We start from the raw sequence: 57,671 nt of genomic DNA, 5'->3' as shown, positions 1-57,671 counted from the left end.
ATGCGTAACGACATCCGCATGCTTCGCACGTAAAGTCCTGACGGAGCTCTTCACGGGCCGAAACGGGAAAGACCGCCGGGATGCTGCCCGGCTTGTAACTCAGGCTCATCGAAAGGCGTAGAAGCCCGCCGCCGAAGTGCCGTGGCCGAGTTCGACTAACGGCCCGCGACAGAGCACCGTTGAGTAGCCGACTCATTTCGGCGTGGGCCACCTGCTCAATGTATCGCTGTTGCTCGGGTGTGTTCCAGGCTCCCGATTCATCTTCGTGCCTGCAAAACGGGCAGAACACTTGCTCATCGCGGACCTTGTCACGCCAATCATCGAAGAGCACCTTGAAATGGCCGCCGCACTCCGAATTCGGGCACTCGCGGTCGTAGTAGCCTTTATCATCAAGGGCCACATTGATGCTGACCCGCCGCGGTTGCTCCAATCGCTTTAGTTCGCGAATGATATCGTCAAACATCCGTGTTCTCCGCACCTAGTCCCTGTGTCCGATGATGGTCACGATTTGCACAGTGCTGCCCCGCTTCACCCGCCGGTGAGCCTTTTGAGACTGAAACGTCCGAACGGCACACAGGAGCTCGCGTTCCGTCAGATAACGACAAGCGAGCACGTCGTAAATCACGGCGTTGCGTTCATCATGAAGAACTGTTCTGACGCTCGGCATCTTCATTGCCCGCAGTCTCCAAGTCTACGTCAAAGGTGTAATCACCGGACTTCACTTTGCGTTGTGCCCACCTGAAAATGACCTCCGGCGTTGTTAAGCTTGGCGAACGAGCGGATTCCATTCGAGCCATTACGGCATTGAAGTCCGCCTCAAAGTCAGCAAAAGACTTCTTCGAGGAGATGATTGCCACCTGCCGAAAGCGGTCCTGCAGATTCTTGAAATCCGCGGCCGCCCTTTTTACGTGTTCGAGCGTGTCGTCGAACTTCAGGGCCGCGTAAACCGTCGGGAGCAGGCCCGCAAAGAACGCACATAGACTCACGACAAGCTTCACCGCTTGAAGGTCGGATTGGGTAAGCAGCTTCCAGGACGCAACCGACCCGAGCACTAGAGGGGTGACGACGAAGAATAGTCGAGTGTATCGAAGCAGTCGGAGCCAGATGAAAAATGCAGTTGACGTGTAAAGGCAATTCTCGACTTGCCGCTTGCACTCCGTCACCAAGTCTGCCGTTTTGTTTCCCATCTGCTTGCTCACGAAACCGGAATCTGGGTTCCGAAAATCTTCTGCCACTCGACACCAGCATCATACACCTTGTCTGCAGCTTCGAGGTCGCAGGCTCTCACGGCACGGTCACGGGCAGTCTCCGCTCTGCTCTTCCAGGCGTCGCCAATGGAGATTATCTCCCCTGTGCCGGGCACGTAGACATAGCTCCAAGCCTTGCCAACAAGCCACCGCAAGAAGTCCCGCACCATCCAGTCATAATAGGTCGTACTCTTCCCGCGATGTTCCCAAGTCCGCAGGAAATCGACCGCAAGCAGTTCGAGCCAAAACGACTTTAGCGGCACACTGCAATTCCACTGCCAGCACTTCAGCATGCGAATCAGGTCACGACTGTTACCGCTTGTCGCACTGTTCGACTCGCGAACGTGCTCAATCTCAGCCGCAGGGTCGATAGTCTGATAGCTGCCGCCGTTGTGTGTATTGCAAATCCAATACTGGCCACTTGTGAGTGTGAAGGCCGGCACTACCTCGACGGCGTATGAGGCGAACTTGACGACGACCACCTGACCGTCTCCTCGCATCGTCGTGCTCCCGTATCGGCGGGTGAGCACGTCCTTCACCTCCTGGAGCAACTGAGACTGTTTGTTGCCCGGCCGCGTCTGAAAACGGTCATAGACCGACTTGGGCAGACAAAAAAGCACGTCGATGTCTCGTGGTGGCCGTATTTCCGTGTTCTTTCCCCACGAGCCGACTAGCATGCTGTTTGCCGTGGTCGATGTCGTGCCCCAATAGTGTTCGTTCAGACAGGAACGGACGCCCCCGTGCTTCGTAATACCGTCCTGTCGCTGGTCTTCGGTAAGCCGGAGGTTTGACAGAAATCTGTCGAAGCGTTGGCTCACCGTAATACCCTGCCGTTGCGATGAAAACGCCGCTTGGTTGAACATGAACATTATCCTAACAAAAATTCCTGTTACAGGCACTCCTGACACCGTGTCTTTTCAGCCCGGCATTCCGACTCGAATGACAGCGGGCCCGAGCGCGAATATCCGTAGCCAAGTACGCATCGACCTCACCCGCGGCATGACGCATCCTTCGCTTCGTCAGTGTTCGACCGCGTGTGGCCGCGTTCGGGCTTCTATCCGAAGGCGAGAGCTCGTGGACGCTTGGCCACACTGACATGCGGTTCAATGCTTCGTATCCTTCGGCGGGTTGGGGTCATGCGGCCCGTACGTGTTGCTGTTCTGAATCCGCCCGTTCTGGCCCTTGATACGAAGTTCGCCGCCGCTCACTTTGGCGAGCTCCTTTCCGGCCCTGACGGCATCCGCCTTAGTATCGTGGACCGATGAGGCCCGGCCGGCACCGTCACGCTTCACCTGCCAGCCATCGTCGTGCGGGCCCACGCTGTAATTCTTGCTGTTTGCCATTCTGCATGCTCCAATCGCTTTGCCTGGCCCGAGTTCGGCGGGCCTGACCGGCCGGAAACCGCTTGGCTCCGGCTCAAAACCGGGTAACGTCAGAGGACCGAGGCGGCCCTCATTATCGATACGCAGGCACCTCACCTGGCCGCCAGCCGAATTTTCGCAGGTGAGGGGCGTGCGTATGTTCAATGGATTTGGCGGTGATGGCCGAACAGGTCGCACTCAGCGTCGATGAGCAGCTCGAACTGGCCTTGGCGATTGCCGAGGGCAGCAACGACGCCCTGTTGCGACTGCTGGAGCTCTATGGCCCTCGAACCAGGGAAGTCTTGCTCGGTACGTTCCGAAGGGTGCTCAACGAAGACGACATCGACAATGTTCTTGTTCTAGCTGCCATGAAAGCCCGGCGAGCCGCGAATCACTTTGACCCAGACAGAGCGGAAATGGACGGCTGGTTTTACACCATCGCATTTAGTTCGGCACGGGACTTCATACGCCGCATCGGTGGTAAGCCAGCGTTGTCGCTCGACGACGAGACCTTCCCGGAACCGGCCTCGCAGGCGAGCGACGACAATGGATCAAGAACCCTGGCTCCGCGAGCACGGGCGGACCTATTGGAGTGCATCGAGTCGCTCGGGGAATTACAGCGGGCAATTATTGAAGCAGACCAAGCGTTGGGAGGTGGCCCGATGGAGGCGGCGGTATTGGCAAAGAAGCTAGGCATTGCGAAGGAGCGTGTTTATTCCTATCGCAACAAGGCTCATGCCGCCCTTGAAAAGTGCTTGACTCGGAAGGGGTACTCGGCGGACTCAATGTGGAATAAACCATGAGCGACAGCGAGAAAAAACAGAGTGAGCTTGAGGCGAAACTTCGCGAAGCACTCGGTTTCAATCCACCGACGGCAAAAGAGGCCGAGGCATTGATGCGGAAGGCCAAGGGCATTCCGATGACACGAGCCGTCGTGCAGCGAATCGTGGACCAAGCAGTCAGAGGAGAGATGCCCGAGCCGTTGCTCGCTCCAGATTACGTGTGGCTCGCTGACGTGCCAACCGCTGAAGCCAGTGAGTTTGTTTTCAATCGGAATCGTGCCGGCACTACGAAAGATGTTCCACCTGAGAGATGGGAGGAGGTTCGCCGACGGTGCGAACGAGCAGAGACGGCGGCTCAGGACATCGTGGTGAATATGGGCTTAAGCCCTCCAATCGACCCCTTCGCAATCGCTGAAAGTGAGACTCCAATACTCCACGTTCAAGCGAAAGACTTCGGAAATCGCTTCGATGGGCAACTGGAGTTTGACAAAGTAAGTCGCGAGTTTGTGATGCTCGTGAACTCCAAGTATGACGCCACGTGGCCCCAGAAGGGCCATCATCCGCGTACGCGTTTTTCTGTTGCTCATGAACTCGGGCACTACTTCCTTGACCACCACCGAGCTCGGTTGATTCGCGGCGGACATCCGCACCCGTCACACTCCGACTTCACGAGTGACCTTATGTTTGAGCGTGAGGCGGACCACTTTGCATCAGCGTTGTTGATGCCGCTTAGCCAGCTTAAGGACCGAGCGATGAGATTCTCGCCGGGACTTCCTGCCATGCGAGGGATTGCCGACCATTTTGGAACGTCGCTAACAAGTGCAGCCATTCGCTATGTCTCTGCGAATCTGGCACCAGTCGTCGTCCTCAAGTGGAACCCCGATGGCTTCGGATGGAAGTGGCTCTCGGACGCGGCGTACGCGGCCGGCATAAGAAAGACGATTGAACAAACGGATCTCGTGCCGCGAGATTCTGCGACTGGCCGAGTGCTCGCAGGCGAGGCAGGTGTTGGACAGCCCATCGAGCAAGGTACGACAGCGGCAGCTTGGTTCCCCTTCATTCAACACGGAAGTACGCGAAACGACATTTTGACGGAGCAGGCAATTTCGCTTGGCGAACACGGCTCGCTGACTGTTCTCTTTCCTCAGGGCGGCAGATTCTCGACGGCTCGGGAGTGGTAACGGCGAATTCTGACTTGGCTGGCGGCGATGGGAATCAGCCCCCTTGCCTGTGGCCATAATGCATGATAAAGGATGTTATCATGCACTACCAGGAGGGGCGGGACGCCGCTCCTGAGAAGCCGTTCTAGCGGCTTCACTCTCGGCCGAAGACCATGAGCACGGACCTTTTGAAACTCGATTCCCCGCCTCGCGTTACTGGCAGCCGACCGGAGCCACCGGCTTTGGTCCACCTCGCTGGGAGCAACGCCCGGTTCGCGTATGACGAGTTCTTCGCCGGAGAAGAAAACTCGCACACGGAGCGAGCGTACCGGCACGCAGTGCATCGGTTCCTTCAGCATTGCGAATCCATCGGCGTCGCGTTGCCGGAAGTGACGCCCGGCATCGTGAGCGATTATCTCAAGCGGCTTCAGGCCCAGGTCAAGACACGCCGCAACGAGGCAGAGCGATTCAAAGCGGCGTCGAAGCCGACCAAGAAGCTCCACTTGGCGGGCATCCGCAAATTCTTCGACAAGCTCGTGGAGCGTCACGCGATCGTTTTGAATCCCGCGTTGTCCGTTCGCGGGCCGAAGCACAGCATGACCGAGGGCAAAACGCCTGCCCTGAGCGTGAAGCAGGCTCGCGAGTTGCTCGCCGGGATCGACACCCGCACCGTCATCGGGCTTCGAGACCGCGCCATCATCGCAGTCATGATTTACACTGCCGTTCGTGCGGGAGCCGTCGCTAAGTTGCGTCGGCGAGATTTCTACGCCGACGGTCGTCAGTCGGTGTTTCGGTTCGACGAGAAAGGCGGCAAGATACGGGACATCCCTGCCCGTCACGACCTGGACGGCTTCGTTCGCGAATATCTCAATGCAGTCGGCACGATTCACGACGGAGAGTCTCCCCTCTTCCGCTCCGCAGTCGGTCGAACCGGGAAGTTAGGGGAAAACGGCATGAGCGAAAATGACGTGCTCAGGATGGTGAAAAGACGGCTACAAGCCGCCGGATTGCCAGCAGATCGATTGACGTGTCATTCCTTTCGCGCCACGACGATCACCGACCTGCTTGATCAAGGCGTGCCGCTGGAGGATGTTCAGTACCTAGCGGGCCATTCTGATCCGCGAACGACTCGGTTATACGACCGCCGCAAGAAACAAGTGACTCGGAACATTGTCGAACGAATTTCAATTTAGACCATGATGCACGATATCGAAAAGCTCGAAGGCGACCTTTGGGAAGCAGCGGACCAACTCCGCGCCAACTCGAAACTCACCTCGTCCGAGTATTGCATGCCGGTTCTCGGCGTGATTTTCCTTCGCCATGCAGCGAATCGGTTTGACGCTGCAACGAAGCAGATTCAAGACGACCAGGCCGCGGGACGAATGCCGAAGCGAAAGCCCATCGTGGCCGATTACATCAAGCGGCGGGCTATGTGGCTGCCGGAGCTGGCCCGCTACGAGAACATCCTCTCGTTACCCAAGGGCACAGACATCGGCGAGTCGCTTATCGCGGCGATGAACGCGATCGAAGAAACCTACGAACCGCTCGCGGGCGTTCTGCCCAAGGACTACACGATCTTCGAGCGAACCGTGCTTGAAGATCTGCTCAAGATCTTTAACCGCGACGCGCTTCGCAACGCGAGCGGCGACGTGTTTGGCCGCATCTACGAGTACTTCCTTATGAAGTTCGCAATGCAGGGGGCACAGGATAATGGCGAGTTCTTCACGCCCCCTTCCCTTGTTCAGACCATCGTCAATGTTATCGAGCCGGACCACGGGATAGTCTTCGATCCCGCATGCGGCTCCGGCGGCATGTTCGTGCAGTCGAGTCATTTCATCGAGAAGCTCGGTCAGGACACCGCCAAGCGCGTGCGGTTTTTCGGCCAAGAGAAAACCGCTACCACGATCAAACTCGCAAAGATGAACCTTGCGGTTCATGGCCTAGAGGGCGACATCCGCGAGGCCAACACCTTCTATCAAGACGAACACACGCTCGCCGGCAAGGCCGACTTCGTCATGGCCAATCCCCCGTTCAACGTCGACATGGTCGATGCCGAACGCGTGAAGCCGGATACGAAGCGGCTACCATTCGGCCTGCCCGGTGTGAACAAGGAAAAGAAGGTCAGCAACGGCAACTATCTGTGGATCTCTTATTTCTGGAGCTACCTGAACGATAAAGGTCGAGCGGGCTTCGTCATGTCATCGCAGGCCTCCGGTGCCGGCCATGGCGAGGCCGAAGTTCGCAAGAAGATTATCGAAACGAGCGACGTGGACGTGATGATTTCGATTCGCCCGAACTTCTTTTACACCCGCACGGTTCCATGCGAGCTCTGGCACTTCGACAAGGGCAAGCCCGCCGAGCGCCGCGGCCAGGTACTCATGATCGATGCGCGGAACATCTACCGAAAGGTCACGCGGAAGATATACGACTTTTCCCCCGAGCAACTCACGAACCTCACGGCTATCGTCTGGCTCTATCGTGGTCAATCAGATCGATTCACCGCGCTGGTTCAGCGCTACCTCGACCATACGATTTCAGAAGCCGCGTCCATCGCAGAACCAGCGAACTCCTTCCGCGACGCCTACGCCGCACTCGTCGATGCGACTGCGACGTTTCTTAGGTCCCTTACGAACGATTCGCCGCTCTGCGGCCTTGCGGGCGAACGCGATACCGCCGCCAAAGCGTGCTTTGACTCGCTCGACGAATGGGCGAAACGCATAGCTAAGGATTGGCGGAAGCCTTGCAAGACAGAGTTCGCCGCACAGAAGCGGCGGCTGGCCGAGCTTGATGACCTGGCCACGGCCTGCCGCGAACTCGTTAGGGACGTTGACCTTGTGTGCAAAGTCTCAAAGAGGCTCGTGGACGCGGCCGAGAAGAACGGACAAGCACGAGAGCATGAGAATTGGGACGGCCGTGCAATCGGCCGGCTGGAGAAAGACCTCGATGCTCGACGCCGCGAACTCGTGGAACAGTTGAAACAGACGGTGTATTTCGAGCGGCAGGCGCATTGGCTCGTCTCCCGCTTTCCGGATGCGAAGTTCGCGGCCGTGCCGGGGCTATGCCGGATCGTCACCCGCGCGGACTTCGAGGCCGCTGATTGGAGCCTGACGCCGGGGCGATTTGTTGGAGTTGCACCACCTGAAGTGGACAAGGACTTTGATTTTGAAGAGGCGATCCGTGGCATTCACACTGAACTTGCCGACCTGAACGAGGAGGCAGCGACACTAGCCCTTGCAATTCAGAGGAACTTGGAGGGGCTTGGGATATGAGTTGGCCCACGAAACCACTTGGAGAGCTCGCGACATTTCGCAACGGCCTGAATTATACCAAAGCGAACTTTGGTCGCGGCATTAAGGTAATCAACGTCAAGGATTTTCAGTCATTCGCACAACCCGAGTATGATACGCTCGACGAGATTGATCCTGCAGGCCTAGTGGATGATGATGATATCCTAAGGCACGGCGACATTGTCTTTGTCCGATCCAATGGTAACCGCGAGCTTGTTGGTCGGAGTCTGCTAATAAACGAGCCCCCAGAGCCAATTGCGTTTTCCGCTTTTGCAATCCGCGCGCGCTTTACTGATTGTTCATCCGTTCCGCATTTCTATGCTCATTTTTTCCGCTCACCAGAATTTCGTCGCAGATTGTCTCTTCAAGGTGCCGGCACAAACATCTGCAATTTGAATCAGACGATTCTCCGCCACATCTCTGTTCCGGCTCCACCGCCGGACATTCAGGTGGAGGTGTCGGCAGTGCTAAACACGTATGATGACTTGATAACAAACAGTCGTCGCCGAATGACGCTATTGGAGGAAGCCGCGCAGCTGCTTTATCACGAGTGGTTTGTCCGACTTCGCTATCCCGGCCATGAGCACGTCCGCGCCGTGGAAGGCGTTCCGACCGGTTGGGAACGCGTGCCACTCGGTCAGCGGATTACGCTGAACTACGGAAAAGCCCTGAAGGCGGATGACCGAATTGAAGGCCCGTTTCCCGTGTTTGGGTCGAGTGGAATCGTCGGAACGCACGAGAAGCCGCTAGTTAATGGTCCCGGAATCGTGGTAGGTCGGAAGGGAAACGTCGGGAGCGTTTACTGGTCGCCAATACCCTTCTTTCCAATCGATACGGTATATTTCATCGCTCCTGACACTAGCGATCTGTATCTCTACTACGCGATTAAGCAGATGCAGTTTATTAGCACGGACGTAGCAGTGCCCGGTCTGAATCGTGACTTTGCATACAGCCGTCCACTTCTGTGTCCAGCACGGCAGATACGAGATGCCTTCCTTGATGCTGTCTCACCGATTCACACGCAACTCGCAATACTCGATGAATTGAATTCGAAGCTGCGCGAGGCTCGCGACCTCTTGTTGCCCCGCCTCATGAGCAGCGAAATCACGGTAAAAGAGGCGGCTTCGGATGTTCACTGACATTAACAGTGAAGACCGCCTCGTGCAGAAGACTGTCGCGGAGTACCTCCACGACCAGCACCACTGGGAGAGCATTTACGCTTGGAACGAGGAAACCTTCGGCGTGACCGGAACGCTCGGCCGGGCAAGCGAACGTGACACCGTGCTCGTGCGTGACATTCGCGATGCGATCTCCCGGCTGAATCCGACCTTGCCCCCGACCTCCATCGAAGATGCCATCGCCAAGCTCACGCGCCACGATTTTTCGCGATCGATGGTGCAGCACAATCGCGAATTCTACGTTTGGATTCGTGACGGTGTGCCCGTCACCTACCGCGACGAGAGCGGGCAGCTTCGCGATACGCGGGCGCGACTGATCGACTTCAGTAATCCCGAGAGCAATCGCTTTGTGGCCGTGCGCGAACTGAAGATTCAGGGCCTTCGTGTTCCCCACTACAACCGTCGAGCTGATATCGTTTGTTTCGTAAATGGACTGCCGCTCGTGTTCATAGAATTGAAGGCCGTGTACGTAAACATCCGGGCCGGGTACGACGGCAACCTGAGCGATTACTTTGACACGATTCCGCACGTATTCCACCACAACGCATTTCTTGTCGTCAGCAACGGCGATAAGGCTCGCTACGGTTCGATCACCAGCCCATGGGAGCACTTCCACGAATGGAAGCGGCAGGACGAGAAGGACAGGGGCGGGCTTGATGCAAAGCGGCTGCTAGACGGCATGCTCGCCAAAGACCGCCTACTCGACATCGTTGAGAACTTCGTGCTGTTCGATGAGAGCAAGCCCGGAGCGACGCGGAAGGTCGTCGCCCGCAATCACCAGGTCATCGGCGTAAACAACGCCGTCGAATCCGTCCAGTACCAGGAGGAATTGAAAAAGCAGTTTCCGCCCGACGAGCGGCAAAAGTATCGGGTCGCATTGGTTGAGCCCAAGCCCGTCGAACCGATTCCGGATGCTGAGCACGCGTTGGTACCAGTCGCAAACACAGGTCCGCGAGAACTCGCGATCATCGAGCGAGCACATCCCGACTTGGGGCGATTGGGAGTCTTCTGGCACACACAGGGAAGCGGCAAGTCTTATTCGATGATTTTCTTCGCCGAGAAAGTCCGCCGGACGCTGGCCGGTAATTTTACGTTCGTCATCATGACAGACCGGGAGGACTTGGACGACCAGATTTACCGTTCATTCCGTGGATGCGACGCAGTCAATGAGAAGACGCCGCGAGCCAGCACAGGCGAGGACCTCAAGCGGCTGCTCAAGGAGGATCACCGATACATTTTCAGCCTCATTCACAAATTCAATCAGGACGTGACGCCTGAGACGCCGTACAGCCCACGGGACGACATCATTGTGATTTCCGACGAGGCTCACCGGACGCAATCCGGTCGTCTCGCCCGCAATATGCGACTCGCGTTGCCAAACGCAGCGTTCATCGGCTTCACGGGCACCCCGCTCTTCAAGTACGACCACCTCACCCGCCGGATCTTCGGGAAGTACGTTTCGCGATACGACTTCGAGCGATCGCGGCAGGATGGATCGACCGTCAAGCTCATATACGAGAACCGAGGCGAGAAGCTCGGACTTACGCGCCTCGCATTGAATGACGAAATTGCGGAGAAGATTGAGCAGGCTGACTTAGACCCTGACCAAACTGCGCTCTTGGAGAAGTTGCTCGGCAAGGACTACGAGGTCATCACGGCCGACGACCGGCTTGACAAAATCGCCGACGACTTTGTGGAGCACTGCTCTGCACGTTGGGAATCGGGCAAGTCGATGCTCGTGTGCATCGACAAGGTGACGTGCGCCCGCATGTATCAGCGGATCATTCCGCGTTGGCAGCAGCGGACTGTCGAGCTTGAAGCGACGCTGGCTGCCGGACACGCGACGTTGGCGGCGACCGCGGACGCCGACCAGCGAGAGAAGCTGGCCAAGGACGTGGCGGCGCTTGAGGGCCGCATCGGGTGGATGAAATCGACGCTCATCGAAATCATCGTCAGTGAGGGACAGAACGAAGTCAGAGATTTCGCCAAGTGGGGCTTCGACATCCGGCCGCACCGCAGCACACACAAACTCGGATTCGAGACGGCGGACGGCAAGCGGACCGGCGTCGAGGACGCCTTCAAAGACCCTGAGCACCCCTTCCGAGTCGCCATTGTCTGCGCCATGTGGCTTACCGGCTTCGACGTGGAGTGCCTTTCGACCCTTTACATCGACAAGCCGATGAAGGCTCATACGTTGATGCAGGCAATCGCCCGTGCAAATCGCGTGTACCCCGGCAAGGCCTGCGGCGTCATCGTCGATTACAACGGGATGCTGAAAAGCCTTCGAGAGGCCCTTGCTCAATACGCTCTTGGTGATGAAGACGGGACCGGCGGCGGCGGCGGCGCAGCTGGACCAGGAGGCGATGGAACAGGCGGCGGCATCGTCGCTCCGATCGAGGAATTGCTCGCTTCGCTACTGGAAGCGATTGAAACGACTGAGCAGCACTTGGCCGGGCTCGGATTCGACATCAGCCGTCTTCGCGGCGCGACGGGGTTTACCCGGATCGAGGCAATGCATGACGCCGTTGAGGCGCTTTACTCATCCGATGCAGCGAAGCGGCGTTACGAAATCATGGCTCGGCAGGTGTTCATCCGGTTCAAGGCGCTCGTGATGGAGCCATCGGTCTTTCAATACGTTGAGCGGCACGACAACATCGAGGCTATCTACAAGAAGTTGGAAGAGCGTCGCGATACGGCCGACGTGACGAGCCTGCTCAAAGAACTGCATCGAATCGTGAACGCGGCCATTGCCGCTCACGGCCTCGGGGGCGATCAGGCGGAGGGGTTGACCGTTGATTTGAGCAAGGTCAATTTCGAACGCCTTCGTGCGGAGTTTGCACGGCGTGCCACGCGACCGCAGACTGCCATCCAGGACATTCGCACCCTTATCGAAGCCAAGCTCCAAGCAATGCTGGCCCGTAACCCGCAACGTATGGACTATTACCGCAAGTACCAGGAGATCATCGCGGACTACAACCGCGAGAAGGACCGGGCAACGGTGGAAGACACCTTTGCTCGATTGCTTGATCTCGCCCAGAACTTGGACGCCGAACAGCAGCGGGCCGTTCGTGAAGGCCTGTCGGAGGACGAGCTCGCGTTATTCGACTTGCTCTATCGCGACGACATCGGGAAAAAGGACCGAGAGCGATTGAAGGTGGCGAGCCGAGACTTGCTCGCTTCCCTTCTCGGCATCCTGAAGGACATGGAGCACTGGACGGCGAACACGAAGACGCAGGCCGAGGTCGAGGTATTCATCCTCGATCGGTTAATCGACTCGTTGCCGGAGCCGCCTTACACGATGCAGGATAAGGAGCAGGCAGCGAAGCGAGTTTATGGTTACGTGTGGCAACGCAGTGCTACCGGGACGCCCTTCGCCCCGGCGGCCGCTTAGCGGACGCCATGTTCTAATAGGTGCTCATGGCCAAGCATTTTTTTCGCGAGTGGATGGATCGACAGCAGCCAGAACCAAAGCTGCCCGACTTCGTCGTCATGCGCGAAAAGAAGGGGGCGACAGAGGCGGTCAGAGCGGCGCTACGGTCCGCAGCCTTGGATCATCTTGTAGGCCTCGCACTGATAGAGCGAATGGGAGACCTTCCTGAAACAGCGGCGTTCATTCGAAACAAGATTCCGACGGGCACGCGCACGAGGTCTGGCGATCTCGGCGAAATATTGGCAAGCGAGTACATCGACCAATGCACGGAGTTTACGGTACCGATCAAACGACTTCGATGGAAGGACGATCGCGAGACCACCATGCGAGGCAATGACGTAATAGCGCTGTGCAAACGTTCCGAGCACTTCGCGATATTGAAGGCCGAGTCTAAGAGTCGCGCCACGCTCGGCGAATCTGTGATTACGGAGGCCATCGAAGGCCTGGAGAAGCACTCCGGACGACCGAACCCGAGTTCGCTCGCCTTCATTTCTGCTCGACTTCGCGAACAGGCACGGGATGCTGAGGCCGCGATCTTTGAGGGCCTTCAACGAAGGCCACCGCGCAAGGGTGCGCTTGAGCACCTTGTGTTTACATTCTCGGGAAACGACGCAGCAGCACATCTAAGGAAGCACGCTCAAGTAAAGCGTGGGGCAATCCGTCGTCACGTCGTGGGCTGCGTGGTAGAACGGCATCAGGATTTCATAAAGGCCACCTTCGAGGATCTCGATGCCACAGCCCGCTAGTGAAATCAGGGCTCAGATCCAAGAGCTCATTCAGCCAGGATATCGCGAGCGTCTCATTGCGCGGGGGCTAGCTCGCGGGCTGATTTGGCGGGATGGTCTGCTTCCTCCAGACGCCCCGGCATTTAGCACAGAACTATCAACGGATTTGCTGGATCATGGCTTTCAGTGCCTTTCATTAGCCCTGCGCCTACGACACTCGGAGCGAGACGCTCCTGCAGTTCGGCAAGGGCTCTACGCGGCTGCTGAAGCTATCGAGTCAGCCGTTCGGCATGGTGCAGCGGACGTGGAGCGCGGGTTTCACTTGACGATGGCTGCCGCAGCGTTTCATATCGGCGGTTACACCGCCCGCGCGTTCAGTCTATTCGCGGGAGATTTGGCACAGCTAAATCTCGCGTCCTATGAACGATCGCTCGTACATCTAATGCGACGTGACGTTGCATCGCTTCGTCAACGTAGCTCCTCCTGGCTAAACGCGGTTGACAACTCCGACGCCGGAATTGCACAACGACTTCAGGAGCACGAAGCGTTCACTGTCGATGATGCACTGGCGATCGCACTGACGCGCACGTTTCACAAGGCTACGGGGGCCTTTGAAGCGGCACTCATGGTTGGCGACCTTCGTCTCTTGCAAACGGCTGCTGGCCTTATCGAGCGAGGGCTAGCTGAAGCGGCGGAAGCCTGCCACGTACCGCTCTGGTGGTCCTTCTTCGTCGCGAAGCACCTTTTTGATGATCTGTGGCACCATTCACTTCATGTAGTCGTGCCGGTTGACGGTGGGCCTGACGATTGGCCGGTGTTACGAAGCAGGTTCATTCAGCTTATGAGTGCTCGTCCGATTGCCGAAATCGACCTATGGCCGTCGCAGCTAGACGCCGCGAGTCGCGTGATCGATACCGCTGACGATCTCGTCGTGGCGCTTCCTACTAGTGCTGGTAAGACCCGAATCGCTGAACTTTGCATTCTCAGGACTCTCGCAAACAACCAGCGCGTTGTTTATGTTACCCCGCTTCGCGCGTTGTCAGCACAAGTCGAAAGTGGCTTAGCTCGGACATTTTGTCCGCTTGGGTTTTCCGTTTCATCGGTGTATGGGGCCAGCGGAGTGGCGGTTGCTGATCTTGACACTCTCAAATCCGGGAAGGTCGTCGTCGCCACGCCGGAAAAGCTCGACTTTGCGATTCGGCAGGAACCGACGATTATTAACGATGTAGGCCTAATAGTGCTCGACGAAGGCCATATGATTGGCTTGAGCGAGCGTGAGATTCGCTATGAAATGTTGGTTCAACGGTTGCTCCGCCGAAGCGACGCCGCCCAACGACGGCTCGTGTGCCTATCCGCAGTATTCGCAGATGGTGATGCCTTCGACGATTTTACAACGTGGATTCGTGCCGATGCGCCGGGAGCAGCGGTGCGGTCTACGTGGCGTCCGACACGACAGCGTCCGGGCACTCTGCAATGGCATAGTTCTGGGGGTAGGCTTGAGCTAAGCGTAGAGGGCGAAACTCCGTTTGTGCCACGCTTCGTCGAACCGGAGCAACCGAAGGGGCGAAGGAAACGATCCTTTCCAGCGGAAGTGCAAGAGCTCATTGTTGCCGCCACGACCGCCTTCCTCAAACGCGGCCAATCGGTGCTCGTATACTGCCCGATTAAGTCCTCGGTCGAGGCGACCGCACAGGCGTTCCTGAAAGCCCACGAACAAGGGTATTTCACGACGGCGTTGTCAGCCGGGCATACATCGCTGATCGCAGATGCGCTACGCGTCGGCCACGAATGGCTTGGTGCGACTCACCCGGCCGTGCGTAGTCTTTCTCTCGGGATCGCTGTCCATCACGGTTCCTTACCAAGACCATTCTTGAGCGAAGTTGAAACGCTTCTAAAGCAGAAAGTCCTCAGTGTGTGCATTTCATCCCCGACGCTGGCTCAGGGACTAGATTTGTGCTTTAGCGTATTGATATTCCGTTCACTGTGGCGCAACCGTTCACTTATCCCCGCCAAAGAATTTGCGAACGTGATTGGCCGTGTCGGGCGCGCCTTTGTCGATTTGGACGGCATTTACGTTTTGCCGATTCTGGAGGGTGCGGCGAATAAGGCGCGTCAGCGAGCGCGAGAGTTCTTATCCCTCATTGAAGCCGCGGGGCAGCGACAATTAGAGAGCGGAGTGCGGTTGCTTATCGAGTTGATAGTGCGCGTGCTGCGGGAGAGGCTCAGCCTGACTGACGACACATTGGTTGAATATGTCCTTAACCAGCAGAGCTCGTGGACTGTATCGGCAACTGGTTCCGAAGATACCTATCCCACGGGGCTTGCGCTTGCGCTTAATGAGCTGGATACAGCAATTCTGGGGATTGTTGACGCTCTTGAAATGCCGATCGACCAACTAGGCAATTACGTAGACCAGTGCCTTCAGAGTTCCTATTGGCAACGCCGTCTCCGTCGCACTGATCCGGCTCTCAAACGGATCCATGAAGCGGTTATTCGCGGGCGCGCGCAGTGGCTGTGGTCTAGAACCGATATCAATCGACGCCGCGGGTTCTTTGCTGCCGGAGTGGGATTTGAAGCGGGAAAGGCCATCGACGATCACGCCAGCGCGTTGGCCTCGCTTCTGCAATCCGCCGAGGAGGCATTTGGAGAGGACAACGTCGAGCAAGGACTTCAGGCCATTATTGCTATTGCTAAGGTACTGTTTGAAATCAAGCCATTTGCTCCTGAGGAGCTCGTTACCAACTGGGAGCAGTGCCTGTCTCATTGGATCACGGGGGCACCAATGAGCGAATATCATGACCCGGACGCAATGGGCTTCATTCAGAATGACGTTGTCTATCGCCTCGTGTGGGGAGTTGAGGCGGCACGCGTCCACCTTCATCACATTACGGGCTCCGACGAGGTTCCGGGCGGTATGTTGGCCTTGTTCTTAACGTATGGAGTTCCCGATCGTCAGGCCGCCCTGTTCTTGCAGGCGGGTCTGAACTCACGCCGTTTGGCGTACCAAGCCGCTAGAAAAACAGGGCAAGTATTTTCCGATCTCACGGACCTCGGAATGTGGATCGCGACTATTCGTAGCGGTGAGATCGCTGACCTTGATTGGAGTGATGCAGCAGACCTAGCTGCGTGGACAGCGTTCGTGCGTCGATTTGAGCATCACGAGCATGCGTGGTGGCAACAGATCGACGAATCAGTGCAAGTGACGTGGAGGACAACTACATTGGCTCCCGGGTCCGTAGTGCGCCTCGTGCGTACGCCTGAGTCAGGGGGCGCGAGTGTGCTTGACGCGTCTTTCATGCGAGTCGGAGATGCAACGTATCCGGTGAGCGTTCATAGTGATCATTGTTTTGGAACGGTAAGTCACGATTCGCAGGCTGTGGACGTGTCGATGTATGGGCTTTCAAGACCGCCACCTTGGATCTCCGACTGAGACACGAATGTCCGCACAATTCGCCTCCTAAGCCTCAACGCCGAAAGCGGCACTTGCTCGAATCCCGCCTCCCGCCGCACCCGATTCACCGCTCGCAGGATGTTAAGAAGCTGCCGCCTCACGGGAGCATACGGCTCGAAGGGCACCCGCTGGAACTCGGCCATCAGTCGCTGCGCCGACCGATGGACCGCAAGGCCCACCAGATAGCCCTTGAGCCTCAAATACTCGTCCGGGGCGATTCGCACCGAGACATGGAACCGCCGGTCCACGCCGCGACGATAGGAGATGGAGTACCCGGCGAAACGAATCGGCCGCCGCCGCACATCGGCGATGTTCGGCTCCGCCTCAAAGAACTCGTGGCGTCCCTTCGTGGCGATAAGCACGAAGAAACGACCGCATCGAACGTACTGCACGCTGGCCACCCCTTCGGCCTTCCACCGAGAGCAGCTCTGCCAGCTCGACATCCGCCCTTTTCGCCAGGTCTTCCACCGACAATCCATGCGAGCGTCTCGCAAATTCGATCAGCCGACCAAAGACACGCGGCGACTCCGAAGGCGCGCCACCTTCGAACATTCCGACGTCGGCCGCCAGGCCGCCCACGGCGACCGATTCGCAGCGATCCTCAGCATCCGCCATCCGCCGCAACCACTCGCGGCTCGGACGGCCGTCATGTTTCATATTTGTGGTCACGTCGCACCTCCATCATCCAGAAACTTCTGGGCTCGCCCGCGCGAGAACTCGAAGTACAAAAGGTTTTGCTTTTTCGGATCGCGGCCAACGGCCGTCATCCCGCACACCTTCTCGTAATACGTGTCCGCTTGCGGCAGGGCGTGGAGGCCCACTCGTCCGTGAAAACCCTCGTCAAAGCTCTGCTTAACAGCCTCCCTGAACAGGATTGAGCCAACGCCTTTGTACCGTCTTTCCAGCCCAAGCGGCTGTACGCGCCAGTTCCACGGAGCGGCCTCCAGGTAATCGATGTAAACCAGCGGCTTGCCCTTGTCTTCCGCGAGCCGTGCGAAGTGCGAGGCCGTTTTTGTGAGCATCACGCCTTCCCACGAGTTCGCGCACACGATGCCGAACCCAGTCGCCTGAAGGAACCGAAGCTCCGGCGCCTTCTTGCTCCAGTCTGCTTGCTCGCCTGCGTCACCGTTCGACCCTGCGCGATCAGCACATCCGCCTCACGCAGCTTGTGCGCGAGAGAATTTTGAAACCGGTTCTAATCTGGGAGTCTGATGCCGCTGTGTCAATTTGCGCTGTGATCCACTCCGCAAGAAAGTCGGCAGTCGATTGAAGTGATTTGCGCCGTTCATTCCGGATTCGCAGGTCGGATATGAAGGCAACAGGCTTGACGACAGTCATTTGCGTCGCTCGAGGTAAGCACCCCCTCCTCGCGACTGACGCTGTCGTGCGTTTGGTCCCGAAATTGCAGCTAAATGCCGACGGGTACATTCGAAATCAACGGAACATGCTTCTCACGAATCTTACGGCTGTAGGAGCGTAATTCGTATGCCGTGTAATCAGCGATTCTTCTGCACGAGCCTCGTGATATCCGTGTTCATTGCGATGTCGTTTGCTCGGAACCGTCTATCGAATTCATACAAAGATTGGAGGTGAACATGAGATTGATCTATTTATCCGGTAGTTCGTAGGTCATGGATGAAACCTGTGTCACTGGAGGATGAATCGAACTGAGCGGGCCATGGCGGACGCCGATTGTGCCCTACTCATTAAGGAGCTGAACCATGTTACCCAGAGCTTTGAAGCTGGCCTGCGCTGCACTGGCCTGCAGCGCGCTGCTCGCAGTCCAGGCGGGCTGCGAATGTGGAAGAACCAAGGCGTGTGTCTCGACGGTCAAGACTGTCAGTACTCCCTGTGAAACGCCGTGCGGCCCATCCGAAAGACCCGCAATGGCGTCCTCGGACCTGCCCTCAACGGCATCGCCGGGTGAGTGCTTCGCCAAGGTTTTCATCCCGCCGAGGACCAAGACCGTCTCGGAACGCGTCTGCATTAAAGAGGCGTCCCAACGCCTCGAAGTCATTCCAGCACAGTATGAGTGGGTCGAGGAACGCGTCCTCGTGAAGGCCGCATCCTGTGAACTGGAGGTCGTCCCCGAGCAGTATGCAACTCGCGACTGCGTGATTGAAGTCGATCCGGGACATGTCGATTGGCACCATCAAACCGGCGACGCCTGCCACACATCTACCAACGAGTCGGTCGGAGATGTGTTCTGCCTGGTGAAGAGCCCACCCGTCAAGAAGACGGTGCAGATTGAGTACACTTCTAAGCCTGCGACTGTGCGTGAGATTCCGATTCCTGCGGAATACACCACGGTGCGGCGCCAGGTTGTGAAGACGCCCGCCAGCACGCGGCGAGTCACGATCCCGGCGGAGTACACCAACGTCGAAAAGACCATCGTCTGCGAAGGCGGCCGAATGGAATGGCGGAAGGTGATTTGCGAGACCAACGCAACCGCCGCCAAGATCAACGAAGTGAAGAGTGCGCTGATTGCCAAGGGCTACAAAGCCGGTCCGATGAACGGACTTCTCACGGAACAGGACTGGGTTGCGATAAAGGACTTCCAGACCAAGAACCGACTTGGCGTGGGCGCCCTCACCTATGAGACTCTCAAGCAACTCGGCGTCGTCGTGCAGTAGCCGAATTCTTGTTTCCTGACAGGCGCTCGAAACACGCGCGCCTCTGTCATGAAGCCCGCTCGACTCCCGGGGCGAAGGTGCCAATGCCTCCGCTCTGGGAGCAGGGGCCGACATTCAGTCCGTTTGCTCGTTTCGCCGCGAACGGCCTCAGTGCATTCGTGGCGTTTCGGCGAATGGCGTCATTGCACGGATGCGTCGGAAATCAGCCTGTCCCGGAAGGCATGCCCGCATCCGTGGAACTGCGATCAGTTGAGTCGGCGAAGGCACAGTACAGGAGACAGGAGGGCTTTCATGACCAGTTCAATCAAGCTTCTGCTTTCTGCGGCGGTCATCTTGTCAATGTACGGGTGCACCAGCCGGGACCACGTCCGCGAGACCGAAACCAACGCCCCGGCAGACGAGGTCCATGGAAAGGATCATGTTGCCGTCGGTACGTCCAATCGACTCCGTTCGCCGGAGGTGTCGCATGTCTCCGATCGGCACGACGTTCGCCATGACATCTCGCTTGAAGAGATTCGACTGCACGTCCAGGACATGTCGGCCGTTTTGATCGATGCACGCAGCCCCGAAGACTTTGCCAAAGGGCACGTCCGCGGCGCCATCAATTTTCCGGCTGGTCGCATGGACGAATATCTGCCGGAAGTGTCGCGGAATGTTCCACCGGAACAACTCGTCATCATCTACTGTTCCGGCGCCTCCTGCGAATCCGGCGACATGGTGTACGAGTACCTCAAACAGCTTGGCTACCGAAATATGCGTGTGTACAAGCCCGGTTGGCAGCTTCTCGCGTCAGCGAAAGATCTGCAATAGCAGAGCGCAGCCGGGGTGCCGGCGGGCGAAGAGGCCGCGTCCCAGGTTGCTCGAAGGCCGACAGAAAGCGAAGTTGATGGCGATGCGTTCGGGGCCTCCGCCGCGGACGTTGACATGGAGGTGCCATTCTGTTGCCGCGTGTCACATCACCGTGAAATACACCGATGCCGCATAGTCGAACATCTCCGGTGTCAGTGACATGTCTCTGCCTGTGTACAAACACCGGTTCTTCACCTGGAGCATGAGGTCGCGCGGCTGGCAGCAGCGGAATGGGCGGCCGGTCTTCTTGTAGTAGGTGTCCACGAGGTAGTCAATCGCGGACCTTGCTTCGTCATCGATCTTGAATCCCAGCCCCGGCGCGACGAATTCATACAACTGTCGATATTGCGATTCGGTCGGGTCCGGCACGTTGATCTTGTACGGAATACGCCGGAGAAAGGCGTCGTCGCATAGATCTTTCGGTTCCAGGTTGGTCGAAAAGATAATCAACTGGTCAAACGGCACCTGAAGCTTCTTTCCGTTCGGCATCGTGAGAAAGTCGAAGCGCTTCTCCAGCGGAACGATCCACCGATTCAGCAACTCGACCGGCCGCATGCGCTGACGGCCGAAGTCGTCGATGACGAGCGTTCCGCAGTTCGACTTCAACTGCACGGGCGCCTCGCAGACCTTGCTCGTCTCGTTGTATTGGATTTCGAGCGTCTCCATGGTCAGTTCGCCGCCGACAATGATCGTCGGGCGCGCGATCCGCACCCAGCGATCGTCGATCTTGTCTTTCTTGAAGATCGTCTCGCTTCGTTGTTCCACAACCGTGTGGTTGGCTGCATCGAATAGTTTGATGATGAACCCGTCGCAGATCAGACACTTCGGAATGTAGATGCTGTCCCCGAAACAGCGCGTAATGCGCTCTGCAATGCTCGTCTTGCCGTTTCCGGGATAGCCATAAAGAAACATACCTCGCCCGCTGTTGATCGCCGGACCGAGGATCTCAAACATCTCATGGCTGACCAGCAGATCGGAGAATGCCCGATTGAGGTCATCTTGTTTCGGGTGACATTTCGTGATGGTCTGGGCGCGCATCGCCGCGATGTACTGATCGACCGGCACCGGTGCAGGCCCGACGTACATCGATTCCTGCATGTACCGACGCGCCCGGTCCATGCCGGCGTCCGTGAGTCGATAGGTGAAGTCGCCCATCGCGGCCGCGCCGACGTGAACGACGATCTGCTGGTGTTTTAGTTGAGCCAGGTACTCAATAATGGGCTCTCCCGGCAGACACAGCTCCTTCGCGATCATTCCACCAGTCGCGGAGCCGACGCCTGAGAGATACTTCAGGATCAGGCCCTCGACCACCCCCGTATCCACGCCCGCATCGGCGAATGACTTCACCGGCTTCGGGTACCACTGCGCCGAAACCGTTGAGGACGAGGTCGCCGCGGAGTCCGCGCTCGCAGCGGTCGGCGTCGGTGGTTGCTCAATGGTAGCGCCTGGGTTCATCGTCGATGCCACACTGAATGGCTTGGGCGGAGACTTCGTGGTCATTTCGCACTCCTTGGGGTGGTGCGGGCTCTGCGCGGCCTCACTCTATTATGGAAAACGACCGGCCGCGGCAGGTCCTGAGGTGCCGCCACCGGGCGTCCCGGAACTCTCAACGCGGGGACGCGGGCCCGTGCCATTCGATCGGGTCGACAGCGTGCTGGCTTGATGCGACATTCATCGGGTCCGGGAAAATGAGTCGGGCTCGCTCTCAAGGCGTGCGGCAGGCAGATTCAGATCGGCGCGACGCGCTCGCATATCGCCTTGCCCGATTCTGCGACGGCAGGTCAAATAGGTCGTATAACACGCACTGGACCGATCACGACTTAAGGGAGAAAAGCATGAAATTCGCCGTCCGACGGAGCGTCGCGCTCCTGTTCGCCTCGTCCGCCTTCCTGTTTCTGTCGGCTGCCTTTGGAGCTGACGACTCGCCGCCAGCCGTTCCATCGGCCGGCGGTCCCGGCATCATCGACTGGAAGGATGCTCACAAGTTCATCGACGAGGAGGTTGTCGTTCAGGGCTGGATCGTCCAGGCGCGGAGTATCGGACAGATCACATTCCTGAATTTCGATCGCGAGCGCACCGTGACGGCCATCGTTCGCCAGAGGAACTACAAAAATTTTTCCAAACCGCCCGAAGAGATGTACGCGGGCAAATTTGTTCGAATTCTCGGCACGGTGACCGAATACCGCGGCAAGCCGCAGATTGAAGTGACGCAGCCCGGACAGGTCACGGTCTTCGAGAAGGAAGAGCCGATCCCGGCCGATCGCGTGGCGGTGCCGCGACCTCCAGTTAAGAAGCGCGAGTTCACCGGCAGTGTGCGAATCGCGTGCTACAACGTGGAAAATCTCTTTGACGCCCACGACGATCCATACACCAAGGACGAATCCACCGACCCGAAATCCGAGGCCCAGCTCTCGAAGCTGGCCGCCACGATCCGGGCACTTGATGCGGACGTCATCGCGCTGGAAGAGGTGGAGCATCGCGGTGTCCTCGAAGCGTTCGTGAAGCGATACATCGGCGACCTCGGGTATCGCAATGTCGTGTTGATCGAGGGGAACGATGCCCGTGGGATCGACTGCGCACTCATCACATGGTTGCCGGTGGGGCCGGTGACCTCGCATCGGCATGTGGAGTTCAGCGATGGTTCAGGCGGGAAAATGACCTTCCGGCGCGACCTGCTTCAGGTCCGGTTGGAGCCTCCAGCCGCCCCGAGCTTCGATGTGTTTGTTGTACATCTCAAATGTTGTGGCGGGGACGACGACATCCGCATTCGAAACGCTGAGGCCGTGGCCGTCCGAAAGATCCTGGACGATCAGTTGAAGAGCGATCCGGGTTCGCGATTCGTTATCTGCGGCGATTTCAATGATCGCTGGGATAGCCAGACGATCAAGCTTATTCGCGGCAGCGGGGAGGGCATGCTCAAAGACTTTCTATCGGATTTGCCGGAAGGGGCTTTGACCTACAACAAGCCGCCACATTTGAGCATGATCGACTTCATTCTGGCGTCGCCTGCGATGGCCAGGCATTATGTGGCCAAGTCATATCGAATCATCGATGGCGAAACGGCAAAGGCTGCGTCGGATCATTACCCGGTTCGGGCAGACTTCAATTTGAAGGGTAGATCGGGAGACGAGTGAGATTTAGTCCGCTTGGTACTAACAGGTTCCTAACGAATGGCGTTCCTGGTTGGCAGGCGCAATCGAGACATCAATCCGGGGTCGAGAAATCGTGAAGCGCCTCGCGAAGTTGTTCCGATAAAACTATTTGCCTGAAAAGGACTTGTGTGCTGGATAGGAGTCAACTTCGAGAAGATTGTGAAAAAAGGGACGAACTAACGGGTCTGATAACGCTTGCCCGGAATTCAGAGGATGCATGTAACTTTATGCATCGCCGATGCCTGCGCGAGGCAGCCAACGCAACGGTCAGGGTGATGGCGGCAAAGGGCTTTGTCCGTAAAGTCTGTTGACCACTGGGGAAGCGACGATTTCGAACCGAAAAAATATGAAATCTTCCGAGCGAAAGATGTTGACACCGAAAAGCACGGCTTATTAAACTTCCGCCCTTGAATCAAGGGTCTTCGGCTTGATCGTCTTCGCCCGCGAGGGTGTTGCGATAGTGAGGTCTCGGTGGTTAGATACGGCAGGTTCCCGGCCGTTCGAGTTTCCGAGATTCTCTTGAAAACCCGAGTTTGAGTACTGGGAACGAATTTGTGAGGCGCTTGAATGAACGTGTTTGACTTTGCATTGGCGGCTCTGATCGGATTCATCGATCTCAATCCGTTGCTCGATCTGGTTTTCACGCCGCTTTCGTGGCTGTTGGTATTCTGGAGATAATGCCTGTGTAGGCAGTAGACGGAAAACGTCTATAGCGAGTGGTAACAGTTGTCCCATTTTTTTAAGGAAGGAAACTCATGAACATTGTTGACTTTGCTTTGGCGGCTTTGATCGGTTTCATCGATCTCAACCCCCTGCTCGACCTCGTCTTCACCCCGCTCAGCTGGATCCTCTTGTTCTTCTTCAACTGAGAACGGAACGATGGGCGAGCGGATTATTATTCGCTCGCCCTTGAGGCAGCTCAGCCGAAAGGCTGTCGGGGTTGGAGGCATCGACAGACCGGTGTTGCGGTGACGTAGGGTCCTTCGCGATTCGGATCGTTGCCGTGGTGTCGGGGTCGGTGATTCTGACCAAAGACGAAAGGTGAACGCCGTTGTGTGTTCACCACTGCTACTGCTAGCAGTCGCAGGACCTGAGTGTGACACACGCTCGGGTCCTGTTCCATTTTTACGGGCGATTGCACCGCGGAAAACTCCAACCGCGAGCGGGTTGAAACGGCGCAGGGGTCGTCGGCGGCCGCTTTGTGTATAATGCTCCGCGAGGCGTGAGGCTGAAGGGTAAGTGGTGGATCAGCCGCAACGAGCGACTGGCCGCCCGGACCGGTGTGCAGACGATTTTCTCCGAGGTAATCTGACCGAATGGCAAAGGTTGAAATTCCGGAAGGGCTTTGGCTCCGATGCCAGGGCTGCAGCAAGATGGTATTCAAGAAGGTGCTCGAGGAGAACCTCCGCGTCTGCCCCGAGTGCGGCCATCATTACCGCGTCGACGCTCGAACGCGGGTCGAGCAGCTCAGCGATCCGGGGACATTTGAGGAATTCAACGAAAACCTGGTGTCGACCGATCCGCTTGCATGGAAGGACAGCCGTCCGTACGCAGATCGCCAGATCGAAGCGCGCGAAAAGACGGGCCTTGTCGAAGCGGTGCTCACCGGCAAGGCGTACATCAAGGGGCGGCCCGTCATCCTGGCCGTCATGGATCCGTTCTTCATCATGGGTTCTATGGGCTCAGTCGTCGGCGAAAAGATCACAGCGGCGATCGAGCGGGCGACGGACGAAGGCCTGCCGGTCGTTGTCGTGACTTGTTCCGGCGGCGCGAGAATGCAGGAAGGGCTGGTCAGTCTTTTTCAGATGGCTAAGACTTCCGCGGCAATCGCGCGGCACGATTCAGCCAGAGGCCTCTACATCACTATCCTGACCGATCCCACCACCGCTGGAGTGGCAGCCAGCTTCGCTTCGCTCGGTGACGTGGCCATTGCGGAGCCCAAATCAATGATCGGTTTTGCCGGGCCGCGCGTGATCTGGAACACGGTCAAGACCGAATTGCCCGAAGGCTTCCAGACCGCCGAGTTCATGCTCGAACACGGATTTATCGACCGCATCGTTCCCCGCGCCAATCTCCGAAGCGAGATAGCGAGAGTGATCGACTACTGCGGGAAGTAGGCCGAACGGTTGCAAGCATCACACAAGCGAGTCTGCCGGGTTCCCGATTCATGTTCCTGAATCTGATTTATGTGGTGGTCGGCCTTGTCGTGCTGGTGGCCGGCGGTGAGTTGCTGGTACGCGGCGCCGCTTCGATGGCGCGATCATTCGGTGTCTCCGCGCTGGTCGTCGGGCTGACGATCGTCGCCGGCGGCACGTCCGCTCCCGAACTGGTGGTCAGCGTGATGGCGGCGTCGCGCGGAAACGCGGCGATTTGTGCCGGAAATGTGGTCGGCAGCAACATATTCAACGTACTGCTCATCATCGGCGTCTCCTCAATGATCAAGCCGATGACGATTCACGCTTCCATCGTCCGCCGCGAGGCGCCGATCATGCTGGGCATCACGATGCTGCTGGCAGTCTTGGGATTCACCGGTCAGGTCGGTCGACTCGGAGCCGGGTGCCTTCTCGTCGTGTTCGTGGCATATAACGTGTTCGCTGTCTGGATGGCCCGACGCGAGACGGCCATCCTCGAACCAGAGTATGCCGCGCTTTCGGAAGTGATCGTCGTTCGATCGACCGGCATGAATGTCTTGTTCGTTCTGGCAGGTCTGCTCGGTCTGGCAGGCGGCTCCGAACTTTTTCTGAGGGGCGCGATTGAAATCGCTCGGTCCTTCGGGATCAGTGAGTTGATTATCGGCCTCACGCTTGTTGCAGTTGGCACAAGCCTTCCTGAATTGGTCACGTCCGTCGTCGCCGCCTTGCGGGGTCAGAGCGACATTGCGATCGGGAACGTGATCGGAAGCAATGTTTTTAATATCTCGGGCATATTGGGTGTGAGCGGCATGATCCAGCCGATTCCGCTGGATTCCGAATTGCTTTGGATTCACCTGCCGATCATGGTCGGCACCAGCGCGCTACTTTGGCTGCTCATCGCCACACGAAGTACGCTGAGCCGGCGCGAAGGTGTACTGCTTTTCGCGGGTTTCCTTGGCTATCTCGGGTGGTTGATGTTCCGACCGGCGGCCTGAATCGCGCGGATTCCTCCACGGCCTGCCGATTCCCGATTGAAACACGATCACGATTCGAAGATCGCTTCCGCAGTCGCAACCTGCTTCGGCATCTCCTTGAGAATCTTCTGAATCATCGGCTCGGTCAGGCCGAGTCGCTGGGTTACTTCCAGCCCAATCGGCTCATCCTCAAACATCATGCAGAATCCCAACTGCAACCTGCACGTTAATACGTCTGCGGCGCGAACGGCCAGCGCCAGGGTTGGATCGCTTGCTGTAATAGATGCCGGACTATGATGCCATCCAATCGCGGTGCACACCGAATCGGGGAAACGCCACTTTTTCGAGACAGCCCATCCGAATTGTTGGTGGTCGGCGCCAATCAGTTCTCTCTCGATTGCTATGAATTCGCCCCCATCTCGTTTGAACTGTGTGATCGCGGCAGCGACTTCGGCAGGCCGCGCCTGTCGCTCAATCAGAAAGCCGATATCCGCAATGAGTCCCGCGAGAAAACCCTCATCGGCACCAGGCTTGTTCAGGTGTTCATATATGAGCTTGGTGGCGACAGCCATTCCAATTGAGTGTCGCCAGACATCCTTTCCGCTGCAACCTTCCGCTCCGTCCTCGGCGCTGAACAGGTTCATCATGGATGTCGCGATGGCGATGTTCTTCACCGCAGACTGGCCAAGCAGGACGATCGCCCGATCGATATTCCCGATCGAGGTTGGCAGTCCGTATAGCGCGGAGTTGACCACCTTGAGGATCTTGGTGGACAACGCCGGATCATTGCTTATGACTTTGTGAAGATCCTTCATCCGCGATTGCGGATTCTCTACGATGTCGATGATCTTCACCGTCACCTCCGGCATCGTTCCGATGTCCGGAGATTCCGACAGCACGGACTCGATGAACCCGTTTGAATTGGGTTCGAGCGTCAGCGGCATGCTCGTTGGCCTTTCAATGCGGGAGCGCGACGTTGAGTCTCGCTCCAATCCTCCCCTTGTGATCTCTCGGCGAGCTTAATATCGTCCGCCCGGCGATCGAAACTGAGTAGAGGTTTGTACTGATTCGCGAGGGCCGTCTGCCCCCCAAGCGACCCAATCTCGATCGAAATCAGACCGGCATGTTCAGGAATTCACCTCAATTGCCGACTGGCTAAGTCAAATATGCGTCGATTTTCATTGCGCCTTGCACCAACAGCCACGTCAACCGTCGCCGGCGGTTTATTCAATCGATCTGGGTGCCAGTAGCGCGGTTATTGACTGTGTTCACACACACATCGGGTGCGTGTGTACTCGTCCCAAAAATGCAGTTCCGAGATTGGTACGCCGATGCATTACCAGGATTCGTTCGATTTGAAATGGTATCGGATGAGTCTGAATTGTGGATTTTGCCACGGTTCGTTCGACTCAAACACTGCCAGGTCGTACCGTCTGCGACGGTCTCAGCCGCAAGCTGGAGGATGACAAATCCATGTCGGATCATCAATACGCCCTCGGCGTTGTCGGCACCGGACACATCGCGATGGTCATTGTTCGGCGATTGATCGAAAGCGGTTACCTCAGCGGCGAGCGAATCATCGTGACGGATTCGGCCAAGCTGCGCTCTCATCCACTTCCCGTCCGCGTCGCCACTGACATCGGCAGTGCAGTCAGTGATTCGAGGATCGTCATGATTTCGGTAACGCCGCAGCGTTTCGCAGAGGCTGCCGACGCCATCCGGCAGCGCGCGCGCGGCGATCACATCTTCCTCAGCGTCATGGCCGGTGTTTCGACACAGCGTATCGCGTCGGCGCTCGGCGCAGACCGCATGCGCGTGATTCGCTCAATGCCCAATCTGCCTTTCGGCCTGGGACGCGGCGTCACCGGTCTGTTTCGCGGAGAACATGCATCCATGGACGACCTTGAGGAAATCCGGCATCTCTTCGGCGCCGGCGGTGTCAGCGTCGTGATTGAAGACGAATCGCTCATGGACGCGGTGACTGCGGTCGCGGGCTCGGGGCCGGCCTATTTCTACTACTTCGTGGAGATGCTTATGCAAGGCGGCATGGCCGCCGGTTTGAAGAAAGAGGACGCTCAAATCCTTGCCGCACACGCTTGCGTCGGCGCCGGGGCGATGCTCCTCGATAAGGACGCTTCGCCGCGTGACCTGCGCGAGGCGGTGACCAGTCCCGGAGGCACGACCCAGGCTGCCATGAATCGCCTCAACGAATCCGACATGCCGCAGCATGTCATCAGTGCCGTACTCGCGGCATTCCGACGCGGACAGGAGCTGGGACGGCTCAATGAGGGTCGATGAGCCGCCAAATGGCGACCTTGATTCGATTGCTCACGGCTCATGAATCAACAGATGACTTATTTCCGCGAACCATCTTCCGCATGTGCAGGGCGATGGTGCGCCGCCGTTTGTGCCCCGGCATGGCGGACCGCCTCGATGTCGCCGGGAGCGCAGTAGTCGGCTTCCAGCGATGCGTGCAGGGCCTTCACTGCGGAGAATCCTTCGCGCGCTGCCTCCACCAGCAGATTCAGGTCGGCGGCCGTGAAGTCGATTTTCGCCATGTCAGCTTTGAAGGCGGCCCAATACTCCGGCTGTCTGTCGCCGTACGGGTCGAAGTATCTTGTGCCGTTTGTTCCGTCGAGTTGATAGGTCCTTCGGAGCGACCTGGCGATGAATCGCGACCCGTTGTTACTCCCCTCAAAAACGTAGTGGATACCCAGCAATGCGATCGGGCCCGCTGCTGCAATCCGCTCGAGTCCCGCGATCGACGCAGTGGTCGTCGGCCGTGGCACGATGGAGTCGATTTCGCGGCCGAAGTAGGCGAGATCTTCGAGCAGGTAGCCCACTTGGAACTGATAATCGCGGATGACTTCGCGCAAGGGAACTGAAGACGACATCTGCGCCCGAATGAGGGATTCAAACGATTGGTGGATCAGGAGCAGTTGGCCGAGCAGGTCGATATAGGCGGGCAGCGGTATCCTGCCTGTGACAAGCAATTTGTTGAATGCTGCCGCCTCGGTTTCGTCATGAAGGGACTGGGTTGAACGTTTCAGATGTTGCATAACGGGGTTGGTCTGAGTTTGCACCGGGCTGACCTCACTATTTGCTGTTTGTGATAATGAGACTCAATCTCAATATCGGCACGGTAGCCGTTAACGAGATGTCACGCAAGCGTGATTTCCTCGCGATGCGCTGGTTCGGCGGTGGAAGATCAACTGATTCACTGAATCGGCTGGAGGAAGGCGATTATAGTCGGCACTGCGGGAGGGCCCGCCGGTCCGAACAGAAGCGGTTCAGTCGGGCTGCCAAGTCTTACCGCTTGTGCTAATGCGGTTTGAAAGCGAACCTCGGCGAAAGGGAGCGACGTCAGGTGGTGAGGGAAGTCGACAACGGCGTCGAATTCGATGTCAAGGTTGTGCCCGGGGCGTCGCGCACAAGACTTTGCGGCCGATTGGGGGATGCGGTGAAGGTGCAGGTTGCCGCGCCACCTGAACGCGGAAAGGCCAATGCAGCGCTTGAGAAATTCGTCGCGAAGTGGTTTGGAGTCTCAGCGCGGCAGGTGTTGGTGGTTGCGGGCGAGAGCTCGCCGCGCAAAGTCATTCGAGTGTCGGGCGTGGATCGGCGGTTCGCCGAGACGCTGCTTGGCGTGCTGAAGTAATTCGCCGCTCCAGCGCGGATCCCATCAAACAAGGGACCACCCCTACTTGCGCGGTTACTCTCTCCGCGCAAATAGAGGTGTTTCAGGTCTGCTCAGCGTGCGTTCAATTTAATTACTTGAGGCAGTCCTTGAGCAGTGCATTGAGGCTCTTGACGTAGTGGTCACCAAGAATCTTTTTGCAGGCGACCGGGTTCTGCTTGATAGAGTATCCCTTTGCGCTTGATGAAACATGGATTCCATATCCGCCGAGAACGCTCAAATCCCGGAACACCGTGCGCCGCGACGTCTTCAGCTTTGTCTGCAGTTGGGCGAGCGTCGCGCCCTTACTGGCATGAATCGTCTTGCATAACTTGAGCAATCGCCCCAGGTGTTCGCCGTCAACCGTCAGTGATTTTGCCATCTTCAATGCTCCAATTCACGATCGCGAACGTCGCCCGGATCATCGTACTCAACATAGAGTGCCGAGACCGTGTCGCTCTCGTTTTCAGTCAATGACCTTGCTGATTCAAATGCGCCTTACACTTTCGAGCCGATCCCCCCCGAAAACCCGACCGTCGTTGCAGCGGTGCCAATCGTGCTCCGCCGTTCTGGGATTGTCTTGCGATGAACTTCAGGCTATCACCGACATCTCATCTTGACAAGAGTCTACGGGCTCGATTTGAGCCTGCAGCGGCGACGGCATCGCGACACCTGCCGAAATACCGGGCGGAAAGCCTACGGAGGAGCGGGGTGCCTTCAGCGTGCTTCGGCCGCAGTGCGAGCCTGCGGCACTCCTCACGAGCATATTCTAGTGTCGCCGCGATGGAGCCGCACAATCCGCATGAAATCCCCTCCAGTAGACGACAGGTGAACGCCGCGATAGTGGTTTCTACCTAGGCACTTGGAAGAATCGGCTGAGAAGACGCCATGTGACAAGCGAGTGGGACCGGGCGACGGCCGTGGCACTGGAATTTTCCGCAACAAGAGCTGGCCGGGTTGCAACGTGTGCGTTTCAGGCGGCGGGCGGACCCCTATCGGCGGATCAATTCGCGGACACGATGAGGGTCATAGGTCCGAACGCGTTCGAGAATTGCGTTGATGGCGGGGGTGAGGTCGATCGCGCCGGGACGCTGCTTCACCACGCCGAAATCCTGTCCGAAGACGCGGATTGTCAAAATCACGTCACCTGACGGACCGTGCGTGCCAAGAATCCGAAGCTGATTGTCGCGTATCAGCAGCCGGGCGCCGAATTGCACGTACTCCAGCTTCTCAGGCAGGATGCTCTGGGGCAGAGATTCAGGCCAGGTGAAGTCCAGGAACTGCTGCGCCGCGCTCAGGATCAGGCCTCGGTCAATCGTGCCGGGCCGGCCGGGCGGAGGAACCGCAACCACCTCGATGTCAGCCGCCTTGATGGCGTTCTCCTCAATATCGAAATTGTGTACGCGGATGGTCAGTCTGCCGGTTGCATTGCCGCGCGCGATCACGCCGAGAAATTCATCCAGCATGACGCCGTCGACGCGACCCTCCATCCGCAGGCGATGAATCTGGCCGAGCGCGATTTGAACCGGTTCGACTGATAGCGATGCCTTGCCGGAGAGCTTCTCGATGTTCAACATCCCTGCGAAGGCGGAGAGTGACAGATTCCGAATGCTGCCGCCACCGCGAAGGTGCGTCACGAGGGAATTCGAAATCCGGGCTTCGTCGACATCGACGGATGCCTGACCCTCGAAGGGGCCGAACGGAACCCGCTGAGTGAGTTCGCTGAGCTGCACGTCCGTGAGTTTGCCAGAAACGCGAACTTCCGGTGGCTCTTCGGATGCCGGGCGCAGGTAGCGAACCTCTCCTGAAAATCGACCCTTCGGTGATGCGGTGCCCAGCATCGCATCCAGCCCGATGGACGCAAGCGGCACGGTCGGAAGATCCAGTGCCACATCGGTCACATTCAGGCCGTTGCGAATGTCGAAGCGGGCCGCAATCGAAACACCCTCTTCGACTGCGGCGTTGTTCAGCCGGTACGCTCGAAGCCGGGCGACACCGTGTTCGCCGGCCTGCAAGTCAACGACGCCTTCGACGCCTGCGCACTGAAGGGAGAATCCGGCCTGGCGAAAGACGACCAGAAAGTCAGCAATGTCCACGCGGCTGAGGTTCAGCTCGGCGAAGTCGTGGCCCAGTCCCGACTCAAGCACCGTGCGGTAGTCGCCACGCTCCCAATGCTCGGAGCCAAGCATCAGCGACCCGCCGTGCATCTCCAGCCGATTCACGTACCGGCCGTCAACGGCGTCTTCGTGCCAGGTCGCATTCGTACAGGTAAAAACCTGGTCTCGCCGGTCGGGAAGATGGATGACCACGTTCTCGAATCGACGGCTGGAGAAGGTGCTTCCAAGAATCTGACCGACTTCGCAGGGCAGGTGAAAAAAATCCGTCAGTTCCGCCTCGACGCTGAGACGGTGACTTTCGCTGCGGAGATGAATCGCGAATCCTGCGGTAACGGCGATGGAACCACCGGCGACGATCGCGACAAGTCCGAGGATCAGGCGACGTTGAAGTGGCATCTTCATGGGAAACGGCAAGCCTCGATCGGTTTCACGCCGGCATCAGTCATTCGCAAGGTTTCGCGCCGCGTCAAGATAGTGTCGATACGCCGCCTGAATTTCCCCCAGGCTGTCGCCGCCGAATTTCTCGAGGAGTGCTCGAGCGACTTCGAACGCCACGACGTGTTCGGCCACGATGCTCGCGGCGGGCACGGCGCAGATGTCACTTCGTTCGTAGTCGCTGCGTTCCGGCGCTAGAGTCTGGAGGTTGACGCTGTTCATGCCGCGAAGCAATGTGCTGATCGGCTTCATGACGCCGCGAAGGACGATCGGCATGCCGTTGGTCATGCCCGCCTCGAGTCCGCCCGCGTTGTTGCTTCGCCGGATAAATCCGAGATGGCTTTCATGCCGACGCGCTGCGTCGAACTCCATTTCGTCGTGAACCGCGCTGCCCGGCCGTTCCGCACAGCCGAAACCCAGGCCGATCTCAACACCCTTGATTGCCTGCACGGAACCCAGCGCCGCCATAAGACGGCCGTCAAGCTTATCCTGCCAGCGCATACAGCTTCCGATGCCCGGGGGCACGCCGTGGACGCGGACCTCGACGATTCCGCCCAGGGTGTCTTTGTCAATTTTTGCCTGGCGAATGGCCGTAATCATGTCGGCCGACGCGGCGGTATCGGGGCAGTACACCTCGCTTGCGTCTCGCGCAGCGCGAAGATCCGCCTGGGGCAGTTCGGCCGAAACGAACGCGGCAATTGGGCCGATTCGCGTCACAAACCCCACGGCGTCGATGCCGAACTGGTTCAGCAGTTGCCGGGCGATGGCGCCGGCAGCGACGCGGGCGGCTGTCTCGCGGGCGCTGGCCCGCTCAAGGGCCGATCGGCAGTCCGTGGTCAGCCACTTCATCGAGCCGGCGAAATCGGCGTGCCCCGGGCGCGGACGATGAACGGCCGGGGCGCTGTCGATTCGATTGTCCTTGTTCCGGATGAGCATCGCGAGGGGTGACGCGATCGTGACGCCGTGGCGCAGGCCGGACAGGATAGCCGCCTCGTCCTTCTCGATCTTCATTCGGCCGCCGCGACCGAAGCCGCCTTGCCGAAGCGCAAGTGCCGAGTTTATGGCATCTGCGTCAACACGCAGCCCGGACGGCAGCCCTTCGATCAGGATGACAAGTGCTTCGCCGTGTGATTCGCCGGCGGTTCGATAATCGAGCTGGCTCATGCTGGTTGATTATACACGCGCAGCCCCGCCTGCCGCGCGCGGGGTTCGGAAGTAGTGCGGAAAGGATTTCGGTGCCGGTGCGGGTAGACCCGCCAACGATGAGCGCGCTCAATCGAGTGCGGATTCGCCGTTGTCATCGCTTTGCCGGGCCTGGATGCGGGCGCGTCGTTCCTTCGATCCTTCGCATTCCAGACAGCGCTGCGCGAACGGAAGGACTTCAAGCCGTTTGCGGGGAATTGCTTTCTGGCAATCGACGCAGATGCCGTAGGTGCCCGTGTCGATTCGCTCGATTGCCGACTCGATGTCCTCGATCTGGGCGGCCTCAATGCGCATCAGGCCAAGGGCCAGTTCATCCTCGAAGCCGCCGGAAGCGCGGTCGCTCAGATCAGCGAGCCCCGTTTCCTTGTCAGCGAGTTGTTGCTGCGTGTTCTGCACGACTGAGAGCAGTTGATTTCGCTGGCTGACCAGCAACTCGCGAATCGTTCGAAGCAATTCAGGATCGACAACGACCTTCGCCGGTTTGGGTTCCGGCTTGGAGGGCCGAGATGCTTCGGACTTCGGTTTCGCGGTTTTTGAATCCGCGGATTTCCGGGTTGATACGGCTTTGGACGATTTTTCCATTTTTGCGGTTTTCTTGGACGCCGTCGGTTTGGCGCTTGCTGAATTAGAGGCGGTCTTTCTGGATGGTTTGTCCTTCGGCGGCTTCGGCGCGGGCTTCGACTTTCCGGCCTTTTTCGATGCCGGAGTTCCGGTCGCACGGGATTTTGATTTCTTCTGAGCAGCCATGATCGACCTCTCGTCTTCGCCGCGAAGAGTCATCGCGGATTCACAACCGCGAATGGCCACGGCGAGGAACCGGGGACGCCGAAAGCGGCAACAGGATTATACGCCCGTGAATCCAAGTCAAGGCGCTAAATGGCGTTAAGCGACAATATTCGGAATTTTCGCGCGAATTCGGCTCGCGGGCCGTCTGAAGTCCGACTGGCACCCCGATTCGAGCGAAATTTGCCCGATGCGCCGATCAAGCTTCTTAAGGTGTGGGAGGAAATTCGGCATGACTCACGACTGGCAACTGATCGGCACGCTGCTGGGCGCTGCGGCGGCGATCATCGGCGTACCGTTGTCTGCGATGGTGCTTTACTTGAAGGCGATTCGTGAAGACCAGAGGGCTTTTCAGACTCAGATGCTCCAGAGAGCGTCGAACATCGAGGCGGATTGCGACCGGATGGACCGTGAACTGGATCGCGTGCGTGCGCGATACACCACCAGGGACGATTGGATGCGCGAATCGATGGTCGTAAGAAGCCAACTCGCCCGCCTGACTGAGTTAATGGCGCGGCTCCAGGCGGAACTGGAGAGCTCGCGCGGGCTTGCGACTCAGTTTGTTCGCGCGACCCACGCCATCATCGAATTGGCCGATCGGCTTGGCCGACGATTGTCGGAGTCCGGGTCAGCTTGCGGCCGGGCGGACTTGACGGGTTAGGATGCGCGTATGATGCTTCAGATGATGTCTTCCATGCCGCAAATCCGAACCATTGATGTCCCCGGTTTCAAGCCTCGACGCGGAAAAGTCCGCGATGTGTTTGATCTGGGAGATCGGCTCCTGATTGTCGCAACTGATCGGCTGAGCGCCTTCGATTGCGTTTTGCCGGATCCGATTCCGCACAAAGGCCGCGTCCTGACCGGCGTATCGAAATTCTGGTTTGATCGATTCACGGGCAGGTATCCGCATCATCTGATCGAGATCGTCGGCGACCGCGTGCCGGTCGGCTTTGAGTCGGTCGGGGCGCTGCTGCGCGGACGTGCGATGATCTGCCGTAAAGCGAAAGTCGTGCCGATCGAATGCGTCGCGCGCGGTTATCTCGCGGGGAGTGGTTGGATGGAATATCGGAACGGAGGGACAGTGTGCGGGGTGCGACTGCCGCCGGGCCTGACGCAGAGCAGCCGTCTGCCGGAGCCGATTTTCACGCCGGCCACGAAGGCGGAGACGGGGCACGATGAGAACATCTCGTTTGAGGCTTCGTGCAATCTGGTCGGCACCCCGCTGATGACGCAGTTGCGCGAATTGACATTGGCCATCTATCGGGATGCGTCGGCTTATCTCGAATCGCGAGGCATTCTATTGGCGGATACCAAGTTTGAATTCGGCCTGACCGGCGATGGGGTCATCCTCATTGACGAGGTATTGACGCCGGATTCAAGCCGGCTGTGGTCGGCGGATCGGTATGCGCCCGGCCGCGAACAGGAGAGTCTTGATAAGCAGTTTGTTCGAAATTATCTACAGGGGCTGTGTGATGCGGGGCTGTGGGACAAGACCGATCCCGCGCCCAGTCTGCCTGCGGAGGTCATTGCGGCGACGAGCGCGAGATATATTGAGGCGTATGAGCGGGTGACGGGCAATCGTTTCGACCCGTCGTAGCGGGGCGCTACTTCGTCCCGGGCCGTTCAGTCGCGGGGACGGCGCCGGCGGCGGGGCGGGACAGTGCGGCAAGCACGTCGTTTCTCAGAATCCTGCCAAGCGGCGTCGTATAGTAGTTATGAATGTAGGCGGCGTATTCGTCGATCGCGCTCTTCCAGTCTCGGCCGCTGTCCTCGATTTCGCGAAGTTTGAAAAAGACGCCGTCGATTCCGCCACGGTGGCGTGTGACCATGTCGGCGATCAGAATGTCCTCCGCCATGGTCCGAAGTTGCTTCCATCCGGATTCGTCATCATGGAAGACGATCCGATGAAGCTGCTCGATCCGTCGCAGGACTCGGTGCAGGTAATCATGATCGTAGATCGCCTTGCGGAGCTGCTCATGTTTTTCAGGTGTGATTTGATACATTGAAATTTGACGACGTTGTTCTCGTGGCCTCCGAATTGAACCGATGTGGGGAGTTTTACGGGGAGTTCGCCAAACGGCCAAGCCTGCGGCATGCGGTTGGCCGACGAATCGGAGGGGAAAACAGACCGAATCCTCCGACCGATTGTTATCGGAGCATTCTGATTCTCGGACTTCTGTGAAGCGGTCCCGCTGCTTTGGGGTGGTGATCGCAGCGCGGTCGTGGACAATCGGCTGCTGCGAATTTTCCTGGAGACGACTGGTTTGCCAACGTTGCTTGTATTGCAGGGACCTGACAAGGGACAGCGATTTCGCTTGATCGAAGGCAAGTCCCTGCTCATCGGGCGGGCCAGTCGTGATACGCCGCTGACGGACTACACCATTTCTCGCAAGCATGCGGAGATTCGTCAAAAGGGAAGAGCGTGGGAACTGGTCGATCTTCGGTCTGCCAATGGCACCTACCTGAATGAGAAGCGGTTGGAACGGGCTTCGCGGCTGAAGGATGGCGACCAGATTCGGCTTGGCGGGACGCTTTTCACATGGGATGCGAGCGAGGCGCGTTCGATCGAATCAACGGCGACCGTGCTCGAAAGCGGCGCGCTCGATCTGGACGCGGGCGGAAAGGGGCCGGCCATCATCGGGTCGGTGGCGTCCGGCGACGACAGCATGATTCTCGCGTCGCCGACGGCGGCGGAGGCGGTGCGCTCCTGGCGGGTGATTTCGACGTTGCTGGATGCCGTGGGTTCAGCGATGACGCCGAAACAACTGGCGGAGCGCGTTCTGGATGTCGTGTTTGAGGAAGTTCCCGCGGACCGGGGCTTCGTGATTCTGAAGGACGATCGCACAGGCAGATACGAGACCGAAGCGGTTCGCTCGCCCAGCGAGTCGGCGGACAAGATGCACGCAAGCCGGCGAATCGTGGATCATGTGATTGCCCGCCGTGAGGGCGTCCTGTGCTCCAACGCAATGAGCGACTCCCGATTTTCCGACGGCGGCGAGAGCATTCAGGCGATCGGCTTGAAGAGTGTCATCAGCGTGCCGATGACAGCACATGAGGCGGTGATCGGCGTCATCTATGTCGATTGCGCTATGTCGAAGCATATCTACAGCGAGGAGCAACTTCGATTGGTGGCTGCGATCGGGCAGATGGCGGGCCTGGCGATTGAAGATGCCCGGCTGGTGAATGAGCGTGTACGGACGGAGCGCCTCGCGGCGACCGGCGAAACGGTGGCATCGCTGTCTCATTACATCAAGAATGTGCTACAGGGGCTCAAAGGCGGCTCGGATGTCGTGGAACTCGGACTGCGCGGCGCAAAGCTGGAAACGATCGAACAAGGCTGGGAGATCGTCCGTCGAAACCTGGAGAACATTTACTCGCTGACGATGAACATGCTGGCATTTGCGAAACAGCGTGAGCCGAGGCGCGAGCCGATCCAGCTTGTGTCGGTGGTGGATGACATTCTGAAACTGGTGCGACATCGCGCGGGTGAGAAGGGCGTCGCGGTGAACAGCGAGATCGATCACGACATGCCCGCCATTCCTGCGGACAAGCACGGCTTCGAGCAGGTGGCGATGAATATCATCACCAATGCGATCGACGCCGTGCCTCGATTGACAGGCGTTGTCAATGTGAAGCTGGGTTTCGACGCGCTTCGAAATTCGGCTGTATTGACGGTGGGTGACAACGGTCCAGGAATTCCTCGCGAGAAGCAGGAATCGATCTTTGACGCGTTCTTCTCGACGAAAGGGCAGGGCGGGACCGGTCTGGGACTGGCGGTCGCGAAAAAGGTTGTTGACGAGCACCAGGGGCAGATCACGGTTCACTCGGTGGAAGGCGAAGGTACGCTGATCCGCGTGTACCTTCCGATGTCGCCTGGCGCGCCGGTGGACAGCGCAGAGACACAAGGCCCCGGTCGGCGATAGGATGAAGTCGTCATGGCGAACTCGATCGCCCGGCTCACCGCGTGGCGCGGGGACGACTCGCGGCGGCGGGCAACAGACCCACAAGGATTTGCGATGGCGGTTCAGGCCACTCAGGCAAACGGCGATTGGACGGTCGGGAGGCTGCTCGACTGGACTCGGCAGCATTTTCAATCGCACGGCATCGAGGATGCGCGCTTGTGCGCCGAACTGCTGCTTGCGAAGGCGATGGATTGTCGCAAGATCATGCTTTATACCCGATACAACGACAGCCCCACCGAATCGCAGCGGGCGACTTTTCGCGAGTTGGTGAAGGCGGCCGCGGAGCATCGCCCGATCGCGTATCTCATTGGTCACCGGGAGTTCTACTCGCTCGATTTCAAGGTGACGCCGGACGTTCTGGTTCCGCGGCCGGAGACGGAGTTGATCGTCGAGCGCGCGCTGGCCTGGTGCAAAGCCCGTGCGAGTCAGTCGTACTCGCTGCTGGATATCGGCACGGGGTCCGGCTGCATCGCCATCACGCTATGCAAGCGGATTCCGACGATGACGGCCGTTGCAACGGATATTTCGTCGGGGGCTCTTGCCGTCGCGGCTGAGAATGCGGCGGCGCTGGGGGTTTCGGATCGTGTCCGCTTTGTGGAGGCGGACTTGCTATCGTTACCGCCTGAATTGTTGCCGACGGATGGATTTGACCTTGTTGTTTCGAATCCGCCTTATGTGGCTGAGTCGGATGCAGAGTCGCTGCCCCGGGCGGTTCGGGATTATGAACCGGCGTCGGCGCTGTTCGCGGGAGCGGACGGGCTATCGATCTATCGTCGGTTGGCTTCCAGCGCGGCCGCGGTCGTCAGGCGGGGCGGCGTGTTGCTTCTGGAAATCGGCCGGGGCCAGGGAGACGCGGTGACGGCGATGTTTCAGGATGCGGGAATGACGCTCGCGGGTCGCTATCGCGATCTTGCGGGGATCGAACGGACTCTTGAGTTTACAATGACCGCATGAGTGAACTGGCCGGCCGCGAATTCGAACGCATCCTCATCATCAAGCCGAGTTCACCGGGCGACATCATTCATGCGTTGCCCGTCCTGCGCCGGTTGCGCACGCGGTATCCCCGCGCACACATCGCATGGCTTGTCTCAACGGCCTTCGTGAATCTGCTTGATGCGGATCCGTCGCTGGACGAGGTGATCCCATTTGATCGAAAACGATATGGCCGGCTGGGACGCAGCGTCGGAGCGACGATTGATTTTGTGCGATTCGTCCGCGATCTGCGAGCGCGACGGTTCGACCTCGTCGTGGATCTTCAGGGCTTGATTCGCAGCGGGCTGATCTCCTTTTTTTCCGGCGCCGGATTTCGGATCGGTTTTCGCGGCGCGCGCGAGGGGGCGTGGTTTTTTTACAATCACCGAGTCGATCGCCTCCCCGCCGACATGCACGCGGCTGACAAGATTCTGGCACTCGGTCGGATGCTCGGCTTGCCCGAGGACAGCCCGGATTTTCGTGTGGCGGTGACGCCGGCGGATCGAAGGGTGGCGGACGAACTGCTGGCCGAAGCGGGGATCGAGGCCGAAGGACGGTTCGCGGTGCTGGTGCCGGGGACACGATGGGAAACCAAGCGGTGGCCCGCGTTCCGGTTTGGCGAACTTGCGCGGGTGCTATATGCACGGCACGGCCTGCGCAGCGTGCTGGTCGGGTCCGAATCCGATGTTGCGGATGGTCGCATCGCGGAAGATTCATCCCGAATTTCCGTGTCAGGGCGCGTTTCGGCCGATGAACCGGCGACGGAAGCGGCGGCGTGGAGTCTGTGCGGGCGGACGACATTTCGGCAGCTCGCGGCGATCATTGACCGGGCGGCAGTCGTCGTGACGGCGGATTCGGCACCGATGCACATCGCGGCGGGACACGGCCGGCCCCTGGTCGCGTTGTTCGGCCCCACGAATCCGTATCGGACCGGTCCGTACGGGAAAATGGATGGGGTCGTGAAATTGCCACTGGCCTGCTCCCCCTGCTATCTGCGTGCGCTGAGCCAATGCCCGCATGGGCATCAATGTCTGCTGGAACTGACAGTCGACAAAGTGGCGGAACGAGTCGGCGCGGTGCCGGGATTATGACATGACGGGATCGCAGGCGCCCATCGAATCGGATTCGGGGCGTTCGCCGTTTCGATCTCTCGCAGACGGTCGCTCGGGCGACGCGTCTTGCGTTTGCGCAGCGTCCTTCCGATTGGCGGGGTACCGGCGGATTGCTTCATCGTCGTTGTAGCGGACGGTCGTGAGCAGCTCGTGATATGTGTCTGGGAAGTTTTCCATTCCCTCGACGCCGATCTTTTCCGGCCAGTGCTGCTTATCGTAGTAGGCCGTTCCAAAGAGCCAATCCCAGATCGAGAGAATCGACCCGAAGTTGGCAAGCTGGCCCTTGGCTTCGACGGAATGATGCCACCAGTGTAGTTCGGCGGAATTGAGGATGTAATTGAGCGGACCGATTCGGGTGCGGATATTGGCGTGATGCCAGAATCCCTTGAGGACATCCACCGAGGAATAAAGCAGGATGACGGAGCGATCCACGTTGAAGAAGTGGAACGGCAGCACGATGAGGCCGTATTTGATGAGGGCCTCGAAGAGGTGTACCCGGAAGGACGAGACGGCATCCATTTCGACGATGGTGTGATGGACGCGGTGCATTCGCCAGAGAAAATCGTTTGAATGGTGCCATCTGTGGAGCCAGTACCGCAGGAAGTCATTCACCAGGAGAAAGACCACAAGCTGAATCCACCATGGCCAGGCGGACATGCCGTTGATGTGAAGCGCGGGCATGACGATGACGGCCGAGTAGGCGCCGATTTTGGTCAGGCTGCTGAGCACCGGGCCTTCGACCACGGCGGCGGTGATATCGGCGAAATAGCTGCGCCGTCCCGGGCCGGTTTTGTACCGGGGAATAACCGGTGCGTAGATTCGTTCGAGTATGTGGAAAATGATGGCGCCGAGGACGAAGACGGCGATGAGGACGATGAGCGAAGGCAATTTCGCAATCGACGCGGTATGTTGAGCAAGCATCAGCATGGGTTCAGGTTGATAGTTATAGCAGCCGGGCGGAGAAATCGGTAGGGAGCATCCTGCCCGTGCGTTCGAAAATCATTTCGTGGCGAAGGGGATGTCCGGCGGCGGGTCAGGCCGCACCGATTGCGTAGTCGCCGGCCATGCCTGCGGCGGCTTGTGCATCCCATGGCCGCATGCCGGGTTGGTCTCCTGGTTTGAGCAGGGAGACGATGCAGGTCCGTTTTCCATTCGGCGTCATGGGCACGCTCTCGACCCGAAGGGCCGTGACTCGGGTGCCGGGCCCGAATCGATCTCGGATGGCCTCCATGCCGATCTCGAGCGATTTGGGGTTGAAATTTTCCTCGGGCACATATTCATAGGTCAGTTCATCGATGGCGTGCTGGATGATTCGCCATTCCTTGACCGGGCTGCCACCGGCATGATCGAAGATGTGGTACAGGTAATGCGGGGAAACCAGATCGCCGCGCGGCGTTGGCAGAAAATCGTTGATGCGACCTCGGACATCGCCCATGAGGGGGAAGGTGATTCCGCAAGGGCAGATGTCGGGCCGCAGGAAGGCGACGTCGAGCAGCCTGTAGCGGATGAGTGGCATGGTGTAGTTATAGAGTCCGGTGCAGACGACCTGACCGGGTTGTCCGATGGGAACCGGGTTTCCGGCTTCGTCGACGATCTCGACGAGCATTCGATCGGCGTCGAGATGGTAATTCCCGTGGCGACATTGCCATGACACTGCTCCGAGTTCGACGGCGCCATACAGATCGCGCGGCTCGGCAGAGAAAGCGTCGCGCAGGGTTCGACGCATTTCGGGCATCAGCGTCGCGCCGGTCGGCGCGACGATTCGCAGCGGGAAAGGTTCGCCGCGGCGGAGCAGTTCGCGCGCGAGCAGGTAAAGCCCTCCGGTCTGTCCGATGAGGTATTGGGCGCGGAATTCCCGCAGGGTGCGAATCTGTTCATCAATGGGCGTCCGGGGGTGGATGTATTTCGCGCGGGCGATGAGGCTCATGATGACGCCCTTCTTTTTCGCGAGCCAGGTACTGGCCATGGTGACCGCGCGGTGCCAGGGTCTGCCGCCGACATAGAGAAGCGAACGGAGATAGGATCGACGGGTGAGGCGCATTTCTGCGGGGACTCGGCGGATGGTGATCGCGCGGCCGGAGGTGCCGCTGGTGCTCATGGTGTCGAGTGTTTCGTTCAGCCGGCGTTGATCAATGGCCCGGTCTGCGGCATCGACGATGATGTCTTTGTCCACCATGGGGGCGTGCCGGAGGTCGTCGACGGACCGCAGGGCGCGGGGATCAAATCCGTGCTGTTTCCAGCGGTCTCGATACAGGGGGACATTCTCGGCGGCGTGTATGAGCAGGCGACGCAGCTGGTCATCGGCGCGAGCGCGAAGCTCATCTCTTGAACGCCGAGGATTCCTCCAGAAGATGTCAGTAATGGATGGCAGGACCAGGTCGGACATGGGTTTGTCACCGCGAACGCGCATGGTACGGAATCAGACGCGCGGCATAGAGCAGCGCTTCACGCGGCTTAGTTGTTTGCCGCCGGCGAGGTGGCGGAACGGGCGTTGACACCGATTCCGGGATACCAAAGGTGCGTAGCCATGTCGCGAAAGGCGCGCCAATGGCTCGCGAAGATGGGGGCGTTGGGGTGTTCATTTCGCTCAACCCCGATGGCCTTCTCAAGGTTCTCGTGCGGCATCTGAGGGTACTGGTGATGAACGCCGTGTGCGGTAATATGAAAACTGGTGTATGCGACGGCTTTGCCGAGCGGGTCGTCCGGCAGGACGGTTCTCGCGCCTTCCATCGGTGTGCCGAGCGGGAGTCCGAGATGCTCGGTGAACTTTCGAAACGTCTGCACTACACCGGAGAGCCAGGCAGGAATCAGGTACATTTTCGCGAACAGCCACCACTCACCGGAGTAGATCACCAGCCCCCAGATCGCTGCCCAAAAGGCCAGCATGACGGAATACTCGATGGCAATTCGACGGCGGGCGGCGGCATCCGTAATGGGGGAGTCCTTCACGAAAAAGATTCGTGCATAGATAAAGGGTGCGACCCAGAGGCCGAGCAGGACATCAAAGACCAGGAAAATGCGACGGAAGGTCAGTGATTTCGTCGGATCGACATACGGCCAGAGCTCCCAGTCTTCGGGATGATTCATTCGGTTATGGTGCCGAATATGAACGTGCCGGTAGACAGTGAAAGGCACGGTAAGAAGCGTTCCGACGATCGTGCCGTTCAGGACATTCCGCCACTTGGGTTTGTAGAGCGCGTAGTGTACATCTTCATGGAAGATGGTCATCCAGGTGTGCTGAAAGTACGACAGCCAGATGACCCAGAAGGAAATGGAAAGCCAACCGTCGGTCGGCCAGCCTTTCGCGAGGGCGAACAAGGCGAGGACGACCGCGCTGAGATTGAGCACGACGGGCAAGCCGTTACTTCTGGGATTCTTATGAAGATCTCTGATTTCAACTGCGCCCATCAACGGTTTCCTCAAGCCGTCCGCGGTCGTTTCCGGAACGCCGCCTCTCCTTCATGAAAGTAAGCGAAGACGGGATCGCCGACAACGCATAACCGGTTGTTCTTTGGGCCTTCAGCGGGCCCGCGTCCACCGTCAATTGGTAATTTGTGAGACAATCCTACTGGCGGATGGTTGAATGGCAATAACTGAAGTCCCGAAGCGGGGGAAAACGAGCGCTGACAGGGGCCGGAATGAAGCTTTCCGAAAACGGGGCTGTCCGCTTCGCTGCACGGGTCGGACGGCGTCGCGCCGGTCGATTCGTGCTCGAAGGCCGGCGAACCCAGCGCGGCTTTTGCGCGGGTCCGATTAGCGGATAAACTCTCGGCTCTTGCAGTGCGGAGCATCAGTGGGGTGAGGATGGTCCGTGCCGTTGGGTTGAACGCTGGTGCCGCCGGTGATGAACGGGAGTGATTGGAAATGCCGCAACTGATTGAATGTGTGCCGAATTTTTCGGAAGGCCGGGATTTGGCCGTTATCCGGCAGATCACCGAGGCAATCGAATCCGTGGAGGGCGTGAAGCTGCTGGATGTCGATCCGGGCGCCGCCACGAATCGAACGGTCGTCACATTTGTGGGCGAGCCGGAGGCCGTGATTGAGGCGGCGGTTCGCGCAGGCCGCCGATCGGCCGAACTGATCGACATGTCGAAACACCACGGCGAGCATCCTCGGTTCGGCGCGATGGATGTTTGCCCGCTTATTCCGATCGCCGAGGTCTCGATGGAGCAATGCGTTGAGTTCGCACGCCGACTGGGCCGGCGCCTGGGCGAAGAGGCGGGGCTGACGGTCTATCTGTACGAGTACGCGGCATCGAATCCGGATAGGAAGAATCTGGCCGTTGTGCGGGCGGGCGAGTACGAAGGGCTGCCGGAAAAACTGGCGAAGCCGGAGTGGCGGCCCGATTTCGGTCCCGCGACGTTCAATTCCCGGAGTGGGGCCACAGCGGTTGGAGCGCGAGACTTTCTGGTCGCCTATAACGTGAACCTGAACACGACGAGCACTCGTCGGGCCAACGCGATTGCGTATGACATTCGCGAAAAAGGGCGGATCAAGACCTCCGACGGCAAGCCGGACGGGAAGCCTGTACTGGACAGCAAAGGCGAGCCTGAATGGATTCCGGGGTCATTGAAGTGCGTCAAGGCGATCGGATGGTTCATCGAGGAGTACGGCATCGCGCAGATTTCGATCAATTTGACCAATCTGAACGTGACGCCGATTCATGTTGCATTCGACGAGACGTGTCGTAAGGCTGACGCTCGCGGCGTTCGGGTAACGGGCAGCGAGATTGTCGGCCTGGTTCCTTTGTCGGCGATGCTGGATGCCGGGCGATATTTCCTTCGAAAACAGCAGCGATCGACGGGGGTATCGGACGCGGAACTGATCAAAATCGCAGTCAAGTCACTGGGACTCAGCGATCTGTCGCCATTCAATCCGGACGAGAAGATCATCGAATACGCAATCGCTAAAGGCTCGAAGCGCAGCCGGCTCGTCGATTTAACGGTCGAGGGCTTTACGGAGTTGACGGCAAGCGAGGCGCCGGCGCCCGGTGGCGGAAGCATTTCGGCATTGGCGGGTGCACTGGGGGCGGCACTGGCGACCATGGTGGCCAATCTATCCAGCCACAAGCGAGGCTGGGACAATCGATGGGAGGAATTCTCGCATCGGGCCGAACAGGGCAAGCGGCATTGGACGCGGCTGGTGGAGTTCGTGGATGAGGACACGAATGCGTTCAATGCGATCATGTCCGCGTTCGGCCTGCCGAAATCGACGGACGCGGAGAAGTCGGCGCGCAAGGCGGCGATTCAATCCGCCACGCGCCTCGCCATCGAGACGCCTCTGGCGGTGATGAAGGAGTCGCTTGCGAGCCTTTCAGTGATTCGGGCGATGGCGGAAACGGGAATGGAGGCTAGCATCTCCGACGCAGGTGTGGCGGCATTGTGCGCTCGGACGGCTGTCATGGGGGCACATCTGAACGTGCGCATCAACGTCAAGGGGCTTGATGACAAGGCTGCGGCAGCAGCGTACCTTTCGGTGGCGGGTGAGATGGAGCGCGCCGCGGTCGCTGCGGAAAATGAGATTCTGCGTATTGTGTCGGACAAACTCTGACAAGTCCGCCGGATCGCGCGATCTGCGTGGGAGGCCGCGTAGGCTGGGAACAACATTGCGTCCCATAATCAGGAGCCGGCGGAGTTTTCCAGTCGGCGAATGATTTCAGCGAACTCCGCCGAGGACTTTGCGGCGACGAGCTGTGCGAACACGTTTTGGGCGGACACGATTCGGCTGAGCGCGGCGAGCGCAAGCAGGTGCGGACCGGTCTGGCTGGTCGGGCCGGCGAGCAGCGCAATAAGCGTTACGGGCTTACCATCGATGGCATCGAAATCGATCGGTTCGATCGGGCGTCCCATGGCGAGTACCAGCTTGTCGACAGCGTCGCATTTGGCATGAGGTATCGCAAATCCGTGACCGACACCGGTCGTTCGTTGTGCTTCGCGAAGGAGGATGGCGTCGAGCAGCGCGTCACGCTTGTTCACGCCGCCATCAGCGGCGATGAGGTCCACGAGCGAGGTGATGGCATCGCGCTTGGTTCGTGCGGCGAGCGGCAGGGCAATTCGGGATTCGGTGAGCAGGTCGCTGATCTTCATTTCTGGTGTCCCGGCGAAGCCAGCCGAAGCCACTGAATGGCATCGACTGATTCTAGGTTGACGCATTCCATGCGATGAAGCAACCCCGGAATCGGGTGAAGCGTGCGTTCTGCTTCGTATTTGCCAGTGAGCCGTCAATTGCCCAGAAGCAGGTTGACAAAGATCTGAATATCCGCGCCATCGGGGCCGTCGATTCGATCGAGATCGGCCGCGCGGAGGACATGACGACTTTTCGTCAGGCCGAGCAGTGCGTCAACGAAGGCCGGAATGTCGTCAGCGTTCACAAGTCCGTCACAGTTGGTATCGCCGCCGCCGGGAAGGTCGTTCAGATCGAATGGCGCGTCCGCGCCAAGCCGGGCCATGAGGACCGGAGCCGACTTGCCGGCCGCCGTCCAGAGCGCGTAGGCCAGTTCGCCGCGATTTGTGGGGTTCGACTGTGCCTGTGGGTTGTTGTCGCGAAGAAATTCGATGTATTCTCGTGTCGTCTGTTGGTAGTAGAGCGATACTCGCGCTGCGACTGCGCCCTGTGGAATCTGAAACCACGTGTCGTCCCAGTATTGCCCATCGGCGTAGTCGTAGCCGACGGGTTGGGCCTGTATCGCGCTGAACTCGGCATTGTTGAAGCCGCGCGGCGGGATGCGGTTGTCGTAGAAGCGCTTGACGGCGAAGGCGGAATGGGCGCTGGGTGCGGCGGGCAGATTGACCGCCGCGGCGATGCCCTCGTCCGGTCCCATTTCGGCGTGGTACACCTTGGTCGTCGAGTGGTCCAGTGTCGCGGTGGCGGCATCGTATTGACCGAAAACGGCGATCGGCTCCTCCGAGCCGGAGCAGTCAAAGTACTCCACGGTCAGGAAGATGCGTCGCCCCTCGATATAGCCCGTCGGTAGTTTGTGTCCCGTTTGATTGATGACCCGAATTCTCAACGTGCTTTCGCCGGGTGTGTGTTCATCGTCGACGTAGGCTTCGAGATCGGCGGCGCGGGTCAGGAACTGGCGATTCCGGCTGCCGCTGTTGCGGACGGCCTGTGCGGTTTCGCCACAGAATTCGTGGATGTCGCCTTCGCAGAATTCCTGGCTGTCCGGAAAAAGCGGGAAGCCGGCGATCGGACCTTCCGGTCCGTAGTGCAGCGCGATGGCGTCGAGCACCCAGGTGGCCGCACCGAAGAAGGAGTGATTGGGCACATCGGGCCGAACGCTCGGGCTGATGCAGGGTTGCGCGGATCGGCGCGGCATGTGGCAATCCTGGCAACTCGAGACGCTGAGCTGTCCTTCGGCACCGAATCGGCCACCCATGTCGACGCCGCCGGGCTGGGCGAATTCGCTCTTGAGCCACTCGCTGAAGGTGCGTTGTTCAGGCGCCATGTTGTACTTGTTGCCGTCAGGGTGCGCGACGCCCGAACCGTTGAAAACGGCCTGTCCTTGGGCGTTGTAGCTCACGTGCGGGAAGCTGACATCGTGGCAGGTCGCGCAAAGTTCTGAACTGCGATGGAAGGGAGATTCGAAGGTGGGGCAGCCGTCAGGGGTTCCGAAGTCGCTTTCGCATTTCGGATAAGTGACGGCCCAGTGAAAGTCATTGCAGAACGCGGCATTGGGGGGATTGTTGCCTTCCGTCGCAACCGGAAAGGGTCCGCGGCGCCGGTCGAAAGGATCGATCACATAGCTTCCGCTGCCGCCGAAGCCGGGCTGGGACGGCGTGCCAAGATCGAAAGATTGCACCGGTCGATCGGAGCCGAGATCGTTAAGCACGAAGGCGTCAAGCTCCGTGGCGGAATAGTTCGAGTCGAACGGATCGACGAGCCGGTGACAGAAGTTGCAGGTGATGCCGTCGCGATCCTGGGCGGTGATGGCGGCCCCGTTCGTCGGCGTCGAGCGACCTTCGAGCCAGGCCTTGGGAGCGTGGCATCGGATGCAGGCATCTCCCGCGCCGGGCGCATCATGCTCGACGATATCGAGGCATGCGTAAAAGACCGGATCTCGCGCGGCCTGGGCCATCAGGGTTCCGCGCCATTCGTCGTAGATCGGCGCGGCGTTCGCATGGCAGAACGCGCAGTCTTCGGACGCGGGGACGATTTCATTGTCGGGTTCGAGGTGGAGCGGCTGCGTGCCACGGAGAAAGAAGTTCTCGATCGTGGTCGGCAGAGGCGTGACGGGTTGTGCTTGAGCCATCGCAAGCGGCGCGATTGCGAAGGCGATGAAAGTCATCGCAGCGCGGCGGGTGCGGTTATCAGATGATTTTGTCATGATGAAGTCCGATGTCGTTGCACTCTCGAGGCTCGCGCCCGCATACGCCGCCAGAAATCGCCGGACAGCGGCGACGCAGGTCTGCGGCCGGCGTGCCGCCAAACGGTCGGAATATCGAATCTTGGCGTGTCCGCCCCCGTTGATCGCTTGTGGATCGTGCTCGCCACTCGATCATTCCCAATGATATCGGCGTACGAGGCGTGATTCAACGCGATAGCCGAGGAGGAGAGGTCCGAAATTGGAAGTTCGCGTTGCGTCGCGGAAGTGATGAAAGCGTCGAAAGTCGATGGCGGGTGCACTCCCCATGTCGGGCCCGCGAGACTAAAGTGAGGGCATATTCAGTCCCTGGAGGTGAATGCTGATGTCGTCGACAACTCAGATGCGGAGCAACTCGCCTGGCGATGGTGCGTCTGCAGGCCCGCGGTCGGTTCGCTCGCCGCGCGGTGTGGAAATTTCCTGCAAGGGTTGGCAGCAGGAAGCCGCCCTGAGGATGCTGCACAACAACCTCGATCCGGATGTGGCGGAAAAACCGGACGAATTGATCGTTTACGGCGGGACCGGCAAGGCAGCTCGTTCATGGCCGGATTTTGATCGGATCGTCCGTGCGTTGCGCGAACTTGGAAATGACGAGACGCTCCTTGTGCAGAGCGGGCGTGCAGTCGGAATCGTGCGGACGCACGAGGCCGCGCCGCGCGTGCTGATCGCAAATTCGCTGCTTGTTCCGAATTGGGCAACGTGGGACGAATTCCGACGCCTCGAGGCGATGGGTCTGACCATGTACGGCCAGATGACTGCCGGCAGTTGGATCTATATCGGCACGCAGGGGATCCTTCAGGGCACTTACGAGACGTTCGGCGCGGCGGCGCGGCGTCACTTCAACGGCGATCTGGCGGGCCGGCTGGTGGTGACCGCGGGCCTGGGCGGCATGGGCGGCGCGCAGCCGATGGCGGCGACGATGAACGGCGCGAGCTGTCTGTGCGTGGAAGTGGATTCACATCGGATCCGTCGCCGGCTGGAAACGAAGTATGTGATGGAGTCGACCGACAGCCTGGACGACGCACTGAAGCGTCTGGACGCCGCTCGGCGCGCGAAGCGGGCGCTGTCGGTGGCCCTGCTTGGGAATGCGGCGGATGTGATACCGGAGTTGGCGCGCCGCGGTGTCGTGCCTGACTTGCTGACGGATCAGACGAGCGCGCATGATCCGCTCGCAGGCTATGTTCCGCACCAGGTGTCCTATGCCGAGGCGTTGGCACTTCGGGCGAAGGACCCTGATCGGTATGTCAAGTTCAGTGTTGAGTCGATGGGTGTTCATGTGAGCGCGATGCTGGACCTCCAGCGGCGCGGCGCGATCACGTTTGACTACGGCAACAACATCCGCGCAGAGGCGGTGAAGGCCGGCGTACGGAACGCCTTCGATATCAAAGGCTTCGTGCCGGAGTACATTCGGCCCTTGTTCTGTGAAGGCGCCGGTCCGTTTCGGTGGTGTGCGCTTTCCGGCGATCCGTCGGACATCGCGGAGACGGACCGGGTGATCCTGGAGTTGTTTCCGGGCAATGCGCACCTGGCGCGGTGGATTCGGATGGCGGGTGAGCAAATCGCATTTCAGGGATTGCCGGCGCGGATCTGCTGGCTCGGCTATGGTGAGCGGGCGCGCGCCGGGCTGGCTTTCAACGAGTTGGTGCGGACGGGCAAGGTGAAGGCACCGATTGTGATCGGACGTGACCATCTGGATTGCGGCAGCGTCGCTTCGCCCAATCGAGAGACCGAGGGGATGCTCGACGGCAGCGATGCCATCGCGGATTGGCCGATACTCAATGCGTTGGCGAACACGGCATGCGGGGCGAGTTGGGTCAGTGTGCATCACGGCGGCGGTGTGGGTATTGGAATGAGCATCCATGCGGGAATGGTGACCGTGGCCGATGGCACGGAGTCGGCGCGCCAGCGACTTGAGCGCGTGTTGACCTGCGATCCGGCGATGGGTGTGTTCAGGCACGTTGACGCGGGGTACGAACGGGCGGATGAGGTGGCGCGCGAGCGCGGCGTCAAGGTGCCGCAATAACGTTTTGCTTGCCGCCGCGGTCCGGTTGGCTCAGGAATTATGCGCCCGCGCGGGTTTTCGAGGCTCGACTGGCGCGACTGTTGAACCGATAGAATCTCGACCGTCTTCATCGATTCGTTGACGGTGTTCCGGTCCGTCGGATTGAAGGGGGTGTGGATCGGTCCTAGAATTCGGCGGATGTCGGTGCGTCTGACCGGAGAAACCATTCAGACGTGTGCGGCGCGGCGGAATTATTCGCGAACGAAGACGGCGATCACGGCGTATGGCATCCGTCGCCGGAGTTTGGGAATCAGGGGTGAGTTGAAACGCGCAACAAGTGCCGATGCCGGATCGCGGAGGGCGACCGACGGCACGCTGTCATGGAAAGGCGGCTGACATGTTTGAGAGATTTACGGACCGTGCACGGAAAGTCATGGCCCTCGCCAATCAGGAGGCACAGCGGTTCAACCACGAGTACATCGGGACCGAGCACATCCTGCTTGGCCTGGTCAAGGAAGGCAGCGGCGTTGGTGCGAACGTCCTCAAGAATCTTGAAGTCGATTTGCGCAAGGTTCGGCTCGAGGTCGAGAAGCTTGTAAAAAGCGGACCCGACATGGTTACGATGGGCAAGCTGCCGCAGACGCCACGCGCAAAAAAGGTGATCGAGTACGCGATCGAAGAGGCCCGTAATCTCAATCATAACTACGTCGGGACGGAGCATCTGTTGCTCGGCCTGCTGCGCGAGCAGGATGGCGTGGCCGCGCAGGTGCTGATGAATCTTGGCATCAAGCTCGAGGAAGTCCGCGAAGAGGTCCTGAACCTTCTGGGTGCGGGCGTGGAGAACGAAGAAGGTCAGGCCCAGCCGACAGCGACGGAAGGCGGCCCGCGCAAGGGCGGCAAGTCCCGCACGCCGGCGCTCGACTCGTTTGGCCGTGATCTGACGGAAATGGCGCGGCAGGAGAAGCTCGATCCGGTAATCGGCCGCAAGGATGAGATTGAGCGGCTGCTGGTGGTGCTGTGCCGCCGGTACAAGAACAACCCGGTATTGCTGGGTGAAGCGGGTGTCGGCAAGACGGCGATCGTCGAGGGGCTGGCTCAGCGGATTGTCAGTGGCGACGTGCCCGAAATTCTCACTGACAAGCGGATCGTCGTGCTCGATCTGGCGATGATGGTTGCCGGCACGAAATACCGCGGCCAGTTCGAAGAGCGTATCAAGGCGGTGATGAACGAGGTCCGCCGGGCGCGTAACATCATCCTGTTCATCGATGAGTTGCACACGCTGGTCGGCGCCGGCGGCGCAGAGGGTGCGATTGATGCATCGAATGTTCTGAAGCCAGCGTTGTCGCGCGGTGAGATTCAGTGCATTGGTGCGACGACGCTCGATGAGTATCGCAAGTACATCGAAAAAGACGGCGCCTTGGAGCGCCGCTTCCAGCAGATCATCGTCGAACCGCCGAACGCGAGCCAGACCGCGGAGATTCTGAAGGGGCTGCGCGATCGATACGAGGCGCACCATCGCGTGCAAATCACCGATGGCGCGCTGCTGGCGGCAGTTGAGCTCTCGATGCGGTACATTCCGTCTCGCGTTCTGCCGGACAAGGCGATCGACGTCATCGACGAGGCCGGTGCGCGAGTGCGACTGAGGGCCATGACCAAGCCGGCGAAGTTGATGGATCTTGAGGAGGAGATCAAGCGGCTGAACGTCGAGAAGGATGAGTCAGTCCGTGGCGCGGACTACGAACGCGCTGCCGATCTGCGCGACAAGGCACAGAAGCTGAAGGAAGAGAAAGACACGCTCGAACGCGAGTGGCAGAACCGTCGCGGCGAGATCGACGGCATCGTGGATGAGGAGATCATCGCCGAGGTCGTGAGCCTGATGACCGGCGTTCCGCTGACGCGGCTCGAAAAGGAAGAAGCCGAACGGCTGCTTGAGCTTGAAGCGGAGTTGCACAAGCGCGTCATCAGTCAGGACGAGGCGATCAGTGCAGTGTCGCGAAGCGTGCGGCGATCACGCAGCGGCCTGAAGGATCCGAATCGGCCGATGGGCAGTTTCATCTTCATCGGCCCGTCCGGCGTGGGTAAGACGCTGCTTGCGAAGAGCTTGGCGAATTTCCTGTTCGGCTCCGACGATGCACTGGTTGTGCTCGACATGTCGGAGTACATGGAAAAGCACAATGTCAGCCGGCTGGTCGGTGCCCCTCCCGGATACGTCGGATACGAAGAAGGCGGTCAGTTGACCGAACGGATTCGCCGCCGGCCGTATGCAGTCGTGTTGCTAGACGAAATCGAGAAGGCGCACCCGGACTGCTTCAATATGCTCCTTCAGATCATGGAAGAAGGCCGGTTGACGGACTCCTTCGGCCGTCATGTGGACTTCCGCAATACGATCCTGATCATGACGAGCAACATCGGTGCGGACAAGATTACGCATCAGACGACATTCGGTTTCGAAAAGCGCGACGAGGACACGAGTTATGAACGCATGGTCGAAGTCCTCAAGCAGGAGTTGGAAGGTTACTTCCGGCCGGAGTTCCTGAACCGCGTTGATGAAATCGTTGTGTTCCGCAAGCTCCAGCATGAGCAGTTGGTATCCATCGTGGAGCTGGAGCTGAACAAGGTCGCGAAGCGGCTCAAGGAGCGGGGGTTCACTTTGGAAGTTCAGGACTCCGCGAAGGAACTGCTGCTTGAAAAGGGCACCGACGAGAAGTTCGGCGCGCGGCCTTTGCGCCGGGCGATCGAGCAGTTGCTCGAGGATCCGATCAGCGAAGGCCTCCTGCGGCGGCACTTTGCAGGCAAAAACCGCATCATCGCTTCGGCCGTCGAAGGTCCCGACGGCAAGAAGAAACTGAACCTCGAAGCGGTTGACAGCGGCGATTCCAAGCCCGCATTGGCGGGCGCGGGCGCCGAAGCGACGTGACCTGGCCAGGTTCGTGAGGTTTGGGGATTTGTCGCTGCGGCAGGTCACCTTCAGTCAGATCAGTAAATAAGGATCGCACGGCCCTGAAGAGATTGCTCTTCGGGGCCGTTTTCTGCGCTTCGATGGCTTTCGGGCCGTACTGCCCGGTGGAAGATGTGTGAGGAATGCTCCATGGCCGGCTCCTGTGGGGCTTCCTTCGGAGACTGCCCGAGCCGGATTTTACTTGGTGGTTGGATCGGGTAATGTTTCTGCCCGACCGCTATTCGCTTGAGTGTGGTCGTAATCGGGACATGGAACGGGGTTCCAGGATGCTGCTGGGTCGTGTCATCGGGACCGTGGTGAATTGCGAAGTCTATGAAGGCTTGCGCGGTGTGCCCATGCTGATCGTGCAGCCGTTGGACAAACGGCGTGCCGAAGTCGGAACGCCGATTGTTTGCTGCGACGCGACGCGCATGGCGGGGCCGGGGGAATTGATTTACTACGAGGGTGGACGCGAAGCGGCGATGGCGCTGGATCCGGCCTTTGTGCCGGTGGATCACAGTATCATCGGAATCGTGGATGCCATTGAAGTTGGGAATGACTGAATGGCGGTCCTGTTTGTCGGCCGTCACCGTTGGTTGAGGGCGTTCGGATGCTACTTGGAATCGTGGCCGGATCGATGCACGCGACGATTCAGCATCAGTTTTATCACGGCAAGCGATTGTTGGTGGTTGACCTCGCGGACGCCGATTGGGCTCGGACGGGGGAGTACCTCATCGCGGTCGACGCCGTTGATTCCGGGATCGGTGATCGGGTCCTGGTTTTGGACGAAGGGAATGGCGCTCGGCAGGTGTTGTCCGATCCGGCCGGTCCGGTGCGATCGGTCATTGTGGGAATTGTGGATACAGTGAGTCTTTGATAATTGCTAAGGCGATGCCTGATTGTCACGTAACCTTCGATTGGGAATAAGTTTCGGGTTTTTCAGTTGATATCTTTCGTGTTGCCTCACGCCGGCAGTGATTGCAAGTGTCGCGTCAATCTGGAGATAAGTCAGAAATTACGATTGACATTCTTCAGCGGTGTCACGAAGATTCCCGAACTTAGAGGTAAGCAGCGCGGCTTGGGAGTGTGCTCAGGCCGTTGCCAACGATAAGCGAGTGGAAGTCGAGAGACGATTTGGGCATTATTCGGAGGACACCATAATGCGACGTCAGTGGATTCTGGCTGCACTGTTTGCAGTGTCAGCTTGCGGCGCGTCGGTTGCGTTCGCACAAGATGAAGGTGGAACCACTTCCACCGAGACGACCGTCACCGAGACACGAACTACGGAGACGACAGGCTGCGACAGCATTACGGTGCGCGGCCTGAAGATCGGTGAGAAGAAGATCGAGCTCTGCATTCCGGTCTTCGAGACCTATGAGTTTGAAGCACCGGTAGGCTACCGGGGTGTGGACGACTTCTTCGTCGTTCGTGAAGCGAACTCGAACGTCCGGCAGGGTCAGTTCCAGATTGAGACAAAGGTCGATTTCTGGGCGACACACAAGTCGGGTCGCGGTCGGGATGACGATTTCAAGATCACGCCGAGCGTGAAGTATGGTATTACTGATCAGATCAACGTTGAGCTCGAAGTGCTCCCGATCAACCTGTTTGACGGCACAGAGATCAACGGCGTCAGCGGTTCGAACGACGGCACGGGTGATTTGAACCTGAAGCTGTTTTTCCAGCTTGTCTGCGAGAAGGATCTGATTCCGGCCGTCGCGCTGTGGTCTGAGACCCGGATTCCGACGGGTGAAGGATCTGAGAAGATGGACCAGACCGTCCATTTGAACCTGACCAAGACCGTTTGCAAGAACGTTCGCTGGCACTATCAGAGCTACATTCGCTCGGCAAATGGCGCTCGCGGCGATGGCGACCGCGATTGGGGCTGGAACGATCCCTGGTATTATCGCGATCGACGACATGGCGACGAGGAAGGCATTGGTGACCGCCGACACTTCCAGTGGGGCATCGGCACCGGCTTCGATTATCAGATCAATGAGTGCAATCTGCTCGTGCTGAACTACATGAATCGGAGCAGCAACTACTACGGCAACGCAAATTCGAACGTGATCGGCGCTGGTTGGGTGCATCACCTGAGCGACAAGCAGCAACTTATGGTCGGCATCGACTATGATGACAATCATGGAGATGCCGAAGGCGCACGCTGGACCACCAAGGCCCAGTGGTCGATCGCTTTCTGATCGAACTGTTCGCCGGTATTTGCGGACGAAATCTATCGACGCCCCCGTTCGGAGTGAAGCCGGCGGGGGCGTCGTCGTTTACTCCCAAGGGGGCGTCCGGGGGTTCAGGAGCCCGGCGGTGGATTCAAAATCGACTCAGGCCGCGCAAATCGGCTCAGGGCGTTCATGGTAGAATATGTCACATTCGGCGGTCTGGTGGTAAGCGCTGGTCTTGGTGTGATGCTTGCCGCATTCCAGTTACCGGGAACCTGGTTGATTCTGGCAACCGCGACGGCCTATGACTGGTATCACAGTTGGACGCCAATCGGTTGGAAGTGGCTTTCCCTGCTATGTGCCGCGGCGATCGCGGCGGAGTTGTTCGATTTTTCGGCCGGATTGATTGCGGCGCGGCGGGCGGGAGCGAGCCGACGAGCGGCCTTCGGCGCATTGATCGGCGGATTTATCGGCATGATCGCTTTTTCCGTTCCGATTCCACTCCCGGGGGTCGGCGCGATCGTCGGCGGTCTGGTCGGGTGCTTCATGGGAGCACTGCTTGCGGAATTGAGCCTGCGAAAGGAGCTTTCCGTCGGCTTGCGAATCGGGCTTATTGCAACGATCGGCCGGGTGATCGGCATGACCGCCAAAACGACAGCGGCGATGATGATCGGCGGCTCGGTTGTGTCACTTGGGGGTTGGTTCGTTTTCGGGTCGTAGCCCGACTCGGATGGAGTGGCTTTTCATGCGGGTGAACTTAGGGAGAGTTCGAGTGCCTGCGGCCCGTGCCCGTCGAATTTTCTGTGTTGTTGCGTTGTTCACAATGACTGGGGCGCTGGGATCCGCGGGCTGGGCTGACGACAATCAAACGGATTCGCGAAGCGCGCCACCGACGACCCAGGCCGTGGTTGGATCGTCCGCGACAACCACCACCAAACCGAGCGATGATGCGCAAGTTCGCCGTCTGGTTTCACAACTGGGGGCCGCCGATTTTAAGATGCGACAGGCCGCCCAGCATGAATTGGAGCGACTGGGCGAACGAGCGATGCCGGTGCTCGTCGAGTTTGTCGGCGATGCGAATTCCGAAATCGCCAATCGGGTGGGCTCGTTGATCAGGCGACCGCGCGACGCGACGCTTCGCGTGGAGACAGCCGCCAAGTTGTTGGCGACGGCCGATCCGGATTGGATGGAGAAGGGTGTTTACATGGTGTTTGAAACACCGGTCTCGGACTGCGAGTTGCTGGCCGCGAAACTGGATCAGTCGCGGGGTCGCGATCGGGCGATTCTGATGCCTGTTGTCGCGCAATTGCGGATGTGGCGAAGCATGGTGGTTCGGTTTGAGGAGCGACAGGCGAGGCTCCTGGACGAGAATCGCACGGCGGTAGCGGACAAGGAAAGACGCCTGCATGAGGAATCCATGTACTACCAGGCCGAGGCCGCGTACTGGATGGCAGTGGATGCGTCCGAAGAATACAGCGACGCGTCGGGACAAGTCAGTGAATCAACCACGCAACCGGCAACGTCGAGGCCTGTCGAAGGCAAGTGACGGGGTTAACTTGTCCGACTCGGCGCCAAGGGCC

47 protein-coding genes (1 of these 47 running past the window's edge) are annotated in these 57,671 nt (G+C 59.0%); 28 read left to right on the top strand and 19 right to left on the bottom strand.

Features of this window, described 5'->3' with window-relative positions:
* The 4 genes from KF841_02895 to KF841_02880 all read right to left on the bottom strand — a co-directional run.
* Positions 1-463, bottom strand: partial view of a hypothetical protein gene (locus KF841_02895; GenBank protein MBX3394296.1) — the 5' end (the start) only. It extends 566 nt beyond the left edge of the window; 463 of the gene's 1,029 nt are visible here — the first part of the coding sequence; its start codon is at positions 461-463; its stop codon lies beyond the left edge, outside the window.
* A gap of 175 nt (positions 464-638) precedes the next feature.
* Entirely contained in the window at positions 639-1,187 is a 549-nt protein-coding gene (locus tag KF841_02890) for a hypothetical protein (GenBank protein MBX3394295.1), read from the bottom strand.
* Positions 1,188-1,195: 8 nt separating this feature from the next.
* A complete protein-coding gene (locus KF841_02885) occupies positions 1,196-2,110 on the bottom strand; it encodes a nucleotidyltransferase (GenBank protein ID MBX3394294.1) in 915 nt (304 codons plus the stop codon).
* A gap of 240 nt (positions 2,111-2,350) precedes the next feature.
* Positions 2,351-2,590 (bottom strand): DUF2188 domain-containing protein, encoded by a 240-nt coding sequence (locus tag KF841_02880; GenBank protein MBX3394293.1) that lies wholly within the window; start codon positions 2,588-2,590, stop codon positions 2,351-2,353.
* A gap of 197 nt (positions 2,591-2,787) precedes the next feature.
* On the opposite strand from KF841_02880, the gene KF841_02875 reads away from it, so the two are divergent.
* From KF841_02875 to KF841_02840, 8 genes are all read left to right on the top strand, one after another.
* Entirely contained in the window at positions 2,788-3,411 is a 624-nt protein-coding gene (locus tag KF841_02875; protein MBX3394292.1) for a hypothetical protein, read from the top strand.
* Positions 3,408-4,571, top strand: a complete 1,164-nt coding sequence (locus tag KF841_02870) for an ImmA/IrrE family metallo-endopeptidase (protein ID MBX3394291.1) — start codon at positions 3,408-3,410, stop codon at positions 4,569-4,571. Before KF841_02875 ends, KF841_02870 begins: the two co-directional genes overlap by 4 nt.
* 221 nt (positions 4,572-4,792) lie before the next feature.
* Positions 4,793-5,743, top strand: a complete 951-nt coding sequence (locus KF841_02865; protein MBX3394290.1) for a tyrosine-type recombinase/integrase — start codon at positions 4,793-4,795, stop codon at positions 5,741-5,743.
* A gap of 3 nt (positions 5,744-5,746) precedes the next feature.
* Positions 5,747-7,819 (top strand): N-6 DNA methylase, encoded by a 2,073-nt coding sequence (locus KF841_02860; GenBank protein ID MBX3394289.1) that lies wholly within the window; start codon positions 5,747-5,749, stop codon positions 7,817-7,819.
* A complete protein-coding gene (locus KF841_02855; protein ID MBX3394288.1) occupies positions 7,816-8,976 on the top strand; it encodes a restriction endonuclease subunit S in 1,161 nt (386 codons plus the stop codon). The genes KF841_02860 and KF841_02855 overlap by 4 nt, the downstream gene beginning before the upstream one ends.
* Positions 8,966-12,406 (top strand): type I restriction endonuclease subunit R, encoded by a 3,441-nt coding sequence (locus KF841_02850; protein ID MBX3394287.1) that lies wholly within the window; start codon positions 8,966-8,968, stop codon positions 12,404-12,406. The genes KF841_02855 and KF841_02850 overlap by 11 nt, the downstream gene beginning before the upstream one ends.
* 26 nt (positions 12,407-12,432) lie before the next feature.
* On the top strand, positions 12,433-13,191 hold the full coding sequence (locus KF841_02845; protein ID MBX3394286.1) for a DUF1837 domain-containing protein: 759 nt from the start codon (positions 12,433-12,435) through the stop codon (positions 13,189-13,191).
* A 307-nt stretch (positions 13,192-13,498) separates the two neighbouring features.
* Positions 13,499-16,600: a DEAD/DEAH box helicase gene (locus KF841_02840; protein MBX3394285.1), complete on the top strand. Its 3,102-nt coding sequence runs from the start codon at positions 13,499-13,501 to the stop codon at positions 16,598-16,600.
* Here KF841_02840 and KF841_02835 read toward each other — a convergent pair.
* The gene (locus KF841_02835) at positions 16,531-17,100 is read right to left on the bottom strand and encodes a hypothetical protein (protein MBX3394284.1); all 570 of its coding nucleotides are present in this window, start codon (positions 17,098-17,100) and stop codon (positions 16,531-16,533) included. The genes KF841_02840 and KF841_02835 overlap by 70 nt on opposite strands.
* Before the next feature lie 186 nt (positions 17,101-17,286).
* On the bottom strand, positions 17,287-17,643 hold the full coding sequence (locus KF841_02830) for a hypothetical protein (GenBank protein ID MBX3394283.1): 357 nt from the start codon (positions 17,641-17,643) through the stop codon (positions 17,287-17,289).
* 699 nt (positions 17,644-18,342) lie between these two features.
* Between KF841_02830 and KF841_02825 the strand changes: the two genes are divergently transcribed.
* Positions 18,343-19,254 carry a hypothetical protein gene (locus tag KF841_02825; protein ID MBX3394282.1) on the top strand — a complete coding sequence of 304 codons (912 nt, stop codon included), beginning with the start codon at positions 18,343-18,345 and terminating at the stop codon, positions 19,252-19,254.
* A gap of 291 nt (positions 19,255-19,545) precedes the next feature.
* Positions 19,546-20,064: a rhodanese-like domain-containing protein gene (locus KF841_02820; GenBank protein ID MBX3394281.1), complete on the top strand. Its 519-nt coding sequence runs from the start codon at positions 19,546-19,548 to the stop codon at positions 20,062-20,064.
* A 141-nt stretch (positions 20,065-20,205) separates the two neighbouring features.
* Here KF841_02820 and KF841_02815 read toward each other — a convergent pair whose 3' ends face one another.
* Positions 20,206-21,603, bottom strand: coding sequence for an AAA family ATPase (locus KF841_02815; GenBank protein MBX3394280.1), 1,398 nt, complete (start codon positions 21,601-21,603; stop codon positions 20,206-20,208).
* Positions 21,604-21,938: 335 nt separating this feature from the next.
* Here KF841_02815 and KF841_02810 point away from each other — a divergent pair, with 335 nt between their 5' ends.
* From KF841_02810 to KF841_02800, 3 genes are all read left to right on the top strand, one after another.
* The gene (locus tag KF841_02810; protein ID MBX3394279.1) at positions 21,939-23,237 is read left to right on the top strand and encodes an endonuclease/exonuclease/phosphatase family protein; all 1,299 of its coding nucleotides are present in this window, start codon (positions 21,939-21,941) and stop codon (positions 23,235-23,237) included.
* 1,334 nt (positions 23,238-24,571) lie between these two features.
* On the top strand, positions 24,572-25,372 hold the full coding sequence (gene accD / locus KF841_02805; GenBank protein ID MBX3394278.1) for an acetyl-CoA carboxylase, carboxyltransferase subunit beta: 801 nt from the start codon (positions 24,572-24,574) through the stop codon (positions 25,370-25,372).
* A 50-nt stretch (positions 25,373-25,422) separates the two neighbouring features.
* Complete coding sequence (locus tag KF841_02800) at positions 25,423-26,382, top strand: calcium/sodium antiporter (protein ID MBX3394277.1); 960 nt, start codon at positions 25,423-25,425, stop codon at positions 26,380-26,382.
* Positions 26,383-26,429: 47 nt separating this feature from the next.
* On the opposite strand, the gene KF841_02795 is transcribed toward KF841_02800, so the two are convergent.
* On the bottom strand, positions 26,430-27,305 hold the full coding sequence (locus KF841_02795) for an HDOD domain-containing protein (GenBank protein MBX3394276.1): 876 nt from the start codon (positions 27,303-27,305) through the stop codon (positions 26,430-26,432).
* Between the two features lie 529 nt (positions 27,306-27,834).
* On the opposite strand from KF841_02795, the gene proC reads away from it, so the two are divergent.
* Positions 27,835-28,659, top strand: a complete 825-nt coding sequence (gene proC, locus KF841_02790) for a pyrroline-5-carboxylate reductase (GenBank protein MBX3394275.1) — start codon at positions 27,835-27,837, stop codon at positions 28,657-28,659.
* A gap of 56 nt (positions 28,660-28,715) precedes the next feature.
* Here the strand turns inward: proC and KF841_02785 are convergent, their stop codons facing one another.
* Positions 28,716-29,444, bottom strand: coding sequence for a biliverdin-producing heme oxygenase (locus KF841_02785; GenBank protein ID MBX3394274.1), 729 nt, complete (start codon positions 29,442-29,444; stop codon positions 28,716-28,718).
* A gap of 284 nt (positions 29,445-29,728) precedes the next feature.
* Between KF841_02785 and KF841_02780 the strand changes: the two genes are divergently transcribed.
* Complete coding sequence (locus KF841_02780; protein ID MBX3394273.1) at positions 29,729-30,016, top strand: YggU family protein; 288 nt, start codon at positions 29,729-29,731, stop codon at positions 30,014-30,016.
* 112 nt (positions 30,017-30,128) lie between these two features.
* Here the strand turns inward: KF841_02780 and KF841_02775 are convergent, their stop codons facing one another.
* The 4 genes from KF841_02775 to KF841_02760 form a co-directional block, all read right to left on the bottom strand.
* Positions 30,129-30,416, bottom strand: coding sequence for an HTH domain-containing protein (locus tag KF841_02775; protein MBX3394272.1), 288 nt, complete (start codon positions 30,414-30,416; stop codon positions 30,129-30,131).
* A gap of 610 nt (positions 30,417-31,026) precedes the next feature.
* Positions 31,027-32,553: a hypothetical protein gene (locus KF841_02770; protein ID MBX3394271.1), complete on the bottom strand. Its 1,527-nt coding sequence runs from the start codon at positions 32,551-32,553 to the stop codon at positions 31,027-31,029.
* Positions 32,554-32,589: 36 nt separating this feature from the next.
* Positions 32,590-33,750, bottom strand: a complete 1,161-nt coding sequence (gene aroC, locus KF841_02765; protein ID MBX3394270.1) for a chorismate synthase — start codon at positions 33,748-33,750, stop codon at positions 32,590-32,592.
* 108 nt (positions 33,751-33,858) lie between these two features.
* A complete protein-coding gene (locus KF841_02760; protein MBX3394269.1) occupies positions 33,859-34,536 on the bottom strand; it encodes a TraR/DksA family transcriptional regulator in 678 nt (225 codons plus the stop codon).
* A gap of 268 nt (positions 34,537-34,804) precedes the next feature.
* On the opposite strand from KF841_02760, the gene KF841_02755 reads away from it, so the two are divergent.
* Entirely contained in the window at positions 34,805-35,233 is a 429-nt protein-coding gene (locus tag KF841_02755) for a hypothetical protein (GenBank protein MBX3394268.1), read from the top strand.
* A gap of 21 nt (positions 35,234-35,254) precedes the next feature.
* A complete protein-coding gene (locus tag KF841_02750; GenBank protein ID MBX3394267.1) occupies positions 35,255-36,169 on the top strand; it encodes a phosphoribosylaminoimidazolesuccinocarboxamide synthase in 915 nt (304 codons plus the stop codon).
* Positions 36,170-36,176: 7 nt separating this feature from the next.
* Here KF841_02750 and KF841_02745 read toward each other — a convergent pair whose 3' ends face one another.
* On the bottom strand, positions 36,177-36,575 hold the full coding sequence (locus KF841_02745; GenBank protein MBX3394266.1) for a hypothetical protein: 399 nt from the start codon (positions 36,573-36,575) through the stop codon (positions 36,177-36,179).
* Between the two features lie 261 nt (positions 36,576-36,836).
* Here KF841_02745 and KF841_02740 point away from each other — a divergent pair, with 261 nt between their 5' ends.
* From KF841_02740 to waaF, 3 genes are read left to right on the top strand one after another with little or no spacing between them, the layout of a single operon-like run.
* Positions 36,837-38,495 (top strand): FHA domain-containing protein, encoded by a 1,659-nt coding sequence (locus KF841_02740; GenBank protein MBX3394265.1) that lies wholly within the window; start codon positions 36,837-36,839, stop codon positions 38,493-38,495.
* A 12-nt stretch (positions 38,496-38,507) separates the two neighbouring features.
* Positions 38,508-39,488: a peptide chain release factor N(5)-glutamine methyltransferase gene (gene prmC, locus KF841_02735; protein MBX3394264.1), complete on the top strand. Its 981-nt coding sequence runs from the start codon at positions 38,508-38,510 to the stop codon at positions 39,486-39,488.
* Positions 39,485-40,597 carry a lipopolysaccharide heptosyltransferase II gene (waaF, locus tag KF841_02730; GenBank protein ID MBX3394263.1) on the top strand — a complete coding sequence of 371 codons (1,113 nt, stop codon included), beginning with the start codon at positions 39,485-39,487 and terminating at the stop codon, positions 40,595-40,597. The genes prmC and waaF overlap by 4 nt, the downstream gene beginning before the upstream one ends.
* Here the strand turns inward: waaF and KF841_02725 are convergent.
* The 3 genes from KF841_02725 to KF841_02715 form a co-directional block, all read right to left on the bottom strand.
* On the bottom strand, positions 40,592-41,539 hold the full coding sequence (locus KF841_02725) for a sterol desaturase family protein (GenBank protein ID MBX3394262.1): 948 nt from the start codon (positions 41,537-41,539) through the stop codon (positions 40,592-40,594). The two genes, waaF and KF841_02725, sit on opposite strands and share 6 nt — an antisense overlap.
* A 112-nt stretch (positions 41,540-41,651) precedes the next feature.
* A complete protein-coding gene (locus KF841_02720; GenBank protein MBX3394261.1) occupies positions 41,652-43,004 on the bottom strand; it encodes a phenylacetate--CoA ligase family protein in 1,353 nt (450 codons plus the stop codon).
* 68 nt (positions 43,005-43,072) lie between these two features.
* The gene (locus KF841_02715) at positions 43,073-44,026 is read right to left on the bottom strand and encodes a fatty acid desaturase (protein MBX3394260.1); all 954 of its coding nucleotides are present in this window, start codon (positions 44,024-44,026) and stop codon (positions 43,073-43,075) included.
* A gap of 456 nt (positions 44,027-44,482) precedes the next feature.
* Between KF841_02715 and ftcD the strand changes: the two genes are divergently transcribed.
* A complete protein-coding gene (gene ftcD, locus KF841_02710; protein ID MBX3394259.1) occupies positions 44,483-46,168 on the top strand; it encodes a glutamate formimidoyltransferase in 1,686 nt (561 codons plus the stop codon).
* Between the two features lie 68 nt (positions 46,169-46,236).
* On the opposite strand, the gene KF841_02705 is transcribed toward ftcD, so the two are convergent.
* Both KF841_02705 and KF841_02700 read right to left on the bottom strand, forming a co-directional pair.
* Positions 46,237-46,704, bottom strand: coding sequence for a PTS sugar transporter subunit IIA (locus KF841_02705; protein MBX3394258.1), 468 nt, complete (start codon positions 46,702-46,704; stop codon positions 46,237-46,239).
* 134 nt (positions 46,705-46,838) lie between these two features.
* A complete protein-coding gene (locus KF841_02700; protein ID MBX3394257.1) occupies positions 46,839-48,944 on the bottom strand; it encodes a hypothetical protein in 2,106 nt (701 codons plus the stop codon).
* Between the two features lie 379 nt (positions 48,945-49,323).
* Between KF841_02700 and hutU the strand changes: the two genes are divergently transcribed.
* The 7 genes from hutU (at position 49,324) to KF841_02665 (ending at position 57,637) form a co-directional block, all read left to right on the top strand.
* The gene (gene hutU, locus KF841_02695) at positions 49,324-51,003 is read left to right on the top strand and encodes a urocanate hydratase (GenBank protein MBX3394256.1); all 1,680 of its coding nucleotides are present in this window, start codon (positions 49,324-49,326) and stop codon (positions 51,001-51,003) included.
* A gap of 376 nt (positions 51,004-51,379) precedes the next feature.
* The gene (locus KF841_02690) at positions 51,380-53,899 is read left to right on the top strand and encodes an ATP-dependent Clp protease ATP-binding subunit (protein MBX3394255.1); all 2,520 of its coding nucleotides are present in this window, start codon (positions 51,380-51,382) and stop codon (positions 53,897-53,899) included.
* A 308-nt stretch (positions 53,900-54,207) separates the two neighbouring features.
* Positions 54,208-54,483: an ethanolamine utilization protein EutN gene (locus KF841_02685; GenBank protein MBX3394254.1), complete on the top strand. Its 276-nt coding sequence runs from the start codon at positions 54,208-54,210 to the stop codon at positions 54,481-54,483.
* Positions 54,484-54,530: 47 nt separating this feature from the next.
* Positions 54,531-54,797 carry a hypothetical protein gene (locus KF841_02680; GenBank protein ID MBX3394253.1) on the top strand — a complete coding sequence of 89 codons (267 nt, stop codon included), beginning with the start codon at positions 54,531-54,533 and terminating at the stop codon, positions 54,795-54,797.
* Positions 54,798-55,080: 283 nt separating this feature from the next.
* Positions 55,081-56,118 carry a hypothetical protein gene (locus tag KF841_02675; GenBank protein ID MBX3394252.1) on the top strand — a complete coding sequence of 346 codons (1,038 nt, stop codon included), beginning with the start codon at positions 55,081-55,083 and terminating at the stop codon, positions 56,116-56,118.
* Between the two features lie 165 nt (positions 56,119-56,283).
* Entirely contained in the window at positions 56,284-56,811 is a 528-nt protein-coding gene (locus KF841_02670) for a DUF456 domain-containing protein (protein MBX3394251.1), read from the top strand.
* A 52-nt stretch (positions 56,812-56,863) separates the two neighbouring features.
* The gene (locus KF841_02665) at positions 56,864-57,637 is read left to right on the top strand and encodes a hypothetical protein (protein ID MBX3394250.1); all 774 of its coding nucleotides are present in this window, start codon (positions 56,864-56,866) and stop codon (positions 57,635-57,637) included.
* The last annotated feature ends 34 nt before the right edge of the window (positions 57,638-57,671 follow it).

It is taken from the genome of Phycisphaerae bacterium (assembly GCA_019636475.1).
Taxonomy (GTDB): domain Bacteria; phylum Planctomycetota; class Phycisphaerae; order UBA1845; family UTPLA1; genus JADJRI01.
This window is presented reverse-complemented; position numbering and strand designations above follow the sequence as displayed.

What these genes read in the sequence shown, in the direction of transcription:
- KF841_02750 (MBX3394267.1), top strand. Translation starts at nt 35,255, where the DNA reads ATGATGTCTTCCATGCCGCAAATCCGAACCATTGATGTCCCCGGTTTC.
- KF841_02835 (MBX3394284.1), bottom strand. Translation starts at nt 17,100, where the DNA reads ATGGATTGTCGGTGGAAGACCTGGCGAAAAGGGCGGATGTCGAGCTGG.
- KF841_02815 (MBX3394280.1), bottom strand. Translation starts at nt 21,603, where the DNA reads ATGACCACGAAGTCTCCGCCCAAGCCATTCAGTGTGGCATCGACGATG.
- KF841_02725 (MBX3394262.1), bottom strand. Translation starts at nt 41,539, where the DNA reads ATGCTTGCTCAACATACCGCGTCGATTGCGAAATTGCCTTCGCTCATC.
- KF841_02880 (MBX3394293.1), bottom strand. Translation starts at nt 2,590, where the DNA reads ATGGCAAACAGCAAGAATTACAGCGTGGGCCCGCACGACGATGGCTGG.
- KF841_02795 (MBX3394276.1), bottom strand. Translation starts at nt 27,305, where the DNA reads ATGCCGCTGACGCTCGAACCCAATTCAAACGGGTTCATCGAGTCCGTG.
- KF841_02775 (MBX3394272.1), bottom strand. Translation starts at nt 30,416, where the DNA reads ATGGCAAAATCACTGACGGTTGACGGCGAACACCTGGGGCGATTGCTC.
- KF841_02875 (MBX3394292.1), top strand. Translation starts at nt 2,788, where the DNA reads ATGGCCGAACAGGTCGCACTCAGCGTCGATGAGCAGCTCGAACTGGCC.
- KF841_02715 (MBX3394260.1), bottom strand. Translation starts at nt 44,026, where the DNA reads ATGGGCGCAGTTGAAATCAGAGATCTTCATAAGAATCCCAGAAGTAAC.
- KF841_02745 (MBX3394266.1), bottom strand. Translation starts at nt 36,575, where the DNA reads ATGTATCAAATCACACCTGAAAAACATGAGCAGCTCCGCAAGGCGATC.
- KF841_02705 (MBX3394258.1), bottom strand. Translation starts at nt 46,704, where the DNA reads ATGAAGATCAGCGACCTGCTCACCGAATCCCGAATTGCCCTGCCGCTC.
- prmC (MBX3394264.1), top strand. Translation starts at nt 38,508, where the DNA reads ATGGCGAACTCGATCGCCCGGCTCACCGCGTGGCGCGGGGACGACTCG.
- KF841_02685 (MBX3394254.1), top strand. Translation starts at nt 54,208, where the DNA reads ATGCTGCTGGGTCGTGTCATCGGGACCGTGGTGAATTGCGAAGTCTAT.
- KF841_02850 (MBX3394287.1), top strand. Translation starts at nt 8,966, where the DNA reads ATGTTCACTGACATTAACAGTGAAGACCGCCTCGTGCAGAAGACTGTC.
- KF841_02755 (MBX3394268.1), top strand. Translation starts at nt 34,805, where the DNA reads ATGACTCACGACTGGCAACTGATCGGCACGCTGCTGGGCGCTGCGGCG.
- KF841_02840 (MBX3394285.1), top strand. Translation starts at nt 13,499, where the DNA reads ATGGCTGCCGCAGCGTTTCATATCGGCGGTTACACCGCCCGCGCGTTC.
- waaF (MBX3394263.1), top strand. Translation starts at nt 39,485, where the DNA reads ATGAGTGAACTGGCCGGCCGCGAATTCGAACGCATCCTCATCATCAAG.
- KF841_02720 (MBX3394261.1), bottom strand. Translation starts at nt 43,004, where the DNA reads ATGTCCGACCTGGTCCTGCCATCCATTACTGACATCTTCTGGAGGAAT.
- KF841_02675 (MBX3394252.1), top strand. Translation starts at nt 55,081, where the DNA reads ATGCGACGTCAGTGGATTCTGGCTGCACTGTTTGCAGTGTCAGCTTGC.
- KF841_02890 (MBX3394295.1), bottom strand. Translation starts at nt 1,187, where the DNA reads ATGGGAAACAAAACGGCAGACTTGGTGACGGAGTGCAAGCGGCAAGTC.
- hutU (MBX3394256.1), top strand. Translation starts at nt 49,324, where the DNA reads ATGCGGAGCAACTCGCCTGGCGATGGTGCGTCTGCAGGCCCGCGGTCG.
- KF841_02690 (MBX3394255.1), top strand. Translation starts at nt 51,380, where the DNA reads ATGTTTGAGAGATTTACGGACCGTGCACGGAAAGTCATGGCCCTCGCC.
- KF841_02855 (MBX3394288.1), top strand. Translation starts at nt 7,816, where the DNA reads ATGAGTTGGCCCACGAAACCACTTGGAGAGCTCGCGACATTTCGCAAC.
- KF841_02830 (MBX3394283.1), bottom strand. Translation starts at nt 17,643, where the DNA reads ATGCTCACAAAAACGGCCTCGCACTTCGCACGGCTCGCGGAAGACAAG.
- KF841_02845 (MBX3394286.1), top strand. Translation starts at nt 12,433, where the DNA reads ATGGCCAAGCATTTTTTTCGCGAGTGGATGGATCGACAGCAGCCAGAA.
- KF841_02820 (MBX3394281.1), top strand. Translation starts at nt 19,546, where the DNA reads ATGACCAGTTCAATCAAGCTTCTGCTTTCTGCGGCGGTCATCTTGTCA.
- KF841_02670 (MBX3394251.1), top strand. Translation starts at nt 56,284, where the DNA reads ATGGTAGAATATGTCACATTCGGCGGTCTGGTGGTAAGCGCTGGTCTT.
- KF841_02860 (MBX3394289.1), top strand. Translation starts at nt 5,747, where the DNA reads ATGATGCACGATATCGAAAAGCTCGAAGGCGACCTTTGGGAAGCAGCG.
- KF841_02825 (MBX3394282.1), top strand. Translation starts at nt 18,343, where the DNA reads ATGTTACCCAGAGCTTTGAAGCTGGCCTGCGCTGCACTGGCCTGCAGC.
- KF841_02760 (MBX3394269.1), bottom strand. Translation starts at nt 34,536, where the DNA reads ATGGCTGCTCAGAAGAAATCAAAATCCCGTGCGACCGGAACTCCGGCA.
- KF841_02700 (MBX3394257.1), bottom strand. Translation starts at nt 48,944, where the DNA reads ATGACAAAATCATCTGATAACCGCACCCGCCGCGCTGCGATGACTTTC.
- accD (MBX3394278.1), top strand. Translation starts at nt 24,572, where the DNA reads ATGGCAAAGGTTGAAATTCCGGAAGGGCTTTGGCTCCGATGCCAGGGC.
- KF841_02810 (MBX3394279.1), top strand. Translation starts at nt 21,939, where the DNA reads ATGAAATTCGCCGTCCGACGGAGCGTCGCGCTCCTGTTCGCCTCGTCC.
- KF841_02885 (MBX3394294.1), bottom strand. Translation starts at nt 2,110, where the DNA reads ATGTTCAACCAAGCGGCGTTTTCATCGCAACGGCAGGGTATTACGGTG.
- proC (MBX3394275.1), top strand. Translation starts at nt 27,835, where the DNA reads ATGTCGGATCATCAATACGCCCTCGGCGTTGTCGGCACCGGACACATC.
- ftcD (MBX3394259.1), top strand. Translation starts at nt 44,483, where the DNA reads ATGCCGCAACTGATTGAATGTGTGCCGAATTTTTCGGAAGGCCGGGAT.
- KF841_02680 (MBX3394253.1), top strand. Translation starts at nt 54,531, where the DNA reads ATGCTACTTGGAATCGTGGCCGGATCGATGCACGCGACGATTCAGCAT.
- KF841_02770 (MBX3394271.1), bottom strand. Translation starts at nt 32,553, where the DNA reads ATGAAGATGCCACTTCAACGTCGCCTGATCCTCGGACTTGTCGCGATC.
- KF841_02800 (MBX3394277.1), top strand. Translation starts at nt 25,423, where the DNA reads ATGTTCCTGAATCTGATTTATGTGGTGGTCGGCCTTGTCGTGCTGGTG.
- KF841_02870 (MBX3394291.1), top strand. Translation starts at nt 3,408, where the DNA reads ATGAGCGACAGCGAGAAAAAACAGAGTGAGCTTGAGGCGAAACTTCGC.
- aroC (MBX3394270.1), bottom strand. Translation starts at nt 33,750, where the DNA reads ATGAGCCAGCTCGATTATCGAACCGCCGGCGAATCACACGGCGAAGCA.